This is a genomic window from Aureimonas sp. AU20 (genome assembly GCF_001442755.1).
Lineage (GTDB): Bacteria > Pseudomonadota > Alphaproteobacteria > Rhizobiales > Rhizobiaceae > Aureimonas.
On sequence record NZ_CP006367.1, the window covers coordinates 2,671,333 to 2,727,335 of the forward strand.

51 protein-coding genes (2 of these 51 only partly in view) are annotated in these 56,003 nt (G+C 66.6%); 37 read left to right on the forward strand and 14 right to left on the reverse strand.

What is annotated here, in order from left to right; genetic code table 11:
- Positions 1–488, forward strand: the 3' portion of a protein-coding gene (locus tag M673_RS11855) for an MFS transporter (protein WP_082639389.1). The gene continues 847 nt to the left of window position 1, outside the view; 488 of the gene's 1,335 nt are visible here — the last part of the coding sequence; its start codon lies beyond the left edge, outside the window; the stop codon is at positions 486–488.
- A 16-nt stretch (positions 489–504) separates the two neighbouring features.
- Here the strand turns inward: M673_RS11855 and M673_RS11860 are convergent, their stop codons facing one another.
- Complete coding sequence (locus M673_RS11860; protein WP_061976251.1) at positions 505–888, reverse strand: nuclear transport factor 2 family protein; 384 nt, start codon at positions 886–888, stop codon at positions 505–507.
- 211 nt (positions 889–1,099) lie between these two features.
- Here M673_RS11860 and gstA point away from each other — a divergent pair, with 211 nt between their 5' ends.
- Complete coding sequence (gstA, locus tag M673_RS11865; RefSeq protein WP_061976252.1) at positions 1,100–1,705, forward strand: glutathione transferase GstA; 606 nt, start codon at positions 1,100–1,102, stop codon at positions 1,703–1,705.
- 48 nt (positions 1,706–1,753) lie between these two features.
- On the opposite strand, the gene M673_RS11870 is transcribed toward gstA, so the two are convergent.
- Positions 1,754–2,626, reverse strand: a complete 873-nt coding sequence (locus tag M673_RS11870) for a DUF817 domain-containing protein (RefSeq protein WP_082639390.1) — start codon at positions 2,624–2,626, stop codon at positions 1,754–1,756.
- Positions 2,627–2,705: 79 nt separating this feature from the next.
- On the opposite strand from M673_RS11870, the gene M673_RS11875 reads away from it, so the two are divergent.
- Positions 2,706–3,125, forward strand: coding sequence for a ribosomal maturation YjgA family protein (locus M673_RS11875; protein WP_061977813.1), 420 nt, complete (start codon positions 2,706–2,708; stop codon positions 3,123–3,125).
- Positions 3,126–3,218: 93 nt separating this feature from the next.
- Here the strand turns inward: M673_RS11875 and M673_RS11880 are convergent, their stop codons facing one another.
- Positions 3,219–4,193, reverse strand: coding sequence for a LysR family transcriptional regulator (locus M673_RS11880; RefSeq protein ID WP_061976253.1), 975 nt, complete (start codon positions 4,191–4,193; stop codon positions 3,219–3,221).
- Between the two features lie 218 nt (positions 4,194–4,411).
- On the opposite strand from M673_RS11880, the gene M673_RS11885 reads away from it, so the two are divergent.
- The 8 genes from M673_RS11885 (at position 4,412) to M673_RS11920 (ending at position 13,381) form a co-directional block, all read left to right on the forward strand.
- Entirely contained in the window at positions 4,412–5,500 is a 1,089-nt protein-coding gene (locus M673_RS11885; protein ID WP_061976254.1) for an ABC transporter ATP-binding protein, read from the forward strand.
- Positions 5,501–5,547: 47 nt separating this feature from the next.
- Positions 5,548–6,282 (forward strand): HAD-IA family hydrolase, encoded by a 735-nt coding sequence (locus M673_RS11890; RefSeq protein ID WP_061976255.1) that lies wholly within the window; start codon positions 5,548–5,550, stop codon positions 6,280–6,282.
- Positions 6,283–6,314: 32 nt separating this feature from the next.
- Positions 6,315–7,604, forward strand: coding sequence for an NAD(P)/FAD-dependent oxidoreductase (locus M673_RS11895; RefSeq protein ID WP_061976256.1), 1,290 nt, complete (start codon positions 6,315–6,317; stop codon positions 7,602–7,604).
- 55 nt (positions 7,605–7,659) lie between these two features.
- The gene (locus M673_RS11900; protein WP_061976257.1) at positions 7,660–8,703 is read left to right on the forward strand and encodes an ABC transporter substrate-binding protein; all 1,044 of its coding nucleotides are present in this window, start codon (positions 7,660–7,662) and stop codon (positions 8,701–8,703) included.
- A gap of 78 nt (positions 8,704–8,781) precedes the next feature.
- Positions 8,782–9,654 (forward strand): ABC transporter permease, encoded by an 873-nt coding sequence (locus M673_RS11905; RefSeq protein WP_061976258.1) that lies wholly within the window; start codon positions 8,782–8,784, stop codon positions 9,652–9,654.
- Positions 9,651–10,442 carry an ABC transporter permease gene (locus M673_RS11910; RefSeq protein WP_061976259.1) on the forward strand — a complete coding sequence of 264 codons (792 nt, stop codon included), beginning with the start codon at positions 9,651–9,653 and terminating at the stop codon, positions 10,440–10,442. The genes M673_RS11905 and M673_RS11910 overlap by 4 nt, the downstream gene beginning before the upstream one ends.
- Entirely contained in the window at positions 10,439–12,181 is a 1,743-nt protein-coding gene (locus M673_RS11915; protein WP_061976260.1) for a GMC family oxidoreductase, read from the forward strand. Before M673_RS11910 ends, M673_RS11915 begins: the two co-directional genes overlap by 4 nt.
- Positions 12,182–12,373: 192 nt before the next feature.
- Positions 12,374–13,381, forward strand: a complete 1,008-nt coding sequence (locus M673_RS11920) for an SDR family oxidoreductase (RefSeq protein WP_061976261.1) — start codon at positions 12,374–12,376, stop codon at positions 13,379–13,381.
- 55 nt (positions 13,382–13,436) lie between these two features.
- Here M673_RS11920 and M673_RS11925 read toward each other — a convergent pair whose 3' ends face one another.
- Positions 13,437–14,555, reverse strand: a complete 1,119-nt coding sequence (locus tag M673_RS11925) for a helix-turn-helix transcriptional regulator (RefSeq protein ID WP_061976262.1) — start codon at positions 14,553–14,555, stop codon at positions 13,437–13,439.
- A gap of 215 nt (positions 14,556–14,770) precedes the next feature.
- Positions 14,771–15,205, reverse strand: a complete 435-nt coding sequence (locus M673_RS11930; protein WP_061977814.1) for a pyridoxamine 5'-phosphate oxidase family protein — start codon at positions 15,203–15,205, stop codon at positions 14,771–14,773.
- A gap of 148 nt (positions 15,206–15,353) precedes the next feature.
- Here M673_RS11930 and M673_RS11935 point away from each other — a divergent pair, with 148 nt between their 5' ends.
- The 3 genes from M673_RS11935 (at position 15,354) to M673_RS11945 (ending at position 20,260) form a co-directional block, all read left to right on the forward strand.
- The gene (locus M673_RS11935) at positions 15,354–17,636 is read left to right on the forward strand and encodes a helicase-related protein (RefSeq protein WP_148640042.1); all 2,283 of its coding nucleotides are present in this window, start codon (positions 15,354–15,356) and stop codon (positions 17,634–17,636) included.
- Between the two features lie 126 nt (positions 17,637–17,762).
- On the forward strand, positions 17,763–18,008 hold the full coding sequence (locus tag M673_RS11940) for a hypothetical protein (protein ID WP_061976264.1): 246 nt from the start codon (positions 17,763–17,765) through the stop codon (positions 18,006–18,008).
- A gap of 215 nt (positions 18,009–18,223) precedes the next feature.
- A complete protein-coding gene (locus tag M673_RS11945; RefSeq protein ID WP_148640043.1) occupies positions 18,224–20,260 on the forward strand; it encodes a transglycosylase domain-containing protein in 2,037 nt (678 codons plus the stop codon).
- Positions 20,261–20,299: 39 nt separating this feature from the next.
- Here M673_RS11945 and M673_RS11950 read toward each other — a convergent pair whose 3' ends face one another.
- Positions 20,300–20,530 (reverse strand): hypothetical protein, encoded by a 231-nt coding sequence (locus M673_RS11950; protein ID WP_082639695.1) that lies wholly within the window; start codon positions 20,528–20,530, stop codon positions 20,300–20,302.
- A gap of 87 nt (positions 20,531–20,617) precedes the next feature.
- On the reverse strand, positions 20,618–21,199 hold the full coding sequence (locus M673_RS24915) for a hypothetical protein (RefSeq protein ID WP_244493162.1): 582 nt from the start codon (positions 21,197–21,199) through the stop codon (positions 20,618–20,620).
- Between M673_RS24915 and kdpA the strand changes: the two genes are divergently transcribed.
- From kdpA to M673_RS12005, 10 genes are all read left to right on the forward strand, one after another.
- Positions 21,171–22,880 (forward strand): potassium-transporting ATPase subunit KdpA, encoded by a 1,710-nt coding sequence (gene kdpA, locus M673_RS11960; RefSeq protein ID WP_061976268.1) that lies wholly within the window; start codon positions 21,171–21,173, stop codon positions 22,878–22,880. The two genes, M673_RS24915 and kdpA, sit on opposite strands and share 29 nt — an antisense overlap.
- A gap of 99 nt (positions 22,881–22,979) precedes the next feature.
- Positions 22,980–25,031, forward strand: a complete 2,052-nt coding sequence (gene kdpB, locus M673_RS11965) for a potassium-transporting ATPase subunit KdpB (protein ID WP_061976269.1) — start codon at positions 22,980–22,982, stop codon at positions 25,029–25,031.
- A gap of 23 nt (positions 25,032–25,054) precedes the next feature.
- Positions 25,055–25,690 (forward strand): potassium-transporting ATPase subunit KdpC, encoded by a 636-nt coding sequence (gene kdpC / locus M673_RS11970; protein WP_061976270.1) that lies wholly within the window; start codon positions 25,055–25,057, stop codon positions 25,688–25,690.
- A gap of 81 nt (positions 25,691–25,771) precedes the next feature.
- Positions 25,772–28,444, forward strand: coding sequence for a sensor histidine kinase (locus M673_RS11975; RefSeq protein ID WP_061977815.1), 2,673 nt, complete (start codon positions 25,772–25,774; stop codon positions 28,442–28,444).
- The gene (locus M673_RS11980; RefSeq protein WP_061976271.1) at positions 28,441–29,115 is read left to right on the forward strand and encodes a response regulator; all 675 of its coding nucleotides are present in this window, start codon (positions 28,441–28,443) and stop codon (positions 29,113–29,115) included. The genes M673_RS11975 and M673_RS11980 overlap by 4 nt, the downstream gene beginning before the upstream one ends.
- Before the next feature lie 156 nt (positions 29,116–29,271).
- On the forward strand, positions 29,272–29,625 hold the full coding sequence (locus M673_RS11985) for a hypothetical protein (RefSeq protein WP_061976272.1): 354 nt from the start codon (positions 29,272–29,274) through the stop codon (positions 29,623–29,625).
- Between the two features lie 320 nt (positions 29,626–29,945).
- On the forward strand, positions 29,946–31,313 hold the full coding sequence (locus M673_RS11990; RefSeq protein ID WP_061976273.1) for a PepSY-associated TM helix domain-containing protein: 1,368 nt from the start codon (positions 29,946–29,948) through the stop codon (positions 31,311–31,313).
- A 48-nt stretch (positions 31,314–31,361) separates the two neighbouring features.
- A complete protein-coding gene (locus M673_RS11995) occupies positions 31,362–31,886 on the forward strand; it encodes a copper chaperone PCu(A)C (RefSeq protein WP_061976274.1) in 525 nt (174 codons plus the stop codon).
- 188 nt (positions 31,887–32,074) lie between these two features.
- Positions 32,075–33,694: a CopD family protein gene (locus M673_RS12000; RefSeq protein ID WP_061976275.1), complete on the forward strand. Its 1,620-nt coding sequence runs from the start codon at positions 32,075–32,077 to the stop codon at positions 33,692–33,694.
- Between the two features lie 44 nt (positions 33,695–33,738).
- Positions 33,739–34,383 (forward strand): SCO family protein, encoded by a 645-nt coding sequence (locus M673_RS12005; RefSeq protein WP_061976276.1) that lies wholly within the window; start codon positions 33,739–33,741, stop codon positions 34,381–34,383.
- Here the strand turns inward: M673_RS12005 and M673_RS12010 are convergent.
- A complete protein-coding gene (locus tag M673_RS12010) occupies positions 34,380–35,783 on the reverse strand; it encodes an aminotransferase-like domain-containing protein (protein ID WP_061976277.1) in 1,404 nt (467 codons plus the stop codon). The two genes, M673_RS12005 and M673_RS12010, sit on opposite strands and share 4 nt — an antisense overlap.
- A gap of 118 nt (positions 35,784–35,901) precedes the next feature.
- Here M673_RS12010 and M673_RS12015 point away from each other — a divergent pair, with 118 nt between their 5' ends.
- The 13 genes from M673_RS12015 (at position 35,902) to M673_RS12075 (ending at position 49,651) form a co-directional block, all read left to right on the forward strand.
- Positions 35,902–36,762 (forward strand): DMT family transporter, encoded by an 861-nt coding sequence (locus M673_RS12015; protein ID WP_061976278.1) that lies wholly within the window; start codon positions 35,902–35,904, stop codon positions 36,760–36,762.
- A gap of 128 nt (positions 36,763–36,890) precedes the next feature.
- Positions 36,891–38,069, forward strand: coding sequence for a DNA polymerase IV (gene dinB, locus M673_RS12020; RefSeq protein ID WP_082639395.1), 1,179 nt, complete (start codon positions 36,891–36,893; stop codon positions 38,067–38,069).
- A gap of 383 nt (positions 38,070–38,452) precedes the next feature.
- On the forward strand, positions 38,453–39,655 hold the full coding sequence (locus M673_RS12025) for a polysaccharide biosynthesis/export family protein (protein ID WP_187301258.1): 1,203 nt from the start codon (positions 38,453–38,455) through the stop codon (positions 39,653–39,655).
- A gap of 92 nt (positions 39,656–39,747) precedes the next feature.
- Positions 39,748–40,833: a glycosyltransferase family 4 protein gene (locus tag M673_RS12030; protein WP_061976280.1), complete on the forward strand. Its 1,086-nt coding sequence runs from the start codon at positions 39,748–39,750 to the stop codon at positions 40,831–40,833.
- Positions 40,834–41,116: 283 nt separating this feature from the next.
- Positions 41,117–41,554: a curlin gene (locus M673_RS12035; protein ID WP_061976281.1), complete on the forward strand. Its 438-nt coding sequence runs from the start codon at positions 41,117–41,119 to the stop codon at positions 41,552–41,554.
- A 104-nt stretch (positions 41,555–41,658) separates the two neighbouring features.
- Positions 41,659–42,063 (forward strand): curli-like amyloid fiber formation chaperone CsgH, encoded by a 405-nt coding sequence (gene csgH, locus M673_RS12040; RefSeq protein ID WP_061976282.1) that lies wholly within the window; start codon positions 41,659–41,661, stop codon positions 42,061–42,063.
- A 185-nt stretch (positions 42,064–42,248) separates the two neighbouring features.
- Positions 42,249–42,656 (forward strand): curlin, encoded by a 408-nt coding sequence (locus M673_RS12045; protein WP_061976283.1) that lies wholly within the window; start codon positions 42,249–42,251, stop codon positions 42,654–42,656.
- 326 nt (positions 42,657–42,982) lie between these two features.
- Positions 42,983–43,543 (forward strand): PAS domain-containing protein, encoded by a 561-nt coding sequence (locus tag M673_RS12050; RefSeq protein ID WP_061976284.1) that lies wholly within the window; start codon positions 42,983–42,985, stop codon positions 43,541–43,543.
- Positions 43,524–46,991, forward strand: coding sequence for a CheR family methyltransferase (locus M673_RS12055; RefSeq protein ID WP_082639397.1), 3,468 nt, complete (start codon positions 43,524–43,526; stop codon positions 46,989–46,991). The genes M673_RS12050 and M673_RS12055 overlap by 20 nt, the downstream gene beginning before the upstream one ends.
- Positions 46,984–47,358: a response regulator gene (locus M673_RS12060; protein ID WP_061976285.1), complete on the forward strand. Its 375-nt coding sequence runs from the start codon at positions 46,984–46,986 to the stop codon at positions 47,356–47,358. Before M673_RS12055 ends, M673_RS12060 begins: the two co-directional genes overlap by 8 nt.
- A gap of 423 nt (positions 47,359–47,781) precedes the next feature.
- A complete protein-coding gene (locus M673_RS12065) occupies positions 47,782–48,669 on the forward strand; it encodes a hypothetical protein (RefSeq protein ID WP_061976286.1) in 888 nt (295 codons plus the stop codon).
- 156 nt (positions 48,670–48,825) lie between these two features.
- Positions 48,826–49,215, forward strand: coding sequence for a hypothetical protein (locus M673_RS12070; RefSeq protein WP_061976287.1), 390 nt, complete (start codon positions 48,826–48,828; stop codon positions 49,213–49,215).
- Positions 49,216–49,303: 88 nt separating this feature from the next.
- Entirely contained in the window at positions 49,304–49,651 is a 348-nt protein-coding gene (locus M673_RS12075; protein ID WP_148640045.1) for a hypothetical protein, read from the forward strand.
- A 53-nt stretch (positions 49,652–49,704) separates the two neighbouring features.
- Here M673_RS12075 and M673_RS12080 read toward each other — a convergent pair whose 3' ends face one another.
- The 6 genes from M673_RS12080 to M673_RS12105 all read right to left on the reverse strand — a co-directional run.
- Positions 49,705–50,043: a hypothetical protein gene (locus M673_RS12080; RefSeq protein ID WP_061976289.1), complete on the reverse strand. Its 339-nt coding sequence runs from the start codon at positions 50,041–50,043 to the stop codon at positions 49,705–49,707.
- A gap of 3 nt (positions 50,044–50,046) precedes the next feature.
- Positions 50,047–50,499, reverse strand: a complete 453-nt coding sequence (locus M673_RS12085) for a hypothetical protein (RefSeq protein ID WP_061976290.1) — start codon at positions 50,497–50,499, stop codon at positions 50,047–50,049.
- 138 nt (positions 50,500–50,637) lie between these two features.
- Positions 50,638–51,084: a hypothetical protein gene (locus tag M673_RS12090; RefSeq protein ID WP_061976291.1), complete on the reverse strand. Its 447-nt coding sequence runs from the start codon at positions 51,082–51,084 to the stop codon at positions 50,638–50,640.
- The gene (locus M673_RS12095; protein WP_061976292.1) at positions 51,084–51,575 is read right to left on the reverse strand and encodes a lysozyme; all 492 of its coding nucleotides are present in this window, start codon (positions 51,573–51,575) and stop codon (positions 51,084–51,086) included. Before M673_RS12095 ends, M673_RS12090 begins: the two co-directional genes overlap by 1 nt.
- On the reverse strand, positions 51,572–51,796 hold the full coding sequence (locus M673_RS12100; RefSeq protein ID WP_061976293.1) for a DUF7940 domain-containing protein: 225 nt from the start codon (positions 51,794–51,796) through the stop codon (positions 51,572–51,574). Before M673_RS12100 ends, M673_RS12095 begins: the two co-directional genes overlap by 4 nt.
- 72 nt (positions 51,797–51,868) lie before the next feature.
- Positions 51,869–56,003, reverse strand: the 3' portion of a protein-coding gene (locus tag M673_RS12105; protein WP_061976294.1) for a hypothetical protein. 86 nt of this gene lie beyond the right edge of the window; only the last 4,135 of its 4,221 coding nucleotides appear in the window; the start codon falls outside the window, past its right edge; its stop codon occupies positions 51,869–51,871.

The window sequence follows — 56,003 nt, forward strand, 5'->3', positions numbered from 1 at the left end:
ATTTCGGCATCACGCCGGTCGGCGCGGCGGGCGCCTTGGCGGTGATCGGCCTGTTCGATCTCGTCGGCACGATCGGCTCGGGCTGGCTTTCGGATCGCTTCGACAACCGTCGCCTGCTGTTCTGGTACTATGGGCTGCGCGGCCTTTCGCTGCTCTACCTCCCCTTTTCCGACTTCTCTTTCTACAGCCTCGGCCTCTTCGCCGTTTTCTACGGGTTAGATTGGGTTGCCACAGTTCCCCCCACCGTTCGGCTGGTGGCGGAGCGCTTCGGTCGCGAGAAGGCGGGCATGGTGTTCGGGTGGGTCTTCACCGCCCATCAGCTGGGCGCAGCGTCCGCCGCCATGGGCGCGGGCGTCTCGCGCACCGAGTTCGCCTCCTACATGCCGGCCATCACGATCGCCGGCACCCTCTGCCTCCTCGCCGCCCTCCTCATTCTCAGCGTGTCGCGGCCGATCGAAGCCGAGCCGAAGGTGCCGGCGACGGCCTGAATCCCTTGCACTTGTCTCAGCGCTCCAGAAGCCGCTTTTCGCCGAGCTTGAACCAAGCCTTGGCGATCCGGCCGTTCTCGATCTCGTAGATGCAGACGACATCCACCTCGCCGACGCCTTCCGGGAAGGTTCGGCGCACGGTCTCGTGGTCGATCACCATGTTGCCGACGCTTAGACGATGGAGAAGCCGCCCTTCGAGGTCCGGCTCTCTAAAGCGCTCCACATGCCGCTCGCGGATGGCCTCGGCCCCTTGCGCGAGCAGCGTGTCGGGAAACGCGAAGTAAAGGCAGTCGTCCGCCCACCATCGCATGAAGCCGTCGATGTCTTTCGCGTTATAGGCCTCGAGTTGCATCCGGACGGGGTGAGTTACGTCGGCGGTCGGACTCAGCGGAAACTCCATCGGCTCGCATGTCGTTCGCACACTGCATCAAGATAGGACGACCGAGGGTCAAGCGCGAATTCGCGCCGCCCGCTGGCTGCATCGGCCCCCTCAAGCGATCGGCTTGCCCAAGGGCAATCCGCCAATATCGAACGCAGTGTCCACCCAGATCGGGTGCGCCCGGCTGCGTTCCGTGGCATGAGACATCACCTCACCACGGGAGTTCCGACCGATGAAGCTCTACTACAAGCCCGGCGCCTGCTCGCTTGCGCCTCACATCGTCGCTTGCGAAGCCGATCTGCCCGTCGAACTCGTCTCGGTCGATCTCGCCCGCAAGACGCTGGACGACGGCGCCGACTATTTCGCCGTGAACCCGAACGGCTACGTTCCCGCGCTCGACATCGGCGACGGCCCGGTGCTGACGGAAGCGTCGGTCGTCGTTCAGTACCTTGCCGACCAGAAGCCTCAGTCCGGCCTCATGCCGGCGCCCGGCACGATCGAGCGCTACCGGGCCCAGCAGTTGCTGGCCTTCATCTCGACCGAGCTTCACAAGCAGTTCAGCCCTCTCTTCAAGCCCACCACCCCGGACGCAACCAAGGAGGCTCAGAAGGAGCTTCTCGCCAAGCGTTTCGCCTTCGTCGACAAGTCGCTCGAGGGGAAGACCTATCTGATGGGCGAGACCTTCACCGCGCCCGACGCCTATGCCTTCACCGTCCTCACCTGGGCGAAGCGCCTGGGGCTGGACATGGGCGGCTATGGCAACATTGCCCGGTTCATGGAAGCCGTCGCGGCCCGTCCCGGCGTGCAGCGGGCGCTCGGCGAGGAAGGGCTGGCCTGACACCGGTTCTAGCAAGTCCTGGGCGGGTCCGCGCGAAGCGGTCCCGCCTCATTCCGGGACGTGAATGCGCGCCTTGATCCGCTTCAGGTTGGCGACGATCGTGAACGACATGATCACCAGAAGCGACCATGAACTCCACTTGCCCAGATGCACCAGCGACCACTGGTGCATCTGGTTGGGATAGCGCCACAGGCCGAACAGGGTGCTGATGTTCTCGGCCAGCCAAATGAAGAAGCCCACGAGAACGAAGCCGACCAGAAGCGGCATCCTTCGGTCCTTGTCGAAGGGGCGGAAGATCACGGTGGTTCGGGCATAGAGACCGAGAACCACGGCCGCGATGTACCAGCGATAATCGCCGACATAGTGATGCAGGAAGAAGTTGGCGTAGATCGCCAGAGCCGCGGCAGTCGCAAGGCTGAAAGGCGGATGGTGCCGGACCCGCAGATCCAGAAGTCGCCATGCCTGGATGATGTAGGACCCGACCGCCGCATACATGAAGCCGGCAAACAGCGGCACGCCCCAGAGCTTGGTATAGGCGAAGTCGGGATAGGCCCAGGACGGGGTCCCGCCGGATGTCTTGAACAGCTCCAGCGCGAACCCTGCGACATGGAAGAGCAGGATCGTCTTGGCCTCGTCCAACGTCTCGATCCCGCTCCAGACCATCCAGGCCTGGACGCCCAGCGCGATCAGCAGCAACAGATCGTATCGCGGCACGCCCAGCAGCCCGGAATGCGGAACCACGAAGATCGCAGCGAAGAAGATCCCCGCGAAAAGGCAGGCTCGCGCTTCCTTCAACCCGAAAAAGACGAACTCAACCGCGAAGCGCCTCACCCCATCGAGACGGGGAAGCGAGCGGGGCGCCAGAAGCGCCCGGTCGAGACGTTGCAGCAGATTGGCCGGATGGTCGGCGGAGAGGGACATGGGATCGCAAAACTATTGGAACGAGGGCGAGGACGCGAACCGGCGGCGCAGGCAAGAGCAATGGGCGAACAGCACCGGAATGCTGGCGTCAGGGTCGCCCCTCCATCGCCGTGTGCAATGTCTTGCGGCATCCGTCGTCGTCATTGCCATCGGGCTCGCCCTACGAATGGAGGGCTATCGCATCGGTCTTCCGTTTGTCGTGGTCAAGTATGGCGGCTCGCTTCTCTGGGGCAGCATGGTCTATTTTCTCGTCGCTGCCCTGGCCTGCCAACGATCGCCCCGGAGCGTTGCGACCCTCGCGTTCGGCCTTGCCGTCTGCGTCGAACTGTTCCGCCTCTATCACACGCCCTGGCTCGATGCGTTCCGGCTGACGACGGCGGGCGCGCTCTTGCTTGGGCGCGTCTTTTCCCTTTGGAACATCCTGGCCTATGCGCTGGGCATCGCCGTCGCGGCGGGGCTCGATCATTGGCGGCTTGCGCGCAATCCCGAACGCCGCTGACCCTCTGGGCTCATCGACCACCGGGCGGGAGCGCATCCGAACCGCAGTCAGAGGGCCAGAGCAAGCAGTCAGGCCTCTATGCTTTACACGAATTCAGCTTCGGGTCGCGCCAGCGCGGCCGGACAGGTCATTCATAGTGGCGACGAGTTCGAGTTCGGGATAGGTGCGGTCGATCGCCGATATTTCCCGGCGCACTTCCTCGGCGATCCAATCCCGCACCGCCGCGACCGCCGGGCGCAAGGGCCGCGTCCGCGAGCGGACGAGCTGGCATGGTCGGCCGGTGACGCGCAGCTTGGTGGAGGCCGGGACTAGCGAGCCGACGCAGAGCCAATGTGCCACCACGCTCAGCCAGCCGAGCGCCACGCCCTGCCCGAGAAGCGCCGCCTGCACCACGATCGTATAGTCGGAAAAGGCGAGCGAATGCCCGGTCTCGAAGGCGCCGTTGAAGTCCACGAGATTGGACCAGTCCGGCTGTGCGCTCGATAGATTGATGACGGCTTCGCTCTCGGGCGGAATGCGGCCGTTGCGCAGACGCTCGCGATAGGCGGGCGTGCAGATCGGCAGCAGCACCTCGGGCGCGAGAAGACGAACTTCGTGATCCCGCCCGAAGGCGTCGAAGCGCATGCCGAGGTCCACGTCGTCCACCGGCCCGCCCAACGGCCCCGGCAGAAGCTGGAAGCGGAGGTCGATCTCGGGAAGGTCGGCCTGGAAGCGCGAGAAGCGCGGCATGAGCCAGTGAGTGGTGAAGGCGGTGGAGACCGAGAGTGTCACGCTCCGGTCGTCGGAGCGTCGGCGCTCGATCTCGCGCAGCGCCGCTTCCACGCCGCGAAAGCTCTTCTCGATCCCCTCGAACAGGATGGCCCCGCTCTCCGTCAGCGTGTTGCCGGTCGGCATGCGCTGAATGAGACGCACGCCGAGATGATCCTCCAGCCGCGCGATCATGCGGCTGACGGCTGGCGGCGTGACGCTGAGTTCCGCTGCCGCTCTGGCGAAGCTGCCGCAGCGCGCCGCCGACTCAAAGGCCAGAAGCGCGTTCATGGAAGGGACGAGACGTCGAAGCGCGGACATAACCAGATGTAACGCCATGGAGCACAATTATGCAATTGCTCTCATGACTAGGATTTGGTCATCTTCTCTTCGAAGGCCCCCTGTTGAGGGTCGCAGACAGGCTTTTCCACGGTCGTTCCACAAACGACCCTCGATCATGGCGCGCTCGCCTAGGCAGCGTCCATGCTGCACCGCGATACTTCAGGTAATCGCCGGCTTAGACAGGGAAGTGGATCTTCATGCAGATACGCGAACGGGTCGGGGTCGAGATCGAGGGAGCGACGCGGCGCTACGGCAAGTATCTGGCGCTGGACGACCTCACGCTCTCCGTCGCGCCCGGCGAGTTCGTGTCGCTGCTTGGCCCATCCGGATCGGGCAAGAGTACCCTGCTCGGCATTCTCGGCGGTTTCGTCACGCCCTCGTCCGGCCGGGTGCGGATCGGCGGCGAGGATGTCACCTTCACTCCGCCGCACAAGCGCGACATCGGCGTCGTGTTTCAGAACTACGCGCTGTTTCCCCATCTCACCGTGGGCGAGAACGTCGCCTTTCCCCTGCGCGCCAGGCGCATGCCGAAGGCCGACTGGGGCGCGAAGGTGCGTGATGCGCTCGCCATGGTGGAACTCTCCGGATACGAGGACCGGCGCATTTCCGCCATGTCGGGCGGGCAGCGCCAGCGCGTAGCCCTTGCCCGCGCCATGGTGTTCGAGCCGCGCCTCATCTTGATGGACGAGCCCCTGTCGGCGCTCGACAAGCAGCTGCGCGAATCCATGCAGATCGAGCTGCGGCATCTGCACGAGAAGCTCGGCGCCACCACGATCTACGTCACCCACGACCAGCGCGAGGCGCTGACCATGAGCGACCGGGTGGCCATTCTGTCGGAGGGGCGCCTCGTGCAGGTGGACGCGCCGCAACGGCTGCACGATCACCCGGCCGACGCCTTCGTCGCCCGCTTCATCGGCGAAGCCGTGCTGGCCAAGGCCGAGCGGCTGGACGGAACGAGCGTGCGGGTGGGCGGCACGAGCATCGTCTCCGCCCGGCCGATCCCGCCGGGAACCGGCCCTCTCTTCCTGGCCGTGCATTCGGAAAAGCTTCTGATCGACGGAGGCGGCTCGATGGACGGGCTCAACCGCATCGAGGGCACCGTGCGCGAGATCATCTACCAGGGCGAAAGCCTGCGCGTCACCGTCGCGCTGCCCGATGGGCAGGTGCTCGCCCTGCGCCAGCCCAGCCATCACATCGCCCGCGCCCGCCTTCCCGCCCCCGGCCAGCCCGTGTCGCTGACGCTTCACCCCGAGGACGTGATCGTCGTGCCCGAACGCGCTCTCTGACGCGCACGGACCGTCCCCCATCCTCCTTCCACCACAGGACCCGACCCATGGCATTCGAGCAGTTCAAGGTTCTCACATTCGACGTGGTCGGCACGCTGATCGACTTCGAGAAGGGCATTCTCGACAGCGTCCGCGCGCTGAACCCGGAGGCCGGCAAGGCGCTGTCGGACGACGATATCTTCAAGCCCTATGTCGAAGGGCGCGACCTCTTTCCCGGCCGCTCCAGCCAAGCCATGGCCGATGTCTACCGGCATCTGGCCGGCAAGCTCGGGCTGGAGTCCGGCGAGGCGACGGCTGCGGCCTTCCAGGCGCGCATCCTCCAACACCCCGCCTTTCCCGACTCGGTCGAGGCCCTGAAGCGTCTGCGCCGCCGGTTCCGGCTCGTTGCCATGACCAATGCCGACCGAGTCACCTTCCAGAGCTATTCGCACACGCTGGACAACCCGTTCCACGACAGCGTGACGGCGGACGAGGCCCTGTCGCCCAAGCCCAACCCGCTGTTCTTCGCCTTCAACCGGGGTCGCCAATCCGCCTTCGGCTACAAGCAGGAGGAGATCCTGCATGTCGCCCAAAGCCAGTATCACGACATCGGCGTCGCCCGGCAGCTTGGCTACAAGGTCTGCTGGATCGAGCGCCGGCAGGGGCAACAGGGCTTCGGCGGTACGCCGACGCCGAAGGAAGTGACGAAGCCCGACTTCCACTTCACGACCCTTGCCGAGCTGGCCGATGCGATCGAGGCGGAAGGCCCGGGCGGCGCCCTCGCCTCGCGGGCGGCGGCCTGATGGGTGGCGGGACGGCCGGGGCCGGTTTCCCCATGGCTTGGCCGTCCTCCCTCTGGGCCGAGACGGCGCTGCCGCTGGCCGGTGTCTCGCCCGCGCTGGAGGGCGAGCATCGGGCCGATGTCGCCATTATCGGCGCCGGCTACACCGGCCTTGCCGCCGCGCTGCGTCTCGCGGAGCGCGGTCTCAGACCCCTGGTGATCGATGCCAACGGCGTCGGCTGGGGCGCGAGCGGGCGCAATGGCGGCGTGGTCTCCACCAAGTACCGTGTCTCGCTGCCCGGCGTCGCCCGTTCGCACGGGATCGACATGGCGCGCCGAATGTACGAGCTCGGCCACGAAGCGGTCGAGACCGTGGAGCGGCTGGTCGAGACGCACGCGATCGAGGGCGCGGACTTTCGCCTTTGCGGCAACTTGCGTTGCGCGCACAACGAGGTCTCGTTGGCCTCGCTAACGGCCGAGGCCGCGATCATGCGCGAGCAGTTCGGCGACCGGTCGATCCGCGTTCTGTCGCGCTCGGAAACGGCGGACGAGACCGGGTCGCAGGATTTCGTCGGCGGCACGCTGACGCCCCATTCCGGCACGATCCACCCGTTGAACTACGCACGGGGTCTTGCCCGCGCGCTGATCGCCAAGGGCGTGCCCATTTTCGAGGCGACGCCGGCGCTCGCCGCGAGGCGCGAGGGCGAAGGCGTGCGGGTGGAGACGCCTTCGGGCAGCATCACGGCCGGCCACCTCCTCATCGCGACCAACGGCTACAGCGATCTGGCGGGCGCCAGCGAGCCGGTGCGCCGGGCGGTGATCCCGTTCCGCAGCGCCATGGTGGCGAGCGAGCCGCTGGGCGACAATCTCTTCGCCACGCTGATGACCGAGCGGCGCAGCTACAGCGAGACCCGCCGCATGATGCGCTGGTTCCGCCCCTTCGGAAACCGGATGATCTTCGGCGGGCGCGGCGCCTTCGGCAAGTCGGACTCGGCCGCCGCCTTCGCCGCGCTGGAGCGCGCGATGCGGCGCATCTTTCCACAGCTCGAAGGCGCGGCGGTGACGCATCGCTGGTCCGGCCTCGTGGCCATGACGCTGGACAGCACGCCGCAGGTCGGCCGGCTGGACGAGCGAACCGCCTTCGCGCTCGGCTACAACGGGACGGGCATCGCCATGGCCAGCCTGATGGGCGCGCGGGCGGCGGATCTCCTGCTCGGCGACAAGCCGGACCTTGCCCTGATGGCGACGGCAAGACCCAAGACCGTGCCCTTCTACGCCGTTCGCGAGCCCGCCGTCCGGCTCGTCGCCGGCTGGTACCAGTTTCTCGACGCGATCGGACGCTGACGCGCCGCTCGCCGACACCCGTTTGAAACGCCCATCAGAACGAAGGAGACATGCCATGCCAAGCCGCACACGCATCCTCGCTGCCGGAACGGCCCTTGCCCTGGGCTTCTCGGCTCTGCCGGCGCTCGCCGCCGGGCAGATCACCTTCGTCTCGCAGGGCGGGGCCTATCAGGAGGCCCAGACGGTGGCGATCCTCGATCCCGCCGCCAAGGAACTCGGCATCACAGTGAATCAGGATTCGGCCCCCGACGCCTGGCCGATGATCAAGACGCAGGGCGAAACCGGAAAGCCGATCTGGGACGTGGTGGACACGCCGCCCGCCAACTGCGTTCGCGGCGGCAAGGAGGGGCTGATCGAGCCGCTCGACTTCTCGAAGATCCCGAACGCTGAGGCCATGCCCGCTGCCTACCGGACGCCCTACTCCGTCGCCTACGAGTTCTATGCCAGCGTTCTCGCCTTCAACAAGGCTAATCTCGGCGACAAGATTCCGCAGAGTTGGGCGGATTTCTGGGATGTCGAGAAGTTTCCCGGCACACGCGCCCTGCGCAACCATCCGCATGTGACGCTGGAGGCGGCGCTTCTGGCCGATGGCGTCCCGCGTGACAAGCTCTATCCGCTCGATGTCGATCGCGCCTTCAAGAAGCTGGAGGAGATCAAGCCGCATATCACGGTCTGGTGGACCTCGGGCGGCCAGTCGGCGCAGCTTCTGGCCGACGGCGAGGTGGACATGGCCATGGTCTGGAACGGCCGCGCCTCGGCCGTGATGAAGGATGCGCCGGATATCGGCTTCACCTTCAACGACGGCTTTCTCCAGAACACGCAGCTCTGCATCCTGAAGAACGCGCCCAATCTCGACCAGGCCGTGCGCTTCATCAACACCGCCGTCTCGCCGGAGCTCCAGGCCAACCTGCCGCTCCATATCGACTACGGCCCGGGCAACCCGGCCGCCTTCGACATCGGCAAGATCCCGGCCGAGCGCGCCGCCCAGCTTCCGAGCTCGCCGGAAAACGCGGCCAAGCAGACGCTGATCTCCGACGAATGGTGGGCCTCGCCCGAGGGCGAAGCGGCCGAAAAGCGCTGGCTGACCTTCATCCAATAGGCCGCCACCGACATGGCCGGGCTCGCAACACGCGCCAGCCCGGCCCCTTTCCCTTCGATGCGACCTGCGGGAGACGCCATGACAGCTTCATCGGACGCCGACCTGGCAAGGGCCTTCGAGCGCGGCGAGCACAGGCTGATGCTGCTTCTGGCGCTGCCCGCCTTCGTTGTAGTGTTCTGCCTTCTGGTGCTGCCGCTCGGCTGGCTGGTGGTCCAGTCCTTCTGGGACGACGGCCCCTCGCTCAATCACTATGCCCGGCTAGTAACCGATCCCGTATACCTCAACACGTTCTGGCTCACCTTCCGCATCAGCTTCATCGTCACGATCGTCACGCTGCTTCTCGCCTATCCCGTCGCCTATGCCGCGACGGTGGCGACCGGGGCCTGGCGGGCGGTGATCTTGGCCTTCGTGCTCGTGCCCTTCTGGACCAGCGTTCTCGTGCGCGCCTATGCTTGGCTCATCCTCCTGCAGCGATCGGGCGTGGTGAACGGGGCGCTGCGCGACGCCGGGCTGATCGAGCGCCCGCTCGCGCTCGTTCACAACGAGACGGGGACGATCATCGCCACCGTCCACATCCTTCTGCCCTTCATGATCCTGCCGCTGCAGGCGACCATGGCGAAGATCCCGCGCGATCTCCTGACCGCCGGCGCCAGCCTCGGCGGCGGTCCTCTGCATGTCTTTCGCTGCGTCTTCCTGCCGCTGTCGCTGCCCGGCATCCTGGCCGGCTCGACGCTGGTCTTCGTCCTCTGCCTCGGCTTCTACATCACGCCGGAGCTGATGGGCGGCGGGCGCACGGTCATGGTGTCCATGGTGATCTCGCGCAACATCGAGCTCTATCAGGCTTGGGGCGCAGCCAGCGCCGTCAGCGTCACGCTGCTCGCCATCGTCGGCGCGATCTTCTGGACCGTCAGCCGCTTCCTGCCTCTCGACCGGGTGTTTTCGACGCGATGAACCAGTCCGCCCTCCCCAAAGTGCTGACCTATGCGCTGGTCGGCCTCGTGCTCCTGTTCCTGATCCTGCCGATCCTCATCATCATTCCGATGTCCTTTTCGGACGCACGATTTCTCACCTTCCCGCCGCGCGTCTACTCGATGCGCTGGTACGAGGCGTTTCTCGGCAGCGCGGCCTGGATGAGCGCGGCGCGGACGAGCTTCACCGTGGCGCTTCTGGCCACCATCCTGGCGACGCCGATCGGCATAGCCAGCGCCTACGCCATCACCTATTCCTCGCTGCGCGTCATGCGCCTTCTGCGCCTGATGCTCATGCTGCCGCTCATGGTGCCGATCATCATCGTCGCCATCGGCGTTTTCCTGATCTACGCCCGCACCGGGCTTCTTTCCTCCGTCGCCGGCCTCGTGCTGGCGGATACGATGCTCGGCATTCCCTTCGTCGTCCTGGCCGTGACCGCCGGGCTCCAGAGCTTCGACCACACGCAGGAAATGGTCGCGCGCAGCCTCGGCATGAACCGCTTCCGCGCCTTCATGACCGTCACCCTGCCGCAGATCAAAGCCAGCGTCGCCTCGGGCGCCATCTTCGTCTTCATCTCGGCGCTGGACGAAACGGTTGTGGCGCTGTTCATCTCGGGCGGCGAAACGCAGACGCTGACCAAGCGCATGTTCACCGCGCTGCGCGACGAGATCGACCCGACCATCGCCGCCATCTCGACGCTGCTCACCGTCATTTCCTTCCTGCTCATCCTCTCCATCGGCCTGTTCCAGAGGAAGGCGAACCGGACGTGAGCGGCTGGCCGGCGGGCTTCGAGCCCGACATCCTGATCCTGGGCGGCGGCTCGGCGGGCTGCGTTCTGGCCGCCCGGCTGAGCGAGGACGCCTCCTTGCGCGTGCTGCTGGTCGAAGCCGGGCGTGATCTGACGGCCGAGACCATGCCGCCGGAAATCCGCAGCCGCTATCCCGGCCGCGCCTATCTCGACACCGGAAATATCTGGAAGACCCTCACCGCCTTCATGGGCGCGCCCGGGGGCAACAGGGACGAGCGCCAGCCCCGGCGCTACGAGCAGGCGCGGCTGCTCGGCGGCGGTTCGGCCATCAACGCCCTCATGGCCAATCGCGGTGCGCCCGCCGACTATGACGAATGGGCAGCGCTGGGCGCCATGGGTTGGGACTGGGACGCTTGCCTGCCCTTCTTCCGCAAGCTGGAAACCGATCGCGATTTCCGCGGGCCGCTGCACGGGCAGGACGGGCCGATGCTCGTGCGCCGCGCAAGGAGCGAGCAGATTTCGCCCTTCGTCCGGGCCGTGATGCGCGCGCTGGAGGAAACCGGAACGCCGCGCGGCGAAGATCAAAACGGCCCCTGGCGCGACGGCGTCTTCGTTGGCGCGCTGGCGGCGAACGACCAAGGCGAGCGTCTTCCCACCTCCATCGCCTATCTCACGCCCGCCGTGCGCGCCCGGCCGAACCTCGCGATCCTGACGGGTCACATCGCCGAACGGCTCCTTTTCGAGGGCACGCGCGCGGTCGGCGCACGCATCGCGCCGACCGAAGGCGGCCCGGCGCGCGAGGTCTGCGCACGGCAGACGGTTCTGTGCTCGGGCGCAATCCACACGCCGGCCCTCTTGCTGCGCAGCGGCGTCGGCCCGGCGCCGGATATTGCCGCCCAAGGTCTTCCGGTCGTCGCCCATCTGCCCGGCGTCGGGCGCAATCTCATGGAGCATCCCTCCATCGCCGTGTCCGCCATCCTGCCGGCCGCCGCCCGCGCGCCGGACAGGGCCGAGCATCACGAGCAGGCGATCTGGCGCTTTTCGTCCCAGCTGCCCGGCACGCCGGAAGGCGACATGCACGGCGCCATCCTGTCGCGCTCGGGCTGGCATTCGGTCGGCTGGCGGATCGGAACGATCTTCTTCTGGGTCAACAAGTCTTATTCGCGCGGCGCCCTCCAGCTCGCCTCGCCCGATCCGCGCGCCGAGCCCAAGGTCGACTTCCGAATGCTGTCGGACGGGCGCGACCTCGAACGCCTGAAGCTCGCCTTGAGGCGAGGCGCGGAGATCCTCGGCCATCCCTCGCTGCGGTCCCATGTCAGCCATGTCTTTCCCACTAGCTATTCGCCGCGCGTCGCCAGCATCGCGCTCCCCGGCGCGTGGAACTCGCTTCAGCGCGGTGTGCTCAGCGCCGCACTCGACACGGCGGGTCGGCACACCGGAGCCCTCGTCCATCGTCTTGTGACGCGGAACGTCACCTTGGACGGGCTCCTCGCCGACGACGCGGCCCTGACCGGTTTCATCCAAAGGTCCGTCGGCGGAACCTGGCACCCCTCCGGCACCTGCCGGATGGGCGGGGAGGACGATCCGATGGCTGTCACGAGTTCGGACGGAACGGTGCGTGGCGTCACGGGTCTTCGGGTCTGCGACGCGTCGCTGATGCCGTCCATCCCCTGCGCCAACACCAACGTCCCGACGATCATGATCGCCGAACGGATCGCCGAGATGATGCGGGCAGCGTCTGGTTTGTCGGCTCCGAGTTGATCCTCAGATATCGAAGGCACCCCTGTAGGCGCTCCCACTCATTTCCGCTGGGCTTCAGTGACGCACCTCGCAACCGAGACGCTTGGCCGGCGGAACCACAGCGGATGGGCGGCCTTCTCCCCTGATCGTAAGCGGCCGGTATGATCGATCGATCAAGGCCGGCCCTTCACTCCAAGATCGGGAAACTGAGCGATGAGCGATCACACCTTATCCCGCCGCACCGTTCTGGGCGGCGCTGTGTTGGGAGCGGCGGCGGCCGTGGCTGCGAGCCCGGCCCAGGCCCAACAGCCCGCTTCGAATGCCACGAGCGATGGTGGGCGAACGCTCAGCGATCCGCGCACGAAATACACCAACGAGCCCTTCCCCGAACAGAAGCAGCCCTGGCCTGCCCTGCAATCCAAGATGAACCCCGTGCCCGATTGCGGTGAGACGAGCTACAAGGGCTCGGGCAAGCTGACCGGCCGACGTGCGCTGGTGACGGGCGGCGACAGCGGCATCGGCCGCGCCGCAGCCATCGCCTTCGCGCGTGAAGGCGCCGATGTCGCCATCAACTACCATCCCGACGAGGAAGCGGACGCGCAGGACGTCTTGAAGCTGATCCAGGACGCCGGCCGCAAGGGCATCGCCATTCCCGCCGACATTCGAACCCTGGATGCCTGCGAGGATGTGGTGCGTCAGGCGATCGCCGCGCTCGGCGGGCTCGATCTCCTCGTTAACAATGCCGCCTACCAGCAGAGCAAGGCCGACATTTCGGAGATTTCCGACGAGCAGTTCGTGCGGACCTACGAGACCAACGTCTTCCACGTCTTCCGCTTTTCCAAGGCGGCCATCCCGAGCCTGCCGCCCGGCGCGTCCATCATCAACACGGTGTCGGTGAACTCCTACGATCCCGGCGAGGAACTGATCGACTACGCGTCCACCAAGGCCGCGATCCTGAACCTCACAAAGGGCTTGGCGAAACAGCTCGCCAAGAAGGGCATTCGCGTCAACGCCGTCTCGCCCGGCCCGGTCTGGACGCCGCTTCAGGTCGCGGGCGGCCAGTTGCCGGGAACGATGGGCGAATTCGGTCAGGACACGCCGCTCGGGCGGGCCGGCCAGCCGGCGGAACTGGCCTCGCTCTATGTCGCGCTCGCCTCCGACGAGTCCAGCTTCAGTACAGGCACGGTGGTCGGCGCCCATGGCGGCGACGGGAATCCTTGACGGTCCTCTTCCCGATCGAGGAGGCCCCCTCAAGGGGCTGTCCTCCGCCGAGGCATCAGGTCCCGAAGGGGACAGCCTTGGCGACGAGGCGGACCAGATCGGCCTGACGCGACAGACCCAGCCGGGCGTAGACGCCTTTGAGATGGGTGCGGACCGTTTCCTCGCTGACCGAAAGCGCCTCGGCCGCGGCCTTCACGCCGTGCCCGGCCGCGATCAGCAGGGCGACGCGCGCCTGCGCATAGGTCAGCCCGAGCGCAATCAGAACTTTCGATAGGTCGGGATAGGCGCTGTGCGTGGGATTGAGCACCAGGATCAGCGCGCCATGCGTCGGCGTGAAGTCGGTGAAGCGTTCCGCGGCTCGGCCGACGAGGGGTGTGATGCGCAGGAGAAGCGGCAGGAGGCTGCCGGGGCGCGGCACGACCAGCGTATCGGGAAGACCGGATACCATCTCGCCGCCCGTCACGGCGCGAAGCACGGCGTCGAACTGGCGTTGCATCCCGCCTGTGGCGAGATGAACGCGCCCCTCGCGGATCGTCAGTCCGTCCGGCGCGAGCGCGGCGAAGGCGGCGTTGCTTTCCACCACCCGGCCCACGCGGTCGGTCACCACCACGGCGCAATCGAAATCGCCAAGGCGCCGCGCCAGCGTGCCCTGCACCGCCTCGGCCTGGTCGAGCCGCAGGCGCAGCGCGAGCGCGCGGGACAAATGGCGCGAGACATCCGCGAAGCGCTGGCGCTCCGGCGCATCGGGCGGCGCAAGCCCGAAGCGGCGTTGGACATTGATCGCCAGATGGGTGCCGTTCTGCTCCACGACGATCGTGGCGACGCCGCCGATGTCCTGTCGCCTCAGAAAATCCTGGAAGTAGAAGCTCTTGGCTTTCGTGTCCGACGAGATGAAATCGTCGTCCCAGCAGATGCCCGGCCTGTCGAGCCCCAACCGCTGCGCAATGGTCAGCACCAGATCCTCGCGCCACCAGAATTCGTTGTACTGCCGCGCCGCGTCCTGCACCCCCGAGGTGACCGACAGGATCGGCGACGCCAGCCCCGGCTGGAGGATGACGGTGCCGATGCCGCCGAAGGCCTCCGCATAGCCCTGGAGCGCCGCGTCCCAAAGGTCGCCGTCCAGGGCGGCCTCGTAAAACTGCTCGCCAAGCGAGAGGGTTGGGGTCGGCGGCATGGCGGTCCAGAAAAAACCTAAGCTAAACTTACGCTCCGCCTAGTTTGCAACCATCCGATGCGCGGAGCAATCGAGAGGGTTGTCGGAACTATCCCCACAGTCTCAGGATGGGTTCCTGAATGCCCCGCGCGGCTCACGATGTCGTGTCTTCCTTGAGCCACTAAAAAAGGCGGGCGCGCATTCGATGCGCGCTCGCCAATGGTATCGGAGCCCTATCAGACGACGATCTCACCCTCGTCCCGCCCATCCCAATAGTGAACGCGTTTGGCATGGACCTTGATGAGGACGACACCCGGCGTATCGACGCCCTGCTCGAACCAGTAGTCGAGATCCTTGGTCCAGTGCGCCTCGAACTGCGCCTTATCGCGGATCAGTTCGGCATGGCCCTCGACGGAGACGAAGAGCGGCGGCTTGCCGAGCAGACCCTTCTGGCCGGTCATAGACAGCGACACTTTCGGATCGCGCTCGATATCGCTGACGATCCGGTAGTTCTCGTAGGTGAAGAACCAGGAATCGCCGTCATACTCGACGTCGCCATTGTTGCTCATCGGTCGGCTGGCGATCTCGCCGCCTTCGGTCTTGGTGGAGAACATCGCGAAATCGATGCCCCCCATGCGCTTGGAGAGGTCTTGAAGGGTGATCTCGGCCATCGTGTTCTCCATATCGGGCCTTGGCAGACGCGCCGGTTCGGGCGAATGCAGGCGCAAGCCCTTTTTTCGTGTCGTTGAGGGAAGGAGCGCGGTGGCCACATGGTTCCGTGGCCGCCTCGCCCCTCACCGACCCCGCAGTGAGTTCCCTATGCCGCAACCTTCCAGCTACCCGATCTCGATGTTGCCCGCGCTGACCGGACGCTCGCTCGCGCGCTGCCTCGAAATCGTCGAGGCCGGCCTGGTGCGAACGCAGGAAGTGCCCTTCGGCGACAAGGCCAAGGACGATGGCGGGCGTCGCATGGCGCGGCTGGTGCCCGCCGGCCGGGTGAAATCCATCGCGCAGATCACCGATGGCGAGATCGCGCCGGACCCGGAAGCGGACGATGCCGACCACATCGCGCGCCTCGCCACCGCGCGCGCCAATCAGGTGGTCCGCGCGCGCCGGATGAAGGACAGCTCCTTCGCCGGTTTCGAGGTGGAGGTTCCCGTCTTCGCGCCGATCTTCCCCTCCGAGCGCGACACGCTGCTCATGGCCTTCGTGCGGCTGCGCGAGCCGAAGGGCATTCGCCAAAAACTGGCCGATGGCGAGCTGCTCAGCGACGACAGGATCGAGGCCGTCGCGGACTTCGTCGCCGAGCGGGCCGTCGACGCGGCCCTGGAGACGCAGGAGAATTTGAGCCTTGCGGCGGAGACCTATGCCGATCGGTTCCGGGAGGCGACGCGGGAGCTCGACGATCCCGCCGCCTTCCTGCGCGCCGCCACCAAGGCGGATCTGGAGCGCTTCGTCTTCGCCGCGCAAAGCACACAGCGCGACGAAGTCCAGTCGGCCACGACGAAATGGTTCGACAAGCTGCTCGGCTCCATGCGCTCCCTGCGCCAGCAGAGCCGGCGTCGTGCGAGCTTCGCGGAGGCCTCGGGCTACGACCGCTACCCCAATCTCTTCCCCCTCGCCCGTTCGATCGAGCGCAAGCTCCTGTTCCTCGCCGGGCCGACCAATTCGGGCAAGACCTACGAGGCGATGCGCCTTGCCATCGAAGCATCGACGGCCGAAATCCTCTCGCCCCTGCGCCTGCTCGCCCACGAGCACCGGGAAACGCTGACGATTGCTGGCGTCCGAGCCGGGCTCATCACCGGTGAGGAGCGCGACGAGAGCGAGGACTTCACCCATTACGCCCGCACGATTGAGACGATCGATGTCGGGCGGCGCGTCGATGTCTGCGTCGTGGACGAAATCCAGATGCTGGCCGACGAGCAGCGCGGCTGGGCATGGACGCAGGCGCTCTTTTCCGCGCCCGCCGATCTCGTGGTCATGACCGGCTCGCCGGACGCGATCCCGATGGTGGAACGCCTCGCCAAGGTTCTGGGCGAGCCGCTCGAAATCCGCATGCTGGAGCGCAAGAACGAGCTCGACGCTTGGCCGCAGCCGATCTCGCTGAAAGACCTGCGCCGGGGCGATGCGGTCGTCGCCTTCTCGCGCGCGGCCGTGCACGAGCTGCGCGAGGAGATCGTGCGGCTCAAGCTCACCGTCGCCACCGTCTACGGCGCCCTCAGCCCCGAGGTGCGCCGGGCGGAAGCCGCGCGCTTCCGGCGCGGCGAGGCCGACGTGGTGGTGGCGACGGACGCGATCGGCATGGGACTGAACCTGCCGGTTTCGCGCGTCTTCCTGGCGGCGCTCGACAAGTTCGACGGCACGTCGCGCCGCGCCCTGTTCCATTCCGAAATCCGTCAGATCGGCGGGCGCGCCGGGCGCTTCGGCATGTTCGAGAAGGGCTGGGTCGGGGTGATCGGCGGCGGCACGCATGGCGTGGAGAAGATCCGCGCGGCGCTGACCAGCCCGCCCAAGGACCTGTCCGGCCGGGCCTTCGTGCGCCCCAACCGCGAAAGTGTGGCGCTGGCGGCCGAGTTTCTGGAGACCGACGATCTCGCGCAGGTCCTGACCTTCCTGCGCTCGCGCATCGTGATGGACCATGCCGACCTGCAGATCGGCGACATGGACGAGGAAATCGAGAAGGCGCGCCGGCTCGCCAGCGTCGGCATTCCGATGCTCGACCGGCTGGCCTACGCCATCGTTCCCGTGTCGCTGCGCCATCCCTGGTTCATGGACACGGTGCTGACCTGGGCGCGGGCTCACGCGGCGGGGCGCAAGGCGCCGAAACCCCCGCTGCGCTCGGGCGATCTGCAGCGCCTGGAGGACGGCGTCAATCTCGCGACCGGCTGGCTTTGGCTCGCCCAGCGCTTTCCCGAGGTCTATGCCGACGCCGACGAGGTGCGCGAGGGGATCGCCATGCTCAACGAGGAGATCGAGAAAAACCTCGTGAAGCTTTCCTCCTCGCGGGCGCTCCTATCGAAGAGCACACCGGACAAGGCGCGCTCGCGGCGCGGGCGAAACCCTCGGCCGCGCGCGGCGGGCGCCAAGGCGCCGGCTTCGTAGGCAAGAGCGACGGGCCCTTTGCGCATGGTGGCGAGGCGCCCGATATGCCAAGGTCGCCACTCGGCGCTTGGGCTTTTTCCTTCGGGAATGGTTTGGGTCGAGGGACGCAGCAAACGAAGGCGACAGATGCCGGCCAAGACACTCTTCATCGTGCAGCAGTTCGAGAAGCAGGCCAAGCGCCTCATCGCCGGCAGGCAGATGGACTTCAAGACCGCACAGGAGGCCATCGGCCGGGCCGATCGCGACGCAAGCCGCGTCGCCGGCGTCGTCGCAATCCAGCAGGTGATCGACACCGACACGGGCGAGGTGCTGGAGGAGCCGGTGGTTCTGGCCCGACACGGTGAACTGCCGGCCGAATTCAACGAGAGCTGAGCGCAGCGGCTGGCAAGGAGACGATCGCGGCGGATCGGTGGCGGATCGGTCCTGCCGACGGCTTTATATTTCCGATCGCGCGCGTTGCACCGGCGTGAACAATCGTTAACTAATTCGGGACCGGCAGACTGGCGGCTTCCCGATCCCTGGCCTGAACCCTTGGCGAGGAGTGGCCTCCCCCGGCGCGCCTTTACGCGGTGGCGAAGGAGGTTCTGATGCGTTCCCCCAAGCGGCCCAGCCGGCGCGTGACGGTCGCGCTCTCGATCGCGCTTTTCGGCGCGCTGCTTCTGGTGGCCATTCCCTGGGCGGGGCAGATCGCCTCTTCCGGCCTGCCCGACAAGGCGCAGCTCGACGCGATGCTCGGTGCCTGCCAAGTGACGACGGTGTTCGAGGCCGCGCCGCGCCCTGGCGAGACAGGCGGCAAGACCGACCGCCTGCTTTGCCCCGACGCCGTCGGCCCGACCGGCTTCTCCGAACCGCTCCTGTCCGCCGTGGTGGCGAGCGAGGACGAGCGCTTTCTCGGCCACCGGGGCGTGGACGATCTCGCCGTGCTGCGCTCGGCTCTGCCCGGCTTTCCCGGCGGCGGCAGCACGATCACCCAGCAGGTGGCGCGTACGCTGTTTCTCAACGACGAGCGTTTGATGGGCTACGAGGCGCCGGGCAAGCTCCTGCGCAAGCTGCGGGAATGGCACCTGTCGCTGGCGATCGAGTCGCTGCGCGACAAGCGCCAGATCCTGACGATCTATCTCAACATCGCCCCTCTCGGGAACGGCATCGTCGGCTTCGACCCGGCCGCGCGCTACTATTTCGGCAAGCCCGCCAAGGCGCTCGACGTAATGGAAGCGGCGACGCTGGTGGGGATGCTGCCGCAGCCGATGAACCGCCAGCCTTTTGGCGAAGACGCTGCAAAGGCGGCCAGCGCGGCCAATGCGGCAGACCGCGTCATCGCCAAAATGCTGGCCCTAGGCCTCGCGACGCCTGAAGAGGCGAAGGACGCCAAGGCCAAGGTGACGCGCCTCCTGCGAAAGGGGCGGCTCGCGCGGCCCTCGCACGACAAGCTTCTGGAGGCGCTTCGGCCGGTGGAATATCGCCGCGTGCGGGATTTCGCCCGGCTTCGGCTGGAGGAACTCGGGCTCTCGAACCGCGCGACGCGCGTCTTCCTGACCATGGACCCGGAATTGCAGGGGCTGGCGGATCGGGCCACCGCCAAGCCGCCGGCCGGCGCCGAGATGGCCGGCGTGGTGCTGGGGCCGAAGGCCGAGGTGCTGGCGATTGCCGGGGGAACCTATTCGACATCGAGCTGGAACCCGGCCTGGCGCGCCAATCGCTCGGTCGGCTCGGTCGCCAAGCCGCTGCTCTACTCGGTGGCGATCGAGCGCGCGGGCTCCATGCCCAAGACCTGGTCCACCGCGCCGATGAAGGGCTACAATCCGGCCGAGCCGAACGGGCTCTGCCGCAGCGGCCTGACGCTCGAGACCTATCTCAAGCATTCCTGCAACCGGCCCTTCGTCGCGATCGCCGCGCGTGAGCCCCAGCTTGCCGCCGAGCGGGTCAGGGCTTTCGGGCTCCATATGCCGGACAATCCGCTTCTGATCGCCACGGGCGGCGTTCATTCCAACCCGATGGACGTCGCCGCCGCCTACACCGCCCTGCGCAACAAAGGCGTGTTGCGGCGCCCCCGCGTTCTGGTGGCGGCCACCGGCGCGGGCGGGCAGATGCTCGCCTTCGAAGAGCCGGCGGAGGGGCAGCGCGTGCTGCGGCCGGAGCTCGCGGAGGCCGTGCGCACGGCCCTGTTCCAGCCGACATCGGCGGGCGGCAGCGCAGAGCTTGCCAAGGGCCACAAGGGCGCGGCCGCCGTCTGGGGCAAGACGGGCACGAGCGACGACGGGCGGGATGCCTGGTTCGTCGGCTCCACCGTCGGCTGGACCTCCGCTATCCTGGCTTGGCGCGAGGCGCCCGGGGTCGGCCATATGAGCGGGGGCGGCCTGTCGGCCGCGCGGTTCGGCCTCATGGTCGACGCCTACTGGCCGGACCGCAACTGGACCGCCATGCAGGATGGACGCCTGCGCGATGGCGGAGCCGCCGTCTATGGCTGGTGGGCGCATCCGCAGCGGTTGTTGAACTGGCTGGCGGCAAAGGCGACGACCGTCATCGCCATCGCTCTCCTAGCCCTCGCCATCGCCTTGTTGACGGGCCGGCGCAAATCGCCCGACCCTGCGGAGCCGGCACCGGACGCGGTGCCCGATCTCTGATCCGCGTCGGCGAGTTCTCGGGTCTGGCTGCGCTTCGCCTCAGCTGAGGCCTTCCTTTCGCGCACCTGCGATCATGCGCCGGGCGATGCCGCGCACGGCCTCGTCGTCCTTCGTCTCGTCATGCGCGGGGTCGCCGAGATGGCTGAGGCTCGCCTCGATATGGTCGAGAAGGCCGGGCTGCTTCGCCTCGACATATTCGATCAGCTTGAACAGCACATGCTCGGAGGCGATCTCGCGGCGGCGAGCCTGAATTGCGGTGTCGTCGGTCATCATGGTCTCCCGTTTCGTCCTGAACGCAGGGAGGACGCAAGCGGGTCTGCGGCGGGACGTCGCTGCAGAACGAAGACGAAGCCGCTTTCAGGGCTTGTCGCCCTGCAGCACCTTGCGCCGGGCGCCGGCCTTGCGATTCGCCCATTCGATTCGGGCGTCCTTGTTTCGCTCGGCTTCCAGGCGCGCGGCCTTCAGGCGCTCCGATTTCTGCTTCGGGGTTTCCGCCGCCTTGCCGCCCGGCGGTTGATCCGTCTTGTCCATCGCACCCGTTCCTCGATCCAATCGTTTCCGCGCAATGCCTCGCATATCGCTCCGAGACGCGTGTCGATAGAGCGACCCGTCCCGCGCAGCCAAGCGGGCTCCCTGAAACTCATATGGATTTTTTACGCGGGTCTGAGCCACTTGAAGAGCGATCCCGAAAGGAGGGTTCGCATGTTGGATTGTCTCTATCTCGCCGTGGGGCTCGGCTTCTTTGCCGCCATGGGCGCCTACTCCCGCTGGGCGGGGCAGGCCTGAGCCATGTTCGATCTCGTTCTCGGCGGCGCCGTTTCCTTGGCCCTGGCCGCCTATCTCGTCTTCGCTCTGGTGCATCCCGAGCGCTTCTGACGCTTTTTCCCTTGCGTTCCGAAAGGCCCCTGCCATGACCGTCGTCGGCTGGCTGCAGATCATTCTCATTCTCCTGGCCGTTCTCGCCTGCGCCGTGCCGCTCGGCTCGTATATCGGCCGCGTCTTCGCCGGCGAGCGCACCTTTCTCACGCCCGTTCTGGCCCCGGTGGAACGCGGCCTGTTCCGCCTCGCGGGCGTTTCCCCCGATAAGGAACAGACCTGGCTCGGCTATGCGCTGGGCATGCTAGCCTTCAACGCGGGCGGGTTTCTCCTTCTCTACGCCCTGCTGCGATTTCAGGGCCTGCTGCCTTTCAATCCGCAGGGCTTTTCCGGCCTGACGCCTGATCTCGCCTTCAACACGGCGGTGTCCTTCGTCACCAACACCAACTGGCAGAGCTACGGCGGCGAAACCACGATGAGCCACCTGTCGCAGATGGCGGGGCTCACCGTGCAGAACTTCCTGTCGGCCGCGACCGGCATTGCGCTGGCGGTCGCGCTGGTGCGAGCCTTCGCCCTCTCGGGCGCGGCGACGGTCGGCAACGTCTTCACCGACATCACCCGCGCCACGCTTTACGTGCTCCTGCCGCTCGCCATCGTGACCGGCCTCCTTCAGGTGGCGATGGGCACGCCGCAGACCTTCGTCGCCTCGACCACGGTCCACACGCTGGAGGGCGCGGACCAGACGCTGGCGCTCGGCCCCGTCGCCTCGCAGCTTTCCATCAAGCAGCTCGGCACCAATGGCGGCGGCTTCTTCAACGCCAACTCGGCCCACCCCTACGAGAACCCCTCGCCGCTCAGCAACGCGCTGACGATCTGGCAGATGCTGGTGATCTCCGTTGCCCTGGTCTTCGCCTTCGGCCGGCTGATCAGCGATCGGCGGCAGGCTCGCGCGATCCTCTCCGTCATGGCGCTCCTTCTGGTGGTGGCCATCGGCGTCGCCTATTGGGCGGAAAGCGCGGGAACGCCCATCCTGCAGGCAGCCGGGCTCGACCCCGCCGGCGGCAACATGGAAGGCAAGGAAGTGCGCTTCGGCGTCGCCGGCTCGGCCCTCTTCGCGGCCGTCACCACCGGCCTGTCCGACGGCGCGGTGAACGCCATGCACGGCTCCTTCACGCCGATCGGCGGCATGGTGCCCATGGTGCTGATGATGCTGGGCGAGATCCTGCCGGGCGGCGTCGGCTCGGGCCTCTACGGCATTCTGGTGATCGCCGTGGTGTCGGTCTTCGTCGCCGGTCTCATGGTCGGCCGCACGCCGGAATATCTCGGCAAGAAAATCGAGGCGAAGGAAATGAAGATGGCGATGCTCGCGATCCTCATCCTGCCGGTCGCGATCCTCGGCTTCTCCTCGGTCTCGGCCGTGCTGCCGAGCGCGCTGTCCGGCCTCGGCAACGCCGGCCCGCATGGCTTGTCGGAAATCTACTATGCCTACACGTCGGCAGTCGGCAACAACGGCTCGGCCTTCGGCGGTCTGTCGGCCAACTCGCCCTGGTGGAACACGACGCTGGGCATCGCCATGCTGCTGGGGCGCTTCGCCTATATCGTGCCGATGATGGCGATGGCCGGCTCGCTGGTGGCAAAACCTAAGCTCGCCCCCTCCGCCGGCACGTTCCCGACGCATGGCCCGCTCTTCGTCGGCCTGCTTGCCGGCATCATCCTGATCCTCGGCGGCCTCCAGTTCTTCCCCGCCCTCGCCCTCGGCCCGATCGCAGAACAGGTGCAGATGCTGGCTGGCAAGAGCTTCTGACGATGCGAGAGCGCCCCGGCCGCCTCGCGCCGGGGTGCCCCTTCCAACCTTTCCCCTGATCGATTGTCGGCCCCCGCGCCGACCGCAAGGAAAACTCCCATGGCTGCCAAAGCCGTCTCCACCTTCCGGCCGGACCTCGTCCGGCGCGCCGCGCTCGACGCTGTGCGCAAGCTCAACCCCGCCGCGCTCGTGCGCAACCCGGTGATCTTCGTCACCGAAGTCGTGGCACTCGTCGTCACGCTTCTCTTCCTGCGCGACGTCGCGGCCGGCCACCCCCTCGCCTTCACCGGCCAGATCATGGCCTGGCTCTGGTTCACCGTCCTTTTCGCCAATTTCGCCGAGGCGATCGCCGAAGGGCGCGGAAGGGCCCAGGCCGACAGCCTGCGCCGGGCGCGCACAGACACGCTGGCCAAGCGCCTCACGGAGCGGACCGACCGCGCGCGCTGGGATTCGGTCTCGGCCCTGGAACTCAAGGTCGGCAACTTCGTGCTGGTCGAGACCGGCGACATCGTGCCGGGCGACGGCGAGATCGTGGAAGGCATCGCCTCCGTCAACGAAGCGGCGGTGACGGGCGAATCCGCGCCGGTGATCCGCGAGGCGGGCGGCGACCGCTCCGCCGTGACCGGCGGCACGAGCGTCGTGTCCGACTGGCTGGTGGTGCGCATCACCGCCGCGCCCGGCTCCTCGTTCATCGACCGGATGATCGCGCTGGTGGAAGGCGCCGAGCGGCAGAAGACACCGAACGAACTCGCCCTCACGATTCTCCTCGTCGGGATGACGCTGATCTTCCTGGTCGCCGTCGTCACGCTCACCGGCCTGTCCAGCTATGCCGGCGCGGCGATCTCGGTGCCGATCCTCATCGCGCTTCTCGTGACGCTGATCCCGACCACGATCGGCGGCCTCCTGTCGGCCATCGGCATCGCCGGCATGGACCGACTGATCCGCCACAATGTCCTTGCCATGTCGGGCAAGGCGGTGGAGGCGGCCGGCGACGTGGACACGCTGCTTCTCGACAAGACGGGCACGATCACCTTCGGCAACCGCATGGCGTCGGAATTCGTCGCCGTTCAGGGCGTCTCCGAAGCCGAAGCGGCCGAGATCGCGGTTCGGGCCTCGCTCGCCGACGAGACGGCCGAGGGTCGCTCCATCCTCGTGCTCGCGCGGGAGAGCTACGGCGTCTCCATTCCGGATGAGCGGCCGGTGGACGCGACCTTCATCCCCTTCTCCGCCTCGACGCGCCTATCGGGCGTCGACATCGGCGACACGGCCATTCGCAAGGGCGCGGTGGATGCGATCCGCCGGTTCGTTCGCGAAAGGGCGGGGCGCGACGTGCCCGAGCCAGCCGCCTTCACGGCGGCCGTGGAGCGCATCGCGCAATCCGGCGGCACGCCGCTCGGCCTGGCCGAAAACGGCCGCTTCATCGGTGTCATCCACCTGAAGGACGTCGTGAAGCCCGACATCAAGACGCGCTTCGCCGAGCTTCGCCGCATGGGCATCCGCACGGTGATGGTGACGGGCGACAACCCTGTGACCGCCGCCGCCATCGCTTCCGAAGCCGGGGTGGACGATTTCATCGCCGAGGCGACCCCGCAGGACAAGCTGAACTACATCCGCAACGAGCAGCGCCAGGGCCGATTGGTCGCCATGTGCGGCGACGGCACCAACGACGCGCCGGCTCTCGCCCAGGCCGATGTCGGCGTCGCCATGCAGACCGGCACCCAGGCGGCGCGCGAGGCCGGCAACATGGTGGATCTCGACAGCGATCCGACCAAGCTGATCGAGATCGTCGGCATCGGAAAGCAGCTGCTGATGACGCGGGGCTCGCTCACCACCTTCTCCATCGCCAACGACGTCGCGAAATATTTCGCGATCATTCCCGCGCTTTTCGTCTCGGCGATTCCCGAACTCGGCGCGCTCAACGTCATGGGCCTGTCCACGCCGGAAAGCGCGATCTTGTCTGCGGTGATCTTCAACGCGCTGGTGATCGTCGCGCTGATCCCGCTGGCGCTGCGCGGCGTGCCCTATCGCGCGCTCGATGCGGCCAGCGTCCTGCGGCGCAATCTCCTGATCTATGGCCTTGGCGGCGTGCTGGTGCCCTTTGTCGGCATCAAGCTGATCGACCTCGCGGTCTCCGCCCTCGGCCTCGCCTGACCCTATCAGCAAGGACCAACACCATGTTGTCCCAGTTCCGCGCGGCGGCCACGCTTCTGCTCGCCTTCACCCTCCTTCTCGGCCTCGCCTACCCGCTGGCGATGACGGCGGTTGCCGGCCTTGTCTTCCCAGCGGAAGCGTCGGGTAGCCTCGTTTCGCGCAACGGCGAGTCGGTCGGCTCCCGTCTGATCGGCCAGTCCTTCACGACCGATCGCTATCTCCATCCCCGCCCCTCGGCGGCCGGCACGACGGGCTACGACGCCTCGGCCTCGTCCGGCACCAATCTCGGCCCGACCAGCGCCAAGCTCGCCGCCCGCCTGGAGGCCGACGGCGCGACCTTGAAGGCGGCGACGGGCGCGAAGCTTCTGCCGGCCGACGCCATCACCACCTCGGGCAGCGGCCTCGACCCCGATATCTCGCCGGCCTTCGCCGCGCTTCAGGCGCCCGGCATCGCCAAGGTGCGCGGTCTGCCGCTGGCACAGGTCGAACAGGCCATCGCCGGCGCCACGGCCGGGCGGACCATCGGCGTACTGGGCGAACCGCGCGTCAACGTGCTGGCGGCCAATCTCGCGCTGGACGCACTTTCACCCACGAATGCACCGGGCGCCGCCCCGGCGCCGGGAACGCCCACCGCCGCCAACACGGCACCGGCCGGCTGATCTCGCCGGTAGATTTGAGATAGGAAAGGCGGAGGGACGCGCGTCGTCCCTTCGTTCCATTGTCAGATGGGTCCGACACGCATGCCGCAACCGGCCGCACGCCCTTCAGCCGACGCGCTTCTCGCCCATGCCGAGCGGGAGGGCCGGGGCAAGCTGCGACTGTTTCTGGGCGCGGCGCCCGGCGTCGGCAAGACCTTCGCCATGCTCCAGGCGGCGCGCGCGGCGAAGGCGGCGGGGCGAGACGTTCTGGTGGGAATCGTCGAGACGCATGGGCGGGCCGAAACGCAGGCTATGATCGCCGATCTCGAGCTCCTGCCCCGTAAGGGCATCTCCTACAAAGGGCGGCTGGTTCCCGAACTCGATATCGACGCCGCACTGGCGCGCCGTCCCTCGCTTCTGCTGGTGGACGAATACGCCCATTCCAACGTGCCGGGCAGCCGCCATCCCAAGCGCTGGCAGGACGTGGCCGAGCTTCTCCAGGCCGGGCTCGATGTCTGGACGACGATGAACGTCCAGCATGTCGAGAGCCTCAACGACGTCGTCCAGCGCATCACCGGCGTGCGTGTGCGCGAAACCGTGCCGGACACGACGCTGCGAACCGCGGACGAGATCGTTCTGGTCGATCTGCCGCCGGACGAGCTGATCCGGCGTCTGGCAGAGGGCAAGGTCTATGTCGAGGACACCGCGACGCGGGCGACGCAGAATTTCTTCAAGCCCTCGAACCTGACGGCGCTGCGAGAACTCGCGCTGCGGCAGGTCGCGAGCCGGGTCGACAGCGATCTCTTGGAGCGCATGCAGGGCGGCGCGATCGAAGGGCCCTGGGCCGCCGGCGAGCGGCTTCTCGTGTGCCTCGGACCCAACCAGTCCGCCGAGCGGCTGGTGCGCACGGCCAAGCGCCTCGCCGATCTCCTCGACGCGCCCTGGTTCGCCGTCACGATCGAGCGGCCGGGCGTGTCGCTGGACGAGGACGCGGCGGCCCGGCTGGAGACGGCCATGCAGCTTGCCAAGACGCTGGGTGCCGAAACGCAGCGCCTCGTGGCGGCCGACTGGCCGCGCGAGCTCCTCCGCTTCTCGCGCTACGAGAACGTGACGCAGATCGTGGTCGGCAAGGCGCGTCGCACGGGCCTGCGCTGGGGTTGGCCGAGGCGGAGCCTTGCTGACGCCCTGGTGCGGCAGGCGGACGGCATCTCGATCCATGTCCTGACCGGCGAGGAGGAAAGCGCGAGCGCGGCCGGGCGCGGGGTCGATCTCGGCAGTTGGAGCGGCTACGGCGCAGCGCTCGCCAGCGTCGCCACGGCGACGCTCGCGGGCTCGCAGATCGTGCGCTTCGTGCCGCTGCCGAACCTTTCCATGCTCTATCTCCTGGCCGTGCTGGTGCCGGCTTTCTTCCACGGCGTCTGGCCGGCGATCTTCGCGTCCTTCCTGTCCTTCGCGACCTATAATTTCTTCTTCATCGAGCCGACGGGCAGCTTCACCGTGGCGCGGCCGCACGAGCTTCTGGCGCTGGCGATCTTTCTCATTATCGCCGTCGCCATCTCGGCCCTGGCCGGTCAGGCGCGGGACCAGATGCGCGCCTCGGCGGCGCGCACCCGGGCGGCGCGGCGGCTCTACGAGTTCACCCGGCGCCTTTCGGCCCTGCCGGATGCCTCAGCCGTCATGGAAGCGGCGGCGAGCGAGATCAACGCCGCGATCGGGCGCCCCTGCGCCATCCTGCGGCCCGGCACCACAGACTTGGAGATCGCCGCGTCCTGGCCGCCGGACGACCGGCTGGACACCCCGGCGCGCGCGGCGGCCCGCTGGGCCTTCGACCGAGACGAGCCGGCCGGCGGGGGAACCGCCACCCTGCCGGCCAGCGGCTGGACCTTCTTTCCGCTGCCCGCGCCGGACGGGCGCGTCGGCGTGGTCGGTGTGGAACGGGCCGGCGACGACGCACCGCTCGGGCTGGAAGCGCGCACGCTTCTTTCCGCCCTGGCCGAGCAGACCGCCGCCGCCCTGCACCGGGCGCTTCTGTCCACCGAAGTGCGCAGCGCGCGAACGGCGGCAGAGACGGAGCGTGTCCGCAACATTCTGCTGGCCTCGATCAGCCACGATTTCCGCACCCCTCTCGCATCCGTCCTCGGCTCCGCCACGACTTTGATCGACTATGGCGACCGTCTCGAACCCGAGGCGCGGCTGGAACTGCTGGGCCAAGTGCGCGACGAGGCCCGCCATCTCGACTCCATGGTGCGCAATCTTCTGTCGATGACGCGGCTGGAAGCCGGCGCGCTGGAGATCAACCGCGACTGGATCGACGTCGGCGAGGCGCTGGAGCGCGCGGTGGACCTCGCCAAGCGCCGGGGCGCGACGCAGCGCTTCACGCTCGTCCTGTCAGACCGCCCGCTGCTTGCGCAGATCGACGGGAGCCTGTTCGATCAGGCGGTGGGCAACATCGTCGGCAACGCGGTGCGCCATGCCGGACGGGACGCGAACGTGACCTTGGCGGCAAGGAGACATGGCGAGGCGCTCATAGTCGAGATCGCCGACGACGGACCGGGCGTGCCGGAAGCGCTGCGCGCGGAAGTCTTCGAGAAGTTCACCCGCGCCGTGCATTCGAAGGCCGATGGCGGGGAAAGCGCGGGACTCGGCCTTGCCATCGCCAAGGGCATCGTCGAAGCGCATGGCGGCACGATCGAGCTTCTGCCGCAGGATCATGCGGGTGCGACCGGCGCAGCGTTCCGCATTCGCCTGCCGGACGGGAAGGGACAGACCCCATGAACAAGGCCACCATTCTCGTCGTGGACGACGAGCCGGCGATCCACCGGTTTCTCAAGCCCTCGCTGACCGCCGAGGGCTACCATGTGGTCCAGGCTCTGAACGGCGCCGACGCGCTGCGCCTTGCCGCGAGCGATCGGCCCGACGCGGTGGTTCTCGACCTCGGCTTGCCCGACATGGATGGCAAGGCGGTGATCGCTCGGCTGCGCCAGGTGTCGGACGTGCCGATCGTCGTCCTGTCGGCGCGGGACCGGGAGGCCGAAAAGGTCCAGGCGCTCGATCTCGGTGCCGACGACTATGTCGAGAAGCCCTTCGGCGTGGGCGAGCTCATGGCGCGCCTGCGCGCCGCGCTGCGCCATCGCCAGGGCGCGCCGGTCGGCCCCCTCACAGCCGGCGATCTCTCGCTCGACCCCGAGACGCGCATCGTGCGCAACGGCGCGGCGGAGGTGAAGCTGACGCGGCGCGAGTTCGATCTCCTCGCCGTGCTCCTGCGCCATGCCGGCAAGGTCGTGACCCACGGCCATCTGCTGCGCGAGGTCTGGGGACAGGCGAACGAGGCCGACACGCAGTATCTGAGAGTTTATATCGGCCATCTGCGGCAGAAGGTGGAGGACGATCCAGCCGCGCCGCGCCGCATCCTGACCGAAGCGGGCGTCGGCTATCGGCTGGTCTGATCCTGCATTTCTCGACCTTTTACGCTTCGCGAGGCCATCGGCCGCAGCACGTCTTGAGGTTCGCGTTTCGGCGCACCCGAACCTGTGCTACCAAAGGTGAAGCGAATTTCCAGGGAGGCGGGTTTGAGGGCGTTGCGCGGCAGGTCGGGCGAGTGGATGGGACGCGTCGTCGCGCTTCTGTTCGTCGTCCAGGCTGCGCTTCTTGGCTTCACCTTCTCCGCCTCGGCCGAGCTTCTCCCGCGCGATCAGTTCGGCAACGTCATCTGCGCCGAGTTCGGCGCGCCGGGCGATCATGGCTCGCACGACAAGCCGGCCGGCCATTCCAGCGTTCCCGCCTGCTGCTCGATGGGCTGCGCCATGTTCGGCGGGCCGCTCCCATCCCCCTCGCTTCTGTCCCTGATCGTTCGTCAGCCCCTGGTTCTGGACGAACCCTTTACGCTCTTCGAGGGCGTGGGCTCCGGCGCGGTGGAAACGCCGCGCAACACGCGCGGACCGCCCCTCTTCGGCTGATCCTGCGAGGCAATGCCGCGTCACGCGGCCGACCTCGCCCGCTGTCCGAGCCCAAGACCATGTTGCCGCCGAGCGACGCGCCCTAGCCCTCCCGAGCCGATCCCAAAGCCGGACGATCCGACGCTGCATCCCGGTCCGATCTCGCAGTTCCTGTCCGCCGCGCGGGCGGCATACACGGATCGGACACTCGCACGCGCCGCGCTTCGTCGCGGGCGGTGAGACCCGGAGGCACGTCGCCAAACCCTGGCGCGGATCAGCGCGCGCTGGCGCAGGCATGTCTGGTCGAAGGCGTTCCCATTCCTGCCTTTCGGAGCCTTCCAATGTCCGACCTCATGGCCGTGCGAACGGGCGATCTGCCCCGTTCCGCCTCGGCGAACGATCTTTACCGCGCCGTCTGGCGCTGGCATTTCTACGCCGGTCTCTTCGTCCTGCCCTTCCTGATCTCGCTGTCGATCACCGGCGGCCTGTATCTCTTCCGCGACGAGATCGACACGTTCGTTCACGCCGATCTCAAGCGTGTGGTTGCCGAGGATGGCGCTGATCTCGCCGCGCCGAGCCGCCTCGTCGCGGCCGCGCTCGACGCTGTTCCGGGAACAGCCGTGAAGTACACCCAGAACGCCGGCCCCACCTCGTCCGCCGAAATCACCGTGAAGAGCGCGGGCGGTGAAAAGCGCGTCGTCTATCTCGATCCCTACGACGCCCGGGTGTTGGGCTCCCTGCCCGACCAAGGCACGATCATGTGGACCGTGCGCCATCTGCACAGCCTGCGCTTCTTCGGGCCCGTCGCGCGCGGGCTGATCGAGATCACCGCCGGCTGGTCCATCCTCCTGGTCGTGACGGGCCTCTATCTCTGGTGGCCGCGCGGGCGAAAAGAGGGCGTCGTCACGGTTCGCGGCACGCCGAAGAAGCGCGTGTTCTGGCGCGATCTTCATGCCGTGGCGGGATCGATGCTCGGCGTCTTCATCGTCTTTCTCGCCGTCACCGGCATGCCCTGGTCGCAGGTCTGGGGCGGCAAGGTGAACGAATGGGCGAACGGCTCGAACTTCGGCTACCCCTCCGGGGTCCGGGTGGACGTGCCGATGTCCGGCCAACGTCTCTCGGACGAGGGGCCGGTCGGCTGGTCGCTTCAACAGGCGGAGGTTCCCCTGTCCGGCGCGACGCCCTTCCGGACGCCGATCGGCCTCGACCGCGCCGTTGCTGTCTTCGACACGCTTGGCCTCTATCGCGGCTACAGCGTCAACCTTCCGACGCGGCCCACCGGCGTCTACACCGGCTCGGTCTATCCCGACGATCTGACACAGCAGCGCGTCGTGCATCTCGACCAATATACGGGCGAGCCCCTGCTCGACATGAGCTATGCCGACTACGGCCCGTTGGGCCGTTCCCTGGAATGGGGCATCAACGTTCATCTCGGGCAGGAATTCGGCTGGTTCAACCAGTGGTTCCTGGCTGCGGTCTGCGTCGGCAATGTCGCGCTGGCCGTTTCAGCGGGCGTGATGTGGTGGAAGCGCCGGCCGAGCCGCTCGATGGGCGTGCCGCCGCTGCCGAAGGACACGAGCGTCTTTCGCGGGCTGCTTGTGCTGCTGGCAATCGGCGGCGTGCTTTTTCCTCTGGTCGGCGCCTCGCTGCTGGTCATGTTGCTTCTCGACTGGACCATGACGCGGCTTCGCGCCCGCCGCGCCGCCTGAGCGCCCGCTCCCTCTCGTTTTCCCATCGTCAAAAGGACACCCAGATCCATGCCCCTTTCCCTCGCTCGCCTGCACGGCCTCGCGCTGGCCGCCACTCTCGTGCTCGGCTCGCTCGCAGCCCTTTCGCCCGCCGCCGCCCACGGGTTCAAACTCGGCGCCATCGAGATCGAACATCCCTGGAGCCGCGCGACACCGCCCGGCGCGCGCACGGGCGCCGGCTATTTCGGCCTCGTCAATTCCGGCCCTGGGGAAGACAAGCTCATCTCCGCCGCGTCGCCGGCCGCCGAGAAGGTCGAGATCCACGAGATGTCGATCACGGACGGGATCATGAACATGCGCCGCGTCGACGGGCTGGCGATCCCGGCCGGCGGCAAGGCGGCACTGGCGCCGGGCGGCTATCACCTGATGCTCATGGGCCTGAAGGCGCCCTTCAAGGAGGGCCAGATGATTCCCGTCACGCTTACCTTCGAGAAGGCGGGCTCGATCGAGGTGCAGCTGCAGGTGGACAAGATGGGCGCGACCGGCCCGGCACACGGCGCGCATGAGGAGGGCGAGGAAGGCCACCAGCATTGAGACCGCCCCGCGCCGACGACATGCCGATCGGGAGACAAGCACCGCGTCCGCGCGCTGGATCGCGCGTGGATCGGCTGTCGCTAGCGCCGAGGTTGGTGTCGGCGGAAGGGGTGCCAGCGTCTGATGCGAGGACACCGGCTCACGCTTCGAAGAGAGTTTGCGCCACCTGGCAGGGTCTACTCATTCCGATGGGAGAAACGTCCCTGTCTCGCCTCCGCGCCGCGCTGCGATGCCTGCTGCTGATCGGACTGATGGTCGTGGGCGCTCTGTCGCTCGTCACCCCGGCCGAGGCTCATGCGGGTCTCGTCGCCACCGAGCCGGCCGACGGCGCGGTGCTGGCGCGCGCACCGGATCGGTTCGAACTGATCTTCAGCGAGCCGGTCTCGCCGCTGCGCCTCGCGCTCATCGGGCCGGACGGGAAGGCGCACGCCCTCTCGGCAAGCGCCGTCGCCGGCAACAGCGTAGAGATCGCCGCGCCCCGTTCGCTCGACGAAGGCACGCATATCCTGACGTGGCGCGTCGTTTCCCTGGACGGGCATCCCGTGGCGGGCTCGATGCGCCTGTCGATCGGCGCGCCCAGCGCAGAGCCTCCGGCAATCCCCGCCGAGTTCGACCGCGCGGTGCAGGCGCTGGTCTGGGCGTCGCGCTGGCTTCTCTATCTCGGCCTGTTCTTCGGCATCGGCGGTGCCGCCGGCCTCTTTCTAGGGGCACAGCCTTCGGACCAAGCGCTGTCGCGCGTGCACATCGCGCTCGCACTCGGCCTTATCGCCGTGCCGCTTTCGCTCGGCGCGCAGGGGCTCGACGCGCTGGGCGCTCCCCTGTTGGCTTTGGCAACCGGAGCCACGTGGCGCGCGGCGATGGAAACGGGCTTCGGCTCGGCCGCTGGCATCGCCGCGCTCGCGCTCTCCGTTGCACTCGTAGCCACTTGGCTTCCACGGCGTTTCGGCGCCACGCTCGCCGGGCTTGCACTTCTCGGGGCGGGGCTCGCGCTCGCCTCAACCGGCCACGCCTCCAACGCCCCGCCGCGAGAATGGACACGGCCGGCCGTGGCGGTCCATACGATCACGGTCGCGCTCTGGATCGGCGCGCTTCTGCCGCTGGCCATGGCGCTGCGCGCATCAGAGGATGCGGATCGCATGGCGGCGCTCAGGCGCTTTTCCAAGCGGATCGTGCCGGTCGTGGCCTTGCTTCTCCTGTCCGGCGGCTTTCTGGCGGTGATCCAGATCGGCACCCTGCCCGCCCTGTGGCAGAGCTGGTACGGGCGGGTTCTCCTCGTGAAGCTCGCGCTTGTCTTCGCCCTCCTCGCGCTGGCGGCGGACAATCGCTGGCGCCTGACCCGACCAGCGCTCGCTGGCGACGTGCCATCGCGACGGGCTATTCGGCGGCACATCCGTTTGGAAATCGCCGTCGCTGTTCTGATCCTCGGCACGGTCGCGCTCTGGCGGTTCACGCCGCCGCCGCGGATCGAGGCAGCTATTGCCGCTGAGCCCACACAGGCCCATGCGACGGGGACACTTCTAATGGCCGACCTGACGCTGGCCCCGGCGCGCGCGGGGCCGATCGAAGCGGCGGCCATGCTCATGACCATCGACTACGGCCCGGTGAACCCGCAATCCGTCACCTTCCTGTTTTCGCGGCCGGGCGAGGCAGACGAGGCGATCCGCCAGACCGCTCACAATTCCGGCGACGGGATGTGGCGCGTGGAAACTACCCTGCCCAGCCCCGGCCTCTGGCACGTGCGGATCGATGTCGCGATCGACGCGGCGACCCTGGATCGCCTCGAAACCGATCTTTACGTGAGACCTTGAGCGGCGACGGCCAACCCATATCGCTCGACAAGAGAGGACAATCCATGGCTTCGGGAAACGCCAATCGCCTTCTGGCTTTCGGGGGCGCCGGCACCTTGATCGCGGTTCTTCTCGGCCTGATTGGCTGGATGGTGCTGAACCAGCCCGCGCGCGGCGCGCCGGACCAGGCGTTCTCGCTCAGCGACACGCGCGGCGGCACCGTGGACCAGAGCGTTCTGAAGGGCCGGCCCTCGCTCATCTATTTCGGCTACACCAATTGCCCCGAAGTCTGCCCGACGACGCTGATCGAGATGGCGGATTGGCTGAACGCGCTGGGGCCGGACGGGCGAGATTTGCAGGCTCTGTTCTTCACGGTCGACCCCGAGCGCGACACGCTGGACGTCCTTCGCCCCTATGTCGCCTCGATCTCGGATCGCATCGTCGGTGTCACCGGCAGTCCGGCCGAGATGGAGAAAGCCTCGAAGGCCTGGCTGGTTTATTCCCGCAAGACCGGCGAAGGCGAGGACTACCATATGCGCCACTCCACCTCGCTCTTGATGATCGGCGCCAACGGACGGCTTCAGGGCATGATCCCCTACGGCACGCCGAGGGAGGAGGCGATCGCCAAAATTCGCAACACGCTTCTGACAGGCGCGCCGCCCGCGCCGTCGGCCGCGCGAGACGACGCCCGGCGCGAGCGCGCCGGCTAGGCTTCTGCGCTTCGCGCCACGTCGGCGCTCGGCCGGGCCAGCAGCGCCGCCAGCAGGTCCAGCGCCTGCGGCGGGGTCTGCGCCACGTTGAAACGCATGAGGCTAGGTGCTGACTGCGAGACGCTGAACACATTGCCGGGCGCGAGCACCATATTCTCGACCAGCGCGGCCTTGGCGATCTCGGCGGCATCGCGCCCCTCCGGCAGGTGGCACCAGAGCGTGAAGCCGCCGCGTGGCTCAACCCAGACGCTGAGGCCCAAACCTTCCAGCCGCGCCTGCACCTCCTTGCGCCGCTTGGCGAGCCGCGCGCGCAGGCTCGCCACATGCTTGCGGTAGCTGCCGTCGGAGAGCAGTTCGAGCACGAGATCGGCCGAAAGCGGGCTTGGGCCGCCGAAATTCGTCGCGACCTGAAGATCGGTCAGCCCGTCGATCCATTCAGGCTTCGCCGCGATGTAACCGCAGCGCAACGAGGCCGACAGCGTCTTGGAGAAGCTGCCAATGCGGATCACGCGGTCCAGCCCGTCCAAGGCGGCGAGGCGTGGCGAGGGCTCGGGCTCGAAATCGGAGAAGATGTCGTCCTCAATGATCGTCACGTCGTAGGCCGAGGCGGCGAGCAGCAGGCGGTGCGCCACGGCTGGCGAAAGCGAGGCGCCGGTCGGATTGTGGATCGCGGAATTGGTGATGTAGAGCTTGGGCGAATGCGTGCGCGCGGCCTCCGCGAAACGCTCGGCATCCGGCCCCGACGGCGTATAGGGCACGCCGACGATTTTGACGCGATGGGCGCGCAGCAGCGCCTGAAAGTTGAAGTAGCAGGGATCGTCCAGCAGCACCGTGTCGCCCGGTTGGAGCAGAAAGCGACAGACGAGGTCCACCGCCTGCGTGCCCGAGCCGGCGAGCAGGATCTGCTCGGGCGCGACGTCCAGTCCCTCCCCGGCGAACTGGCGCGCCAGAAGGCGCCGGAGCGCGGGCGAACCCTGTGTCGCGCCATACTGGGCCAAGCGATCACCCTCGCCTTTGGAAAGCTTGCGCAGCGCGCGGCCGATGGCCTCCTGCGGCATCCACTCTGCCGGTAGCCAGCCGCAGCCCGGACGCAGGACGCCGGGACCGGTGTCGAGAGACTGGCGCGATACCCAGAGCGGATCGATCTCCCGATCGAGCCTCGGCTCGGCCTCCCCGACGGTCAGCGCCAGCGGCAGTCCCGCGACATAGAAGCCCGAACCCGGCCGGGAGCGAATGACGCCTTCGGCCGAGAGCCGATCATAGGCCTCCACGACGGTGGAGGGCGAAACGCCCATGGCGCTGGCATAGCGGCGGATCGAGGGGAGCCGCTCGCCGGGCGCAAAACTGCGGGATGCCAGTCGGCGGCGAATGTCCTCCACCAAATCCTTCGTTCGCGCCATCACCGCCTCGCCCTACCGTGTTCAGATCGGACCATACAGTTCCTCCATCCGATACGAAACCGTATCTCGTACGAAACCAGACAATAATGCTTACTCCGTACCAAAACTGGAGAGAGTTATGGAACGAAATGCGTCGGGTTGGATCAGCGGCTTGCTGGGCGTCGTCATTTTCAGTGGCTCCCTTCCGGCGACGCGCGTCGCCGTAGGCGGCTTCTCGCCCCTATTTCTCACCTCGGTGCGGGCGGTGATCGCGGCCTGTCTCGGAGCTCTGCTCCTGCTGACCCTTCGCCAGCGCCGCCCCCAACGGGCAGACCTGTGGCCGTTGGCGATCGTCGCGCTTGGCGTCGTGATCGGCTTTCCCCTGCTCACGGCTCTGGCGCTCAAGCATGTAACCTCGGCGCATTCCATCGTCTTCATCGGGCTCCTGCCCCTGGCGACGGCTTTGTTCGGGGTCCTGCGGGGCGGCGAGCAGCCGAAGCCGGCCTTCTGGATCTTCTCGCTGTTTGGCGCCGCGTCGGTCGCCGGCTTCGCGCTGGCGCAGGGCGGGCAAGGTTCGGGTGCGGGCGACCTCCTGATGCTGGCCGCGATCGTCCTTTGCGGCCTTGGCTATGCCGAAGGCGCCGTTCTGTCCCGGCGCCTCGGCGGCTGGCAGGTCATTTCCTGGGCGCTGCTTCTGGCGCTTCCCGCCATGGCGCTGGTAGCCTGCCTGACCCGGCCTGCCTCGCTGCGGGGGATCGCGCCGCCGGCCTGGATCGGGCTCTTCTATGTCTCCGTCTTCAGCATGCTGATCGGCTTCGTCTTCTGGTATCGCGGCTTGGCCATCGGCGGCATCGCCGGCGTCGGGCAGTTGCAGTTGCTTCAGCCCTTTCTCGGGCTTCTCCTCGCCGGCGCCCTTTTGGGCGAACCCGTGGCCTGGACCATGGTCGCCGCTTCCGGCCTCGTCGTACTCTGCGTGGCCGGAGCCAAGCGCTACGCCTGACGCCGGCCCCAAAGTTCCTTCTTTGTTCCTGTCGCCAAATCCGCTAGGTTTGCCCTGAGCGAAGGGAATCACCGAATGCGCCGAGGCGGCTGGGCCGGCGGTTTGGGGAACGAATCCAAGGTGCAGCCATGGCGCAACCGAACGAAGTGGCAGCGGGGGACAGGCGCCAGCCTGACGGCATCCGGGGGCGCTCGACCGCGACGCCGCCCGCGCCTGAACCGTGCACCTCGCCTGCGCGAAAAATCATCCATATCGACATGGATGCCTTCTATGCCTCGGTGGAGCAGCGGGACGACCCGTCCCTGCGCGGTCGTCCTGTGGCCGTCGGGGGCTCGCGGGAGCGCGGCGTCGTGGCCGCCGCCAGCTACGAAGCACGCGCCTTCGGCGTGCGCTCGGCCATGCCCTCCGTCACGGCGCGGCGCAAATGTCCCGATCTCGTGTTCGTGAAGCCGCGCTTCGAGGTCTACAAGGCGATCTCGAGCGAGATCCGCGCCGTGTTTGCGGAGCACACGCCCATCATCGAGCCGCTGTCGCTGGACGAGGCCTATCTCGACGTCACCGAGAATCTGCAGGGGATCGCCTCGGCCACGGTGATCGCCGAGGACATTCGCGCCCGCATCCGCCAGCGCACGGGCCTGACGGCCTCGGCCGGCGTGTCCTACAACAAGTTTCTCGCCAAGCTCGCCTCAGACCATCGCAAGCCCGATGGGCTCTTCGTCATCACGCCTTCCATGGGCGCAGGCTTCGTCGAAACGCTAACCGTGGGGCGTTTTCATGGTGTCGGCCCCGCGACGGCCGCCAAGATGGAGCGGCTCGGCATCCGCACCGGGGCTGACCTGCGCGCCTGCACCCTGGCCTTCTTGCGCGAGCATTTCGGCAAGATCGGCCCCTATTATTTCGGCATCTCGCGCGGCATCGACGAACGGCCGGTGCGCGCCGACCGCATCCGCAAGTCCGTCGGCGCGGAGAATACGTTCTCGGCCGATCTGTTCGAGACCGAGGCCATGCGCGAGGCGCTGGAGCCGATCCTCGACAAGGTCTGGCGCTATTGCGAGGGCAGCGGCCTGCGGGGGCGCACGGTGACGCTGAAGATCAAGGACGCCGATTTCCACCAGATCACGCGAAGCCAATCCGTCGTTCTGCCGGTCGCGAACCGTGCCGAGTTGGAGCAGATCGCCATCCGCCTCCTACATGAGCGACCGCCCAACCCGCGCGGCATTCGCCTTCTCGGCGTGACGCTTTCCGCCTTGGTGGACGCTGCCGAGAGCCGGACGGCGAACGACGTCCAGTTCGCCCTGCCCTTCTGAAAGCCCGTTTGGGAACCGGTCGCGGTTTCACCGCAAATCTCCCGCATTTGAATTGAACGGAACAGTTCGGGGCTGCGGATGCAGTCTTAGCGGCACGCCGGCCCTCGTTCTGCCGGAGCGTTCGATTCCGTTGTTCAGGATAGGAATCGAAATCTCGCATCGATGCCAATAAATCGGGGATGGCCCGCGACTATTCCCTGCAAGAGGCATGGCAATGTGGTATCGCCACGCGGAATGGACGAAATGGAAGGGGCGTTCGACCCTTTCCGCTTGTGCCCGATTTGACGATTAACTCACTCGTTCGACGAAAGATGAGGATGGCTCGCTCCGGTCTTCTTAAAATTGTCCGCTTTTCGCTCGCATTCGGCCTTGGCGTTGCAAGTATGGGCGCGGCTCGGGCGGCGGACTTCAACGCCTTGGACACCGTGTCGATCAAGGTCACGGAGTGGCTGCCCGCGCGCGGCGAATATCGCGAATGGTCGGCCCTCAGCGGGAATTATTCGGTCGGCCCCGACCTCAGCATTTCCGTCCCCTTCCTCGGCCAGATCGCGCTGGGCGATCTCGACCGCAACACGCTGGCGGAGCGCATCTCGGCTCGCCTTCAGGAGCGCATGAGCCTGCCGCAGCCGCCCGACGTGCAGGTCGAGATCGCGCAGCGTGCGCCGGTCTACATTCTGGGCGCGGTGGCGACGCCCGGCTCGGTGCCCTTCGTGCCCGGCATGACGGTGCGCCAGGCGATCGCGCTGTCCGGCGGCCTGTTCCGCGGTGGCGGCGTGGAAATGCGCCTTGAGCGCGACGCCATCACCACAGCGGGAACGCTCGATGATGCGCGCGATCGCGCCGACCGCCTGCGCGCCAAGGTCTACCGTCTCGAGGAAGAGGTGCGCCCCGAGGACGCGCCGCCGATCAGCGCGGACGCCAAGAAGGGCATCCCCGCCGAGCTCCTGGCGGAAGAAGAGTCCATTCGGCAGACCCGCACCCAGGTTCGCCAGTCGCGCATCAAAAGCTTCGAGGACCGGCGCGATCTCGCGCGGGATCAGATCCGCACCCTGGCGGACATGAGAACCAGCCTCGACCGGCAGATCGACGTGACGCGCGCCGAGTTGAAGGACGTGAACAAGCTGGTGGATCGGGGCCTTGCGGTTGCGGGTCGCTCCACCACGCTGGACCGCACGCTGGCCGATCTCGAAAGCCGGCGTCTCGACCTCGATCTCGGTGCTCTGACGGCCAATCTCGCCGTCAACGAAAGCGAGCGCGGTATTCTGGACGTGGACACGACCTTCCGCATTGAGACGTCGAACGAGCTCCAGACCGCCCGCGCCGAACTGGAAAAGGCCAAGCGCGACATTCACGTCGCCGAAGACCTGCTTCGCGAGGCGACGCTGATCGCCCCGGCCAATGCGATCGAGCGCGATGGCGATCTGGCCGTCAGCCTCGAAGTGTTCCGCACGCCCTGGGGCGGCGGACAGCCGGTGAAGATCGATCTCGACGCGCCGCTGGCCAGCCGCGACACGGTGGAGATCCGCCTCGACATGAACCGCGCGCGGCCTTCGGTTCGCGCGGATGCGCAGGTCGGCAATCCCTGACGCGCGCTCGAGCTAACTGTTAGACACGCGGCCCGTCCATCCCTTCCGGATCGGCGGGCCATTCCCGTGCTCCCTGCCCGATCGAGGTTCCGATGCTCGACATTGCTCTCAACGGACGTTTCCTGACCCGCCATGCGACGGGCGTCGATCGCGTGGCCGAGGAGATCGTTCTGGCGCTGGATCGGCTTCTCGACGAAGTCGCAGGCGGACATCCGCCTTTCCGCGCCGAGCTCCTGGTGCCGGCCAAGGTCGAGCGCAGCCTGTCGCTGAAGCACATTCCGACCCGCGCGGTGGGGCGGCTCGGGGGCCATGCCTGGGAACAGACGGAGCTGACCCGCGCGGCGGGGCGGCGCTGGCTGATCAATCTCTGCAACACCGCGCCGGTCAGCCGCCGGCGCAACATGGTGCTCATCCACGACGCGCAGGTCTATCAGACGCCCGAATCCTATTCGCGCAGCTTCCGCCTCGCCTATCGCGTGCTTCTGCCGCTGGCGGGCCGTCGCTCCGCCGTGGTGCGCACCGTGTCGCATTTCTCGCGCGAGATGCTGGAGACCTACGGCGTCGCCCCGGCCGGGAAGATCGGCGTGATGCCGAACGGCTGCGATCATATGGGCCGCGTGGAAGCCGATCCGACGGCGGTGGATCGCTGGCAGCTGACGGCCAAGCCCTATTTCCTGATGCTCGGCAGCCTCAGCGCGCACAAAAACATCCGCACGGCGCTGGAAGCGGCGGCCGAAGCGGGCGTCGATCGGCTGATCGTCGCCGGCGGCGGCAATGCGCGGGTCTTCGCGCAGTCCTCCCTGCCGCAGACCGCCAATTCGGAATTCATCGGGCGGGTGAGCGACGCCGAGCTGAAGGCGCTTTATTCCCACGCCCGAGCGCTTCTCTTCCCGTCTTTCTTCGAGGGCTTCGGCCTGCCGCCGCTGGAAGCCATGAGCTGCGGCTGCCCGGTGATCGCCTCCACGGCAGACGCCGTGCGCGAGACCTGCGGCGACGCCGCGCTCTATGCCGATCCGCACCGCGTTTCGGAATGGACGGCGGCGTTGCGGCTTCTCGATTCGGACGAGGCCAAGCGGGCAGAGCTCGCTGAAAAGGGCCACGCGCGCGCCCGGCAGTTCACCTGGGAGGCCAGCGCGCGGAAGTTGCTCGACGCTTTGGCCGAGCAGCAGGCCGCCTGAAAATTTTCTGCGGACCGCGATAGCGAATTCGCCGGGCTATCTGGCCTTGGCTTTGCGCGCGGCGTTCGACACAAAACGCCAGTTAACTCAATGTTTTAGATATCTTCGAGCGAAAAGGGCATCAGGCCCCTTCGTGGCGTTCGATCGTGCCGCGTCGCCAGCGTTCGTAGAGATGCGTGACGAGTGAACGCGAACTGAACGGGGCCTTCAGGGTGGGTTCCGGCGGAGAGGCGCAGAAATGGGCCGTGAACATCGGGTTCCGCCCCTCTTCGGAGACGCTCTCATGAACGCCAAGACCCTCGCCACCGTCGCCCTCGTCGCCATTCTGGGCGGCGCCAGCATCCTTCCCGCCAGCGCCAACGACGTGCGCATCGAGCAATATGGCTGGTCGAACTCGGCCGGCGGCGCGCAGCACGGCAGCCGCAACCGCGTCCGCGTCTATCAGAACGGCAGCGGCAACGGCATGACCGGTCAGCAATACGGCCAGGACAATCTCTCCGCCGCCGGCCAGGAAGGCTACGGGAACTCGGCCGCGACCTATCAGCGGGGCAACCGGAACGTCGCGGGCGTCGGCCAGTTCGGCTCCAACCACACGACGATCCTGACGCAGGACGGCAACGGCAACATCGCCGCCGGCGTACAGGTCGGCCGGGGTTGCGCGGCCAATGTCGCCCAAGGCGGCGCCGGCAATGTCGCGGCCTTCGTCCAGACCTGCGACTGATCGCGTCTCTCTCCATCGATCCTCGCGCCCGGTTCGAGCCGGGCGCCGCATCCCCGCCTCGCCCCGGCAGCGATCACGCCGCCTCAACGCCCAAGGAAACGCCCATGCTTCGCCTTCCTGTTCTATCGCGCCGGGCCGCGCTGGCGCTCGGCCTCGCTCTTCTCCCCGCAGCTGCCTTCGCTGGCATGTCCGGCACAGTGGCCCCCTCCGGTGGACCGGTTCGCTGCGAAATTCGCGCCGTGCCGCAGGGCGGCCTTCTCTCGCTGACGGCGCTCGTGGAAACCGACAAGAGCGTCACCGGACGCTACACGCTGGAGGTCGAGGGAGCAGGTCGCGGCGGCGGCACGCAGCTCAGCCAAGGCGGCCCCTTCACCGCCGGCGCAGGACGCGCCGCGACGCTCGGCTCCGTCACTCTCACGGGCAAGGGCGCGCTCTACGACGTGTCGCTGGACGTCACCGTGAACGGGCGCACCGTCTCCTGCAACGAGCGCGTTGGCGACCGAACCTGAATCGCCCCGAACTCTATTTCCTATTCCGTTCAAAAAGGCGCCGGTCTCCGGCGCCTTTTTCGCATGCGCGCGTCGGTTCGGCCGAAGCCTGAACGCTGGTTGAACGGCGCTTTCCGGTGCGGTTCAGCCCGAACGTGCGATTCTCCCTTCATCGGTCAAGACGAGCCGAAGACTGGAGACAGACCATGATCCGCAACCTCTTGAAGGCCCTTTCGCTCGCCCTCGCCCTTGCCGGCCTCGCTCCCCTGGCAAGCCCCGCACAGGCGGGCGGTCAAGTGTCCTGGGATCTGGCGCCCGCCGATCGCGGGCAGGCCGATGCGCTGTCGATGGGCATGCGGCTTTATGCGATCGGCCGCGAGTTGCGGAACGGCTCGATCGACCAGAACGGCCTCGGCAACGTCGCCGGGCTGGCCCAGCGGGGTCATGGCAATCTCGGACTCATCCGCCAGCGCGGCAACGGCCACTCCGCCACCTTGCAGCAGAATGGCGACGACAATTCCTATGCTCTGTTCCAGTTCGGGCGCAACGCCGAGGATGCCGTGGTTCAGAACGGCAACGGCCGGAGCGGCGCGCGGGTGACCTATGGCTGGTAAGGGCGGGCGGAATCTGGGCCTGCCCGGCCTGCGACATGGCCCCGCAGCCATGAGGGTGAAGGACCGGCACGAGCGCCTAAGTTTCTCGCCCGGCTCCCCTTTTTGCCCTTCGCTCCACGTTCATCAAAAATCGGCGTGATGGCTTTCCGGCGGCCTTCCCGCTCTTGAGGCAGGCGGCGTTTCGTGGGAGGAAACGCCGATCTTCGGCTGGCGGCTCGCCGGGCGGAATGCCAGGTTTGAGAGAGAGGTCTACCCGCCGGCGACTGGCTGTTCGGCGATGTTTCCCTCGGTCGGATCGGCAAGAACCGTCGAATGAAAGTGGGTGCGTGGACGATCAGAACATCCCGGTCGAGATCAGCGACTATTTCGCCCGCGCCACGATCGCGTTGGCGCTGGCCTCCTCGCAGGGCGACAACCCGCTGGTTCTCGTCAACGACGCGTTCTGCAGGCTGACAGGCTACAGCGCCGAGGACGTGGTCGGCCGGAACTGCCGCTTTCTCCAGCGCGACGCGGAAAACGGCGAGGCCAAGCGGCAGATCCACGCGTTCCTCCAGCAGGACCGGCAGGCCAATGTCCGCACCTCGATCCTGAATTTTCGCAAGGACGGCAAGCCCTTCGTCAATCTTCTCTACATGTCGAAGCTGCGCGGCCAAAGCGGCGAGGTCCGGTTTCTCTTCGCCTCGCAATACGACGTCAGTCGATCGCAGCCCGACCGGCTCGCCGCCTATGATTCCGAACTCGGCGGCACATTGGCACGTCTCAGCCCGGCCCTTGCCGAAAGCGGACTGGCGCTCGAAGGCTCGCTGATGGTGGTCGCCAATTCGGCCGCCACGATCGCGCAAGCCAAACTCACGCTCGCGGACCTCAATGTCGCCGACGAGAGCTAAGCCGGATCGCGACGCCTCGCCCGACGGAACGGCGGCGGACGCAGAGGCCCGGCCGGTCCTGCCGGTGGTCGGCATCGGCGCCTCGGCCGGCGGGCTGGAAGCCCTGCGCGAAATGCTGTCGGCAGCCCGGGCGCCGACCGGCATGACCTTCGTCGTCGTGCAGCATCTCGACCCCAATCACGAGAGCATGCTGGCGCAACTCCTCGATCGGCACACCGACCTCGCCGTTCTGCAATGCGAGGGCGGCGAGCGGCTGGAGGCGGACAAGGTCTACATCATTCCGCCCGGTCGCGGACTGGCGGTCCAGGGCGGCGTTCTTGAATTGACGGACTTCGCCCAGCCGCGCGGCCTACGCCGGCCGATCGACGATTTCTTCGTCTCGCTCGCCGGCGACCAGCAGGCGAACGCCGCCTGCGTGATCCTGTCGGGAACCGGCGCGGACGGCACGACCGGCCTGCGCGCGGTCAAGGAGCATGGCGGCGTCTGCGTGGTGCAGGAGCCCACGACCGCGCGCTACGACGGAATGCCCGTCTCGGCGGTGGGCACCGGCCTCGTCGATTTCGTGAAGCGGCCAGGCGAGATCCTCGACTGCCTTTCCGCCTTCTTCCGCCGTCGCGGCGCCGACCCGGCCGAAGAGGAGGCCGAACTCGTCGCCGATCATCTCGACGATCTCTGCCGCGTCATTCGCACGACGATCGGCCACGACTTCTCCGGCTACAAGCGCACGACTCTGGTGCGGCGCGTCGAGCGACGCATGCATGTGCTCGGGATCGACACGGGCCGGGCCTATCTTGCCCGCATTCGCAGCGACGGGGTGGAATGCGACGCGCTGTTTCGCGACCTCCTAATCAATGTCACGCGCTTTTTTAGGGACGTGGAAGCGTTCGAGACGCTGCGCGTGCGCGTGATCGAGCCGCTGGTGCGCGCCCACGAATCCGAGGAGGATATTCGGGTCTGGGTGTCCGGCTGCTCGAGCGGCGAGGAAGCCTACAGCGTCGCCATGCTTTTCGCGGAGGCCGCCCGCGTTCTCGGCGTGCCGCCCGCCGTGCAAATCTTCGCCACCGATATCGATGAGCAGATGCTGCAGATCGCGCGCGAGGGCTCCTACCCCGCTTCCGCGCTGGCCGACATTCCGGCTTCGCTGCGCGAGCGCTACACCATGCCCCATGCGGAGCGCTTCACCATCGTTCCCGAGATCCGCGATCTCATTCGCTTCTCCAATCATAGCGTCGTGAAGGACCCGCCCTTCTCGCGGATCGACCTCGTCTCCTGCCGCAACCTCCTGATCTATTTCGACGATCGACTGCAGCAGTCCGTACTGCCGCTGTTTCATTATGCCCTTCGCCCGGGCGGCACGCTTTTCCTCGGACCGTCCGAAAGCGTCGGGCGCTTCGATCAGCTCTTCCCCGTGCTCGACCATGGGACCCGGCTGTTTCAGCGCTCGCCAGGCTCGCCGAAATATCCGATCGACCTGCCGAGCGGTTCGCGGCGCCACGAGCTCCGGCGCGACGACAGGGAGGATCGGGCGACCGGCCTTTCCGTCTCCGACGAGACGATTGCGGTGCGGCGCGTGGTGGATCGCTACGCCCCGCCCAGCATGGTGCTCGATCATGACGGCGGCATCATCGCCGCCTATGGACGCCTCAGCCCCTATTTCGACTTTCCCGTCACCCGCGCGGGCGGCATCAGCGCCATTACCCTGGCGCGCACAGGCCTGCGCGAAGTGATCGGCCCGCTCGTCCGGCAGGTGCGGGACAATCGAAAGCGGCTGGTGGCGCGCGACGTGGAGGTGCAGTCGGACTATGGCGTGCAGCCGGTGGAAGTCATTTGCGACCCGCTGCCGGACGCGACGCTGCTTCTCGTGCTGCGCGATGCCGGTCCCTTTCGCCCGGCGGGCGGCGCGGATCTTGCCGAAATGGCGATGGGCGACGACCATATCGAGGTGCTGGAGGACGAGCTTCGCCTTACGCGCCACCGCTTGCGCTCCGCCGTGGAGGAACTTGAAACGGCGAACGAGGAGCTGAAAAGCTCCAACGAAGAAATGATGTCGATGAACGAGGAGCTCCAGTCGACCAACGAGGAGCTTTCAACCGTCAACGACGAGCTAAAGACCAAGGTGGACCAGCTCACCACCGCCAATTCCGACCTTCGCAACTTCTTCGAATCGACCGAACTCGCCGTCGTGGTTCTGGATGGCGAGATGCGCGTGCGCAGCTACACCCGCGCGGCGGTCTCGATTTTCCCGCTCCAGCCCGTGGATCGGGGCCGGCCGTTGGCCGACGTCGCGAGCCAGCTCGTCGGAGAGGATTATTTGGAAGACGCCCGCCGCGCCGCCGCCGGGGGCTCCATCGTTCAGCGCCGCGTCACCACACGCGACGGCGCGCGCACCCTCTCGCTGCGCGTCCTGCCCTATCGCACGCAGAACGGCAGCACAGACGGCGCCTCGCTGGTTCTCACCGACATCACCGAACCGCTGGGGCTAGAGCGCCAGCTTGCCGCCGAGCGAGATCGACTCGATCTCGCGATCAAGGCGAGTGGCATTGGTATATGGGATTACGCCTCCGCGCGCGACGCTCTGGAAATCGATCCGGTCGTCGCCGGCCTGTTCGGCCTCCCGGGCGAAGGCACGCGCACTCTTGATGACCTGAAGGCGCAGATCGCGCCGGAGGACTGGCCGACCGTTCGGGACCAGTTGGCCATGGCGGTGAACGGCGAGCAGGATTTCGAGGCGCGCTTCCGCATCGAAGCCGCCGATGGAACCCATCGCTGGATCCGCAGCTTCGGGCGGCCGATGGAGGCCGGGGGCGAGCGCCGGATCGTCGGCGTCGCCATCGACGTCTCTCCCGAATTCGCGGTTGCCGAAACGCGCGAGTTGATGCTGCGCGAGATGAACCACCGGGTGAAGAACCTCTTCGCCATTATCGGCGGCATGATTTCGGCTGGCGCGCGAAGCCATGCCGACACGAAGAGCTTCGCCGCAGACATGCGCGAGCGGATCATGGCGCTCGGCCGGGCGCATTCGCTGGCCTCGCCCGCGGGCTCAGCGGCGGTGAGCGAACTGTCAGGCCTCGTCGCGGCAACGCTCTCGCCCTATCATGGCCATGTCCAGGCGACGTTCGACGGGCCGTCGGTGCCGATCGGCTGGCGCCATGTCTCGCCGCTGGCGCTGATGCTCCACGAATGGGCCACGAACTCCGTTAAATACGGCGCGCTGGGGCGCGAGGATGGCAGGCTGTCGGTCCGCTGGCGGCGCGCGGCGGAGGGCATCCTGCTCGAATGGGAAGAGCGTATGGCCTACGAAGCCGAGCCTGGACAGGGCAATGGATTCGGTACGCTGCTTCTGGAGACCTCCTCACGCCAGCTCGGCGCCCGGCTAGATCGCGCTTTCGACGGAACATGCTTCCGCCTGTCCCTCCATCTTCCTGAGACCGTTCTTGCCAATGACTAGATCTGTGATGATCGTCGAGGACGAGCTCTTCGTCGCACTGGACCTGCAGGACATCGTCGAGGAGATCGGCCACCGCGTGCTCGGCCCCTATGTCACGGTGCGCGAGGCGCTGGACGCGATCGAGGCCGACCTGCCGGCCTGCGCGATTCTCGACGTGCAGCTTCTCGACGGCGAAGTCTATCCGGCGGCGGACCGCCTACGCGCAGCCCGCGTCCCGATCATCTTCCACTCCGGCCACGCCGACGAAACCCAGCTGCTCGGCCGCTATCCCGACGCTGCCGTCTGCGCCAAGCCGTCTTCCCCCGCCCATCTCCAGTCCGTTATCGAACGACTGTTGAACGAGGAGAACGGCGCTACGAGCATCTGAAGAAGGCGAAGGAGTTAGAGATCCTGAGCTGAGCAAGCGCCCGGTTTAGTCGAAGTGGTGCGGGCAGGATGTCGGCACTTCGCTCTAAGGTCGTGTTGGCCTGCCAACGCAATAGCCGTTAACAATACGGGGCGTCGAGAGGCAGCTCGAATAAACTTGGAAATGTCTCAAGGAACTCAGTAGCGTTTAATCGGGATGAAACGCTGAAAGCCATGGAGGAATGGTCGGAGTGGCAGGATTTGAACCTGCGACCCCCTCGTCCCGAACGAGCGGGTATGATGGCGAAACCGCGCAAAACCGGGATTCCGTGCCTCGCTTCGCCCTCTGCCTTCCCGTTCTGTTCCGGGCGAATCCGGGGGTATCTGAGCGAATTGCCCAGATTGGCTGTGCCGGCTCCCGGCCGCTGCTTGGCGGGAGGGCAGCATGAGCGAGCGGCGCCTTCTCATCTCGTTCTCCGCCGGGGAGTCCTCGGCTCTTATGACGAAGCTAATCAAAGAACGGTGGGGGACCCGCTACGATCGCATAGAGACCGTTCTGGCAAATACGGCGCAAGAGAGCGAGGAAACCTTGATCTTTGCGCTCCGATGCGAGCAGGCCTTTGGATGGGGAACTGTTTGGCTTGAGGCTGTCGTAGATCCTGAACCCGGCGAAGGCACCAAGCATCATGTCGTCAGCTTTTCTACAGCCGACCGAGCGGGTGGCGTCTTTGAGGCCGTAATCGCGAAATACGGTATTCCAGGCCCAGGCTTCCTTCACTGCACAAGAGAGCTAAAGCAGCGGCCTATCACCAGCTACGCCCGCTCGATTGGCTGGGAGGCTGGAAGCTACGATACGGCGATTGGTATCCGGGCCGATGAGATTGATCGCTGCGATCCACATGCCCGCGAACTGCGCCTTCTCTACCCTCTCATCGGCTGGGGCATTCGGAAGACCGATGTTAACGAGTTTTGGGCGGCGCAGCCATTCCGCTTGAACCTCAAGGGCTACCAGGGAAACTGCCGCTGGTGCTGGAAGAAGTCCCTACGCAAGCACCTGACGATCATGCAGGAAACGCCGGACGCGTTCGACTTCCCTGAGAGAATGGAGGCGGCGTACCCGATGGCGGGCTCCAATCCTCGAAATCAGGTGAAGCGTTTCTTCCGCGAGAGCCGCACTGTAGCCGACCTCCGGCACCTTGCTGCAACCACGCAGTTTGAGCCCGCGTCAGATGATGCGCGCGAATATCAGACCGATCTGTTCTCGCCCCTCGCGTTGGACCTTGGCGGCGACTGCGACGAAGGCTGCGAAGTGAGCTTTGGAGAAGCAGCATGACGACCTCTAACGAACTCCGGGCTCTCCTCGAAAGGGTGGAGGGTGGAGCACTGAAGGCTCTCCTTGTTGGGCGGCAACCTATGGCTCGGCTCCCGGCCTCCAGCCTAGTCCTTGGAGCAGCCCTCCTCCCCGCCAAGCTCGCACAGGAGGACGGGAATGCGTGAACTGACGGAACCGTGCGTGATGCGGCTAGAATGGGTGAATGACCAATCGGGCTTCGGTCCTGTGAGCTACCATGCAAAGACCCCGTTTGGGTGGTTCATGGCCTATGAAGATCAGGACAGCGCGGCGGGCTGGGTGCTTCTAGAATGGGCTCTAGCCCTCTCCTTCCAAGGCACAGATAAATCGATGCGGCTAGGGAAATTCGCCGAATTCCCTGATGCAAAAGAGCATGCACAAAGCCAGTTCGAAGCAAAAGTCATGAGCTGCCTTAGAGAGGTGCCGGCCCCAGAAGAGAGGCCTATGAAAGGCTTCTTTGCTGACATGACCAACGAACAGCGCGAAGCTTTCCATGGCATGATGCGCAGACGGATGGGCGGGGAGTGACCCGTCTGACCATCCGCCGCACCCTCTCCCCGAATCGTTCTCATCCTGTTCTCATGGCGGGATGGGATTCGATAAGAACGGCACATGGGTGCTCAACACCCTCGGCGACATCATCGAGACGGGCGGCACGGTGTCGGCTTACTGCGGCGATAGGCTGAACTGCGGCCGGACCCTAGACCTCGATGTCTACGATCTCGTGATGCAGCTAGGGAGACGGTGGAAGCACATCGAGACCAAGCCTCCTCTCAAGTGCGCCCATTGTGGATGCCGGGAGATCCAGTTCATCTTCGCGCCGGACACGCGCCGATCGAACGCCGCGTCGTTGAGGGAACTGCCTCCGGGCAACTTCCGGTCATCCAGAACTGAGGCCGAGAGGGAGGCGCTGGCTCTCCTGTTTCCTCGGCGATGGGATTGGCCGGCGAAGGGCGGTTTATGAAAGTTATCTCGGTTTAGCCTCCGGCGATAACTTCTCACTGGATGATCATCCAATCAGCGCCGATGCCGGGCCATCTCGTTCCGATGTTCCCGAAGCTCCTCTTCTAGCTGTTCAATCCGCCGCCCGAGTTCATCCAGGCTCTCAATGATATTGCGACCGGTTGCCCTCGTCTCGACCAGCGAGAGGCTGTGCCCCTCCACGGCTGCGGCCAGTGCTTTGATAGAGCCGCTGTCCACTAGCGCTCCTGCGACTTCGAGATGCGCCCCCTCAGTAGGCATGCTGGACGGGTGCGCCCTACCCCGCCGAAACGCGAAAGCGGACAGGAAGCCAGTCAGCAGAATGACGATGGCGTTGGCGATTTTCTCGAAGTCGAGGGATGCGATCCATTCCATGCCTCACCGCCTTGCCGCATGCTTTCCAACGTCCGACCAGGACCGGACGACATTCCAGAGTTCGGCGATCACGAACGTCGACCAGGCGATGACGCCGGAGAACGCGCCCCCTGCGAACAGGAAGGCCATGAGAAAGCCGAGCGACACCTGAGACCAGATCGCCACGCCCACGATCGACGCAGCGGCGCGGATGTGAGGCGAGAAGGCGAAGCCCTTGAAGGTGCCGTTGATGGTGAGCGCTGCGAGCCGGAACACGGCGCAGAGCCCGATGATGGCCGACCATGAGGATTCGTCCGCCCAGGACGACAGGAAGGCAAACGAGGCCGACTTGGCGAACATGGCGGGGTCGAGCTGCAGGCCGAACCACAAGCCGATGGCGGGCCAGACCATGATCCATTCCGAAACCCGGATATGAAAATGGTCCGCAACGCCGCGGTAGACCCGAAGGATGATCACGATGCACCTCCCATCGCCCTAGCGGCCCCAGCCAGCGCCCCTTGCCGGTCTCGGCACTCTCCCAACGCAGCCCGGTCTTTGCCCCACAGACGCACGGTCTCGGCCGTTGCGAGATCGCGCTCGGGAAGGGCTGCAGGTTCAGCGCACGGCAGGAGAAGGGACTGGGGCACGGTCGGCAGGCGTGGAGCGACCGATACCGTCGAGCGCGTCGCGCAGCCGCCGAGGAACAGCGGGCCGGCACACAGGAGCGCTCCCAGCAACAGGCGGCGGGGTTTGGTCGACATCGGTTTGTTCCTGTTCGAGGGCGGCTTCCAGAGCCGACATGCGGGCCGTGCGCTCGGCGTCCCGCTGGTGATAGTCGCGTTCGATTTGGTCGATCTGCGCTTGGGCGGCTTGGCGTTCGGCCTCCCGCTGCGCCTCCGCCTGACGCTGCGCCTCCTGCCAGATGCCGCGCTCTTCTTGGCGACCAGCAAGGCGGGCGTCTGGAACGGTGACGAAGCTGGCGTAGATCGTGGCGCCCAGCGCGCCAAAGCAGAGGCCGACCAGGATCATGAGGGCCGATCGCAGGAGCGCGAGGACGGCCATCACAAGCCTTCCAGGCACAAGCGGCGCTCGTCCTGCCGGCGGTTCGTCAGCCCCGCCACAACGCGACCGCCTGCCTTGTTCCACGAGAGCAAAGCGTCGCAGGCACCCCGGATGTCGCCCGCGTTCAGCCGGCGCGCCATGGAGGAGCCGCAGAACCCAGCCGTGCCGATGTTGTAGGTGACCGAGATCATGGCCGCATAAGGCTTGTCCGGGATCGCGTCGGGCGCCTTCAGACAGGAGCGCATCCCGGCTTCGAATTGCTTCACGCCCTCGCCGAGCATCACCCGGCATTCCTCGAGCGTGTAGCGGTCGCCCATCTTCACGCCGCGAGTCTCGCCGAAACAGACGGTCGGGATACCGACGACATCGCGATAGGCAACGGGGCGGAAGCCCTCCCATGCGCCAACGAGGCCGATCACGAGCGCGGTCACGGCGGCGCCCTTCTTCAGACGCGAGCCGCCGATACGGGTACCCTTCAGGGGCGCGGTCATCGGTTGGCACCGGAGACGGAGGACTGCGCGACGAGGCGCGAGACGAACGCGGCGGCGCTGGTCAGGCCCGACAGGAGCGCGAACACGCCCGGCGGCACCGGCAGCGCGCCGTCGAGCGCCGGCAGCACGATCTCCAGCACGGAGAACAGGAAAGCGGCGATGATGAACCGGACGGACCAGGCGCAAGAGAGCACCCGCCGCCAGTTGGGGACGAGGGTCATGGTTTCCTCACAGGGCAAAGAAAAGCCCGGCGCTGAGGCCGGGCTTGTGAGTTCAGAGGGGGAGGAAGACGTTTAGGCCGCGACGGCCCCAACGCTTTGCAGGTAGGCTTTCAGGGCGTTGTAGAGCCCCGTCTTCTGGGCGGTAGTGGTGAGCGCGCCGCCCGTGTGGACGATGGCTACCTGAGCGTCGCCATAGCCGTTGTTGTTGCGCAGCAGGTCCAGACCCGTCGCCAGAGAAGTCGACGCGGTGGCCAGGGTGGCGAACTGCGCGCCGTCCACCACGAGCTCGGACGCGTTCGACGCCGTGCGGTTGGCAACGACATGATGCGGCGATGCGGTCGAGCCCGAGCCGCCGAGGCCGCCCGTGCTCTGGCTGACGCGCCCGCCGTGCCCCGATGCGCGCGAATGGACGTTGGAGCGCCCGTTGGCTGAACCGAAGTCCTCGCCCGTCGTGCCGTCCACCAGCGTGAAGACGCCCATATGGGCGCTGTCCTGCTGATGCTTCGCGCCCGTCGCCGTGCTCGGGTTGAAGTTGGTCGCGGCGAACTGGTTCGACCCGTTGCCCTTGTAGCCGCGATCCTTGGTCCACGTCGGGAACGCGGTCGAGGTCAGCGTGTAGGAGGTCGAGATCAGGTTCTCGTTCGCGGCCTGCTGCGAGTGAGCCGCGACGACATGCAGCTCGTCCAAGACGGACAGGACACCCGCCGTCTTCAGGTCCCCGAACAGCTTGTCCAGCAGCCCTCGCCGCTTGTCGCTCGGCGGCGAAGTCATGCGCGCGACATAGGATGACGCCTCGGCGTTCGTGAACGCATAGGCGGGATAGAGGGCAAGCAGCTGATCGCGCAGGAGCGCTGCGGCTTCCTTGTGGATCGGCGTCGTCGGATGCGTCTCGTCGTTGGCATTGGTGGCACGGATCACGGATCCGGCCGCGTGGGCCACGGTCGGAGATGCGCCCGTGATGGTGACGACATAGGGACCGGAGCCCGAAACGCTGACGACTTTGAACGGGAAGTTCTGGGTCGGCACCGTCTCGACATTCGCCGTGCCGGGTTCGATCACGAACGTCTCATCCACATCCGGCTTGTCGGCCATGGTCATGGTCGTGGCGTTCACCGCGCAATCGGCCGTCAGCGTCGAAGAGAACGACCGAAGCTTGAATTTGCTTGGCCCAGAATTGGCGTCCGAGCAGAGCGCAGCCATATCGAGGATGGCATCGGGGCCGAGTGAGACGCCAGCATTGTTGCGGATCCGCGCGTTAAGCTGGTCCTTGTACCCTCCGAGTTCGTAGCCGATGCCGTTGACGCCCGACGTGTACCAGGGGAACTGGTTCGTCAGGTCGGTGCAGCGATAGTTCGTGAGGATGTTCTCGCTCGATGCATTCCGGGTGCCGGTCGAGACGCGCGGCGGAATGGTCCCTTGCAGGACACGGGTGTGGCCGAACGAGCGCATCTGAGCATAGAGCGCCTGCAGGTTTTTCCAGATGACGGCATCCGTGTTGCCGCCGCCCACGTCGTTGGTGCCGAGACCCGAATAGGTCAGGGTGTGGAACCGAGCATAGGCCCGGCTGAAATAGTTGTTGGCGTTCCAGTGCCCGACCTGCCGGCCACCCAGCGAGTGCGAGAAGTAGGGAATGCCGGCGGCGAACGCCGCGCGCTTGGCATAGCCGCCGCCATTGTCGCCCACGCCGCCGCCGTCCGACAGGCGATCCGTGATGCTGTCGCCCGCGATGAACAGGGACGGGACCTGCGTCTTGCCATCCACCGGCAGGCCCACCACCATGACCGGCGCAGGGCCGGGAAGCGTGGCGCCGCCCGAGGGCTGGGTGATGCCGCCCTGGATCATGACGAGATCAGCCGGCGCCCGCGTGTCCACCGTTGGGTCGTAGATGTAGGATGTCCCGAGCGTCTGCCCGCAGGTGTAGACCACCGCGCCGTCAGGGATGTCCACGACGGTGTTCACGTTGATCTCAAGCGAGTCCTCGAACTCAGTCAGACCGAACATTGCCGGCGTTAATTCATCCGAGAAATAGAGATCACACCCAACAGGGACGGTGAAGGTCTGGGAGTTGCCGAACAGGACGCGAACGATCGGCGTAGGGGCACCTGTGATTTCGACCGAGCAGGCCGAGATCGGCGTCACCGGACCCGCCAATTCCTCCGCGCTGGTCAGCGATTCGATGCGGATGGTCGAGAAGCCGATGCGGAGCGACTTCTGCGAGCACCGCCCGAGCTTCATGGGCTTGCGTGCATACGTGCGGGTACGGGTGCCGAAAGCGCCGCGCGATGCATTGTTGACCTGCCCGGCCATGGAGGCATTCTTGTAACCTGCGGCGAGGACTGCGGGCCAATTGCCCTTGGCGTTCACGCCGACAGAGGCCGTGCTGACGCGATTGTTGTTCGTTGCGGTCGGATGAGACTCCGTGATGGAAATCGCGATGCTTTCGCCCAGCGTCAGCGATCCCGAGCCCTTAACCACGTAAGCGTCGGTTCCATCGTCCACGATGCGAAGCTTGTTCCCCGCAACAGCCAGTGAAAGCGTAGACCCAGGCGTACGGCGCGCCACCCTGAAAAGTCTCGTTCCATCGGTTTCATCGACATAGGACGAGTAAGAGTTAGCCTGGGCTGTTTGGAACAGGTTGTTCAAGGTAACAGGAACAGATGGCGTGCGGCGCGGGTCAAGAAGGGACTCGGCAACCCTCACCTTGTCTTTCAGAAGCCGCGCGGCCTGAGTGACCATGTGGATGCCGTCGAACGTGTAGACGCCTGCCGCCGTGATGACGCTGGTATCGGCGTTGGCCGTGTGAGCGCGGGCGAGGTTCTGGCGGAACGTCAGCGTCCATGTGCCATTGCCATTGTTCGTGACGGCCTGAATATCTTTTGCTTCGGCCTGCGCGGAGTCGCCCTGGTTCAGAATGATGCCGTCGCCGGGCTGGACAGCGAAGTTGACGGTGGCAACCTTCTGACCCGACGCGGCGTCAGCCGTGAGCCGACCCTGCTGGCTCGTGACGGCAGCGAACTTGCCCGATCCCGTCGAGCTTTCGATCGCGGAGGCCAGCTCGATATACCCGTCCACATCGGACGGGGTGCCTTTGATGTAGTTGTTGAACCCGTCAATGGAGGTTGGCGCTTGGCGAACCTGCTTTGAGGCGTCGGCGCTGCTCCAAAGGAAGCTGTTGTCTGCGTTGGTCCCCTCGTCTTTCGAGAACGAGCAGGGCAGAAGCAGCGTCTGGATCAGCCGCTTATTGCCCATCGTCTTAAGCTGGGCGTGAGCGGCCTTCGCGTCGCTCACAACGGTTGTGGCATTGCCGTTCGTCGCCGAGTTCAGGCCCATTTCGCAGAGGATGACATCGTAGGGCCAGCCCTTGGCCTCCAGCAAGGCGCGACGCTTGTCAAAGCCCTTGATTTGGACGCCAACCGGCGTGGGCGAGAGCGTGAGGTCGAGAAGCCGCGTGCCGGGAACGCCCATGTTGCCGAACGGAAGACGCCCGCTCGGTAGGGTGTTGAGAGCTCGGTCGAAGAAGCTATTCCCCCCCAACTCTTCGGCCGTGACGCCGAAAGGCATGCCCTGAGTCCGATCACCCCAAAGGATGCTATCGCCGACCTCAAGCACTGCCATGGACTTCGCAATCGCGTCCGCACCATAAGGTCGAGCGGTGGCGAGGATGGGCAGTCCGTCGTAGATCGCGATGCCGGGGGTGTTGGTGAAGAACTCGCCCGTGTTGTTCCGCAGGTTCGCGACCTGGGACACGGTGCCACTGCTGTTCATCCCGTCGCCGCGATTGCTCGGCGTGCTGATGATGGAGCGTGGCAGGTAGACCGGGCCTTGCGACGGGCGATATTGGTTAAGCGCCAGCTCGTCGGCTACGCCGTAACGGATCACCGAGTTTGCCGGGATCACGACGGGTAACTCGTCCGTCCAAATGGCCGTGCCATCGGCAATCGTGAACGCCTCCTGACCGTTGTAGGTCAGGTAATATTTCACGTCGTTGATCTCAGCCACGACCTGCTTGATGGGCCAATCGTTGGTGAGAGGCTGCTCGTTCGCGTACCAAGCAGCCAGCGCCAGCGAAAGGCCGTAGGTTGCCCAAGGCGGTGACGTGTCCGCAATGTAGCGCATCTTGAACAGATCGCCTGAGACGACCTGCGCACGGTTGCTCTGGACCTGAAGACGCGAGGACGAGAGCAGCGGGCGCCCGATCTTCAGACCG

What these genes read in the sequence shown, in the direction of transcription:
- M673_RS11860 (WP_061976251.1), bottom strand. Translation starts at nt 888, where the DNA reads ATGGAGTTTCCGCTGAGTCCGACCGCCGACGTAACTCACCCCGTCCGG.
- gstA (WP_061976252.1), top strand. Translation starts at nt 1,100, where the DNA reads ATGAAGCTCTACTACAAGCCCGGCGCCTGCTCGCTTGCGCCTCACATC.
- M673_RS11870 (WP_082639390.1), bottom strand. Translation starts at nt 2,626, where the DNA reads ATGTCCCTCTCCGCCGACCATCCGGCCAATCTGCTGCAACGTCTCGAC.
- M673_RS11875 (WP_061977813.1), top strand. Translation starts at nt 2,706, where the DNA reads ATGCTGGCGTCAGGGTCGCCCCTCCATCGCCGTGTGCAATGTCTTGCG.
- M673_RS11880 (WP_061976253.1), bottom strand. Translation starts at nt 4,193, where the DNA reads ATGTCCGCGCTTCGACGTCTCGTCCCTTCCATGAACGCGCTTCTGGCC.
- M673_RS11885 (WP_061976254.1), top strand. Translation starts at nt 4,412, where the DNA reads ATGCAGATACGCGAACGGGTCGGGGTCGAGATCGAGGGAGCGACGCGG.
- M673_RS11890 (WP_061976255.1), top strand. Translation starts at nt 5,548, where the DNA reads ATGGCATTCGAGCAGTTCAAGGTTCTCACATTCGACGTGGTCGGCACG.
- M673_RS11895 (WP_061976256.1), top strand. Translation starts at nt 6,315, where the DNA reads ATGGCTTGGCCGTCCTCCCTCTGGGCCGAGACGGCGCTGCCGCTGGCC.
- M673_RS11900 (WP_061976257.1), top strand. Translation starts at nt 7,660, where the DNA reads ATGCCAAGCCGCACACGCATCCTCGCTGCCGGAACGGCCCTTGCCCTG.
- M673_RS11905 (WP_061976258.1), top strand. Translation starts at nt 8,782, where the DNA reads ATGACAGCTTCATCGGACGCCGACCTGGCAAGGGCCTTCGAGCGCGGC.
- M673_RS11910 (WP_061976259.1), top strand. Translation starts at nt 9,651, where the DNA reads ATGAACCAGTCCGCCCTCCCCAAAGTGCTGACCTATGCGCTGGTCGGC.
- M673_RS11920 (WP_061976261.1), top strand. Translation starts at nt 12,374, where the DNA reads ATGAGCGATCACACCTTATCCCGCCGCACCGTTCTGGGCGGCGCTGTG.
- M673_RS11925 (WP_061976262.1), bottom strand. Translation starts at nt 14,555, where the DNA reads ATGCCGCCGACCCCAACCCTCTCGCTTGGCGAGCAGTTTTACGAGGCC.
- M673_RS11930 (WP_061977814.1), bottom strand. Translation starts at nt 15,205, where the DNA reads ATGGCCGAGATCACCCTTCAAGACCTCTCCAAGCGCATGGGGGGCATC.
- M673_RS11935 (WP_148640042.1), top strand. Translation starts at nt 15,354, where the DNA reads ATGCCGCAACCTTCCAGCTACCCGATCTCGATGTTGCCCGCGCTGACC.
- M673_RS11940 (WP_061976264.1), top strand. Translation starts at nt 17,763, where the DNA reads ATGCCGGCCAAGACACTCTTCATCGTGCAGCAGTTCGAGAAGCAGGCC.
- M673_RS11945 (WP_148640043.1), top strand. Translation starts at nt 18,224, where the DNA reads ATGCGTTCCCCCAAGCGGCCCAGCCGGCGCGTGACGGTCGCGCTCTCG.
- M673_RS11950 (WP_082639695.1), bottom strand. Translation starts at nt 20,530, where the DNA reads ATGACCGACGACACCGCAATTCAGGCTCGCCGCCGCGAGATCGCCTCC.
- kdpA (WP_061976268.1), top strand. Translation starts at nt 21,171, where the DNA reads ATGACCGTCGTCGGCTGGCTGCAGATCATTCTCATTCTCCTGGCCGTT.
- M673_RS24915 (WP_244493162.1), bottom strand. Translation starts at nt 21,199, where the DNA reads ATGATCTGCAGCCAGCCGACGACGGTCATGGCAGGGGCCTTTCGGAAC.
- kdpB (WP_061976269.1), top strand. Translation starts at nt 22,980, where the DNA reads ATGGCTGCCAAAGCCGTCTCCACCTTCCGGCCGGACCTCGTCCGGCGC.
- kdpC (WP_061976270.1), top strand. Translation starts at nt 25,055, where the DNA reads ATGTTGTCCCAGTTCCGCGCGGCGGCCACGCTTCTGCTCGCCTTCACC.
- M673_RS11975 (WP_061977815.1), top strand. Translation starts at nt 25,772, where the DNA reads ATGCCGCAACCGGCCGCACGCCCTTCAGCCGACGCGCTTCTCGCCCAT.
- M673_RS11980 (WP_061976271.1), top strand. Translation starts at nt 28,441, where the DNA reads ATGAACAAGGCCACCATTCTCGTCGTGGACGACGAGCCGGCGATCCAC.
- M673_RS11985 (WP_061976272.1), top strand. Translation starts at nt 29,272, where the DNA reads ATGGGACGCGTCGTCGCGCTTCTGTTCGTCGTCCAGGCTGCGCTTCTT.
- M673_RS11990 (WP_061976273.1), top strand. Translation starts at nt 29,946, where the DNA reads ATGTCCGACCTCATGGCCGTGCGAACGGGCGATCTGCCCCGTTCCGCC.
- M673_RS11995 (WP_061976274.1), top strand. Translation starts at nt 31,362, where the DNA reads ATGCCCCTTTCCCTCGCTCGCCTGCACGGCCTCGCGCTGGCCGCCACT.
- M673_RS12000 (WP_061976275.1), top strand. Translation starts at nt 32,075, where the DNA reads ATGGGAGAAACGTCCCTGTCTCGCCTCCGCGCCGCGCTGCGATGCCTG.
- M673_RS12005 (WP_061976276.1), top strand. Translation starts at nt 33,739, where the DNA reads ATGGCTTCGGGAAACGCCAATCGCCTTCTGGCTTTCGGGGGCGCCGGC.
- M673_RS12010 (WP_061976277.1), bottom strand. Translation starts at nt 35,783, where the DNA reads ATGGCGCGAACGAAGGATTTGGTGGAGGACATTCGCCGCCGACTGGCA.
- M673_RS12015 (WP_061976278.1), top strand. Translation starts at nt 35,902, where the DNA reads ATGGAACGAAATGCGTCGGGTTGGATCAGCGGCTTGCTGGGCGTCGTC.
- dinB (WP_082639395.1), top strand. Translation starts at nt 36,891, where the DNA reads ATGGCGCAACCGAACGAAGTGGCAGCGGGGGACAGGCGCCAGCCTGAC.
- M673_RS12025 (WP_187301258.1), top strand. Translation starts at nt 38,453, where the DNA reads ATGGGCGCGGCTCGGGCGGCGGACTTCAACGCCTTGGACACCGTGTCG.
- M673_RS12030 (WP_061976280.1), top strand. Translation starts at nt 39,748, where the DNA reads ATGCTCGACATTGCTCTCAACGGACGTTTCCTGACCCGCCATGCGACG.
- M673_RS12035 (WP_061976281.1), top strand. Translation starts at nt 41,117, where the DNA reads ATGAACGCCAAGACCCTCGCCACCGTCGCCCTCGTCGCCATTCTGGGC.
- csgH (WP_061976282.1), top strand. Translation starts at nt 41,659, where the DNA reads ATGCTTCGCCTTCCTGTTCTATCGCGCCGGGCCGCGCTGGCGCTCGGC.
- M673_RS12045 (WP_061976283.1), top strand. Translation starts at nt 42,249, where the DNA reads ATGATCCGCAACCTCTTGAAGGCCCTTTCGCTCGCCCTCGCCCTTGCC.
- M673_RS12055 (WP_082639397.1), top strand. Translation starts at nt 43,524, where the DNA reads ATGTCGCCGACGAGAGCTAAGCCGGATCGCGACGCCTCGCCCGACGGA.
- M673_RS12060 (WP_061976285.1), top strand. Translation starts at nt 46,984, where the DNA reads ATGACTAGATCTGTGATGATCGTCGAGGACGAGCTCTTCGTCGCACTG.
- M673_RS12065 (WP_061976286.1), top strand. Translation starts at nt 47,782, where the DNA reads ATGAGCGAGCGGCGCCTTCTCATCTCGTTCTCCGCCGGGGAGTCCTCG.
- M673_RS12070 (WP_061976287.1), top strand. Translation starts at nt 48,826, where the DNA reads ATGCGTGAACTGACGGAACCGTGCGTGATGCGGCTAGAATGGGTGAAT.
- M673_RS12080 (WP_061976289.1), bottom strand. Translation starts at nt 50,043, where the DNA reads ATGGAATGGATCGCATCCCTCGACTTCGAGAAAATCGCCAACGCCATC.
- M673_RS12090 (WP_061976291.1), bottom strand. Translation starts at nt 51,084, where the DNA reads ATGGCCGTCCTCGCGCTCCTGCGATCGGCCCTCATGATCCTGGTCGGC.
- M673_RS12095 (WP_061976292.1), bottom strand. Translation starts at nt 51,575, where the DNA reads ATGACCGCGCCCCTGAAGGGTACCCGTATCGGCGGCTCGCGTCTGAAG.
- M673_RS12100 (WP_061976293.1), bottom strand. Translation starts at nt 51,796, where the DNA reads ATGACCCTCGTCCCCAACTGGCGGCGGGTGCTCTCTTGCGCCTGGTCC.